At 72.4% G+C, this 56,869-nt stretch carries 58 protein-coding genes and 1 riboswitch (2 of these 59 only partly in view); of the genes, 48 read left to right on the top strand and 10 right to left on the bottom strand.

What is annotated here, in order from left to right; all coding sequences use genetic code 11:
- The 4 genes from secD to OG556_RS06120 all read left to right on the top strand — a co-directional run.
- Positions 1-642: the end of a protein translocase subunit SecD gene (gene secD / locus OG556_RS06135; RefSeq protein WP_371516216.1), read on the top strand. The gene continues 1,149 nt to the left of window position 1, outside the view; the window shows 642 of its 1,791 coding nt (coding positions 1,150-1,791); the start codon falls outside the window, past its left edge; the stop codon is at positions 640-642.
- Between the two features lie 4 nt (positions 643-646).
- Positions 647-1,744 (top strand): protein translocase subunit SecF, encoded by a 1,098-nt coding sequence (gene secF / locus OG556_RS06130; protein ID WP_371516215.1) that lies wholly within the window; start codon positions 647-649, stop codon positions 1,742-1,744.
- Between the two features lie 25 nt (positions 1,745-1,769).
- Positions 1,770-2,321 (top strand): adenine phosphoribosyltransferase, encoded by a 552-nt coding sequence (locus OG556_RS06125; RefSeq protein ID WP_371516214.1) that lies wholly within the window; start codon positions 1,770-1,772, stop codon positions 2,319-2,321.
- Between the two features lie 157 nt (positions 2,322-2,478).
- Positions 2,479-4,929 carry a bifunctional (p)ppGpp synthetase/guanosine-3',5'-bis(diphosphate) 3'-pyrophosphohydrolase gene (locus OG556_RS06120; RefSeq protein WP_371516213.1) on the top strand — a complete coding sequence of 817 codons (2,451 nt, stop codon included), beginning with the start codon at positions 2,479-2,481 and terminating at the stop codon, positions 4,927-4,929.
- A 92-nt stretch (positions 4,930-5,021) separates the two neighbouring features.
- On the opposite strand, the gene OG556_RS06115 is transcribed toward OG556_RS06120, so the two are convergent.
- Both OG556_RS06115 and OG556_RS06110 read right to left on the bottom strand, forming a co-directional pair.
- Entirely contained in the window at positions 5,022-6,251 is a 1,230-nt protein-coding gene (locus OG556_RS06115; RefSeq protein ID WP_371516212.1) for a DUF349 domain-containing protein, read from the bottom strand.
- Positions 6,252-6,516: 265 nt separating this feature from the next.
- Positions 6,517-7,359, bottom strand: coding sequence for a peptidylprolyl isomerase (locus OG556_RS06110; RefSeq protein WP_371516211.1), 843 nt, complete (start codon positions 7,357-7,359; stop codon positions 6,517-6,519).
- A gap of 274 nt (positions 7,360-7,633) precedes the next feature.
- Between OG556_RS06110 and OG556_RS06105 the strand changes: the two genes are divergently transcribed.
- The 4 genes from OG556_RS06105 (at position 7,634) to OG556_RS06090 (ending at position 11,995) form a co-directional block, all read left to right on the top strand.
- Complete coding sequence (locus OG556_RS06105) at positions 7,634-8,341, top strand: MBL fold metallo-hydrolase (RefSeq protein ID WP_363618252.1); 708 nt, start codon at positions 7,634-7,636, stop codon at positions 8,339-8,341.
- An 11-nt stretch (positions 8,342-8,352) separates the two neighbouring features.
- Positions 8,353-9,615, top strand: coding sequence for a histidine--tRNA ligase (gene hisS, locus OG556_RS06100; protein WP_371516210.1), 1,263 nt, complete (start codon positions 8,353-8,355; stop codon positions 9,613-9,615).
- Positions 9,612-11,393, top strand: a complete 1,782-nt coding sequence (aspS, locus tag OG556_RS06095) for an aspartate--tRNA ligase (protein WP_371516209.1) — start codon at positions 9,612-9,614, stop codon at positions 11,391-11,393. Before hisS ends, aspS begins: the two co-directional genes overlap by 4 nt.
- A gap of 92 nt (positions 11,394-11,485) precedes the next feature.
- Positions 11,486-11,995 carry a GNAT family N-acetyltransferase gene (locus OG556_RS06090; RefSeq protein ID WP_371516208.1) on the top strand — a complete coding sequence of 170 codons (510 nt, stop codon included), beginning with the start codon at positions 11,486-11,488 and terminating at the stop codon, positions 11,993-11,995.
- A gap of 4 nt (positions 11,996-11,999) precedes the next feature.
- On the opposite strand, the gene OG556_RS06085 is transcribed toward OG556_RS06090, so the two are convergent.
- Positions 12,000-12,986 (bottom strand): LysR family transcriptional regulator, encoded by a 987-nt coding sequence (locus OG556_RS06085; RefSeq protein WP_371516207.1) that lies wholly within the window; start codon positions 12,984-12,986, stop codon positions 12,000-12,002.
- A 209-nt stretch (positions 12,987-13,195) separates the two neighbouring features.
- On the opposite strand from OG556_RS06085, the gene ppk2 reads away from it, so the two are divergent.
- The 3 genes from ppk2 (at position 13,196) to rpsD (ending at position 16,376) form a co-directional block, all read left to right on the top strand.
- Positions 13,196-14,029 carry a polyphosphate kinase 2 gene (gene ppk2 / locus OG556_RS06080; protein ID WP_371516206.1) on the top strand — a complete coding sequence of 278 codons (834 nt, stop codon included), beginning with the start codon at positions 13,196-13,198 and terminating at the stop codon, positions 14,027-14,029.
- A 58-nt stretch (positions 14,030-14,087) separates the two neighbouring features.
- The gene (locus OG556_RS06075) at positions 14,088-15,437 is read left to right on the top strand and encodes a replication-associated recombination protein A (RefSeq protein WP_371516205.1); all 1,350 of its coding nucleotides are present in this window, start codon (positions 14,088-14,090) and stop codon (positions 15,435-15,437) included.
- 324 nt (positions 15,438-15,761) lie between these two features.
- Complete coding sequence (gene rpsD / locus OG556_RS06070; protein WP_063346792.1) at positions 15,762-16,376, top strand: 30S ribosomal protein S4; 615 nt, start codon at positions 15,762-15,764, stop codon at positions 16,374-16,376.
- Between the two features lie 102 nt (positions 16,377-16,478).
- On the opposite strand, the gene OG556_RS06065 is transcribed toward rpsD, so the two are convergent.
- Positions 16,479-16,799 carry a tetratricopeptide repeat protein gene (locus OG556_RS06065; RefSeq protein WP_371522589.1) on the bottom strand — a complete coding sequence of 107 codons (321 nt, stop codon included), beginning with the start codon at positions 16,797-16,799 and terminating at the stop codon, positions 16,479-16,481.
- Positions 16,800-16,855: 56 nt separating this feature from the next.
- The gene (locus tag OG556_RS06060; RefSeq protein ID WP_371516204.1) at positions 16,856-19,084 is read right to left on the bottom strand and encodes a regulator; all 2,229 of its coding nucleotides are present in this window, start codon (positions 19,082-19,084) and stop codon (positions 16,856-16,858) included.
- A 251-nt stretch (positions 19,085-19,335) separates the two neighbouring features.
- On the opposite strand from OG556_RS06060, the gene OG556_RS06055 reads away from it, so the two are divergent.
- From OG556_RS06055 to mltG (OG556_RS06035), 5 genes are all read left to right on the top strand, one after another.
- Positions 19,336-19,815: a DUF948 domain-containing protein gene (locus OG556_RS06055; protein WP_063346789.1), complete on the top strand. Its 480-nt coding sequence runs from the start codon at positions 19,336-19,338 to the stop codon at positions 19,813-19,815.
- A 4-nt stretch (positions 19,816-19,819) separates the two neighbouring features.
- The gene (locus tag OG556_RS06050) at positions 19,820-20,263 is read left to right on the top strand and encodes a DUF6167 family protein (RefSeq protein ID WP_363583102.1); all 444 of its coding nucleotides are present in this window, start codon (positions 19,820-19,822) and stop codon (positions 20,261-20,263) included.
- On the top strand, positions 20,263-22,932 hold the full coding sequence (gene alaS / locus OG556_RS06045; protein ID WP_371516203.1) for an alanine--tRNA ligase: 2,670 nt from the start codon (positions 20,263-20,265) through the stop codon (positions 22,930-22,932). Before OG556_RS06050 ends, alaS begins: the two co-directional genes overlap by 1 nt.
- A 17-nt stretch (positions 22,933-22,949) precedes the next feature.
- Positions 22,950-23,420: a Holliday junction resolvase RuvX gene (ruvX, locus tag OG556_RS06040; protein WP_244293307.1), complete on the top strand. Its 471-nt coding sequence runs from the start codon at positions 22,950-22,952 to the stop codon at positions 23,418-23,420.
- A gap of 94 nt (positions 23,421-23,514) precedes the next feature.
- The gene (gene mltG / locus OG556_RS06035; protein ID WP_371516202.1) at positions 23,515-24,789 is read left to right on the top strand and encodes an endolytic transglycosylase MltG; all 1,275 of its coding nucleotides are present in this window, start codon (positions 23,515-23,517) and stop codon (positions 24,787-24,789) included.
- 160 nt (positions 24,790-24,949) lie between these two features.
- Here mltG (OG556_RS06035) and OG556_RS06030 read toward each other — a convergent pair whose 3' ends face one another.
- Entirely contained in the window at positions 24,950-25,429 is a 480-nt protein-coding gene (locus OG556_RS06030) for a hypothetical protein (protein WP_371516201.1), read from the bottom strand.
- Here OG556_RS06030 and mltG (OG556_RS06025) point away from each other — a divergent pair.
- The 8 genes from mltG (OG556_RS06025) to OG556_RS05990 all read left to right on the top strand — a co-directional run bounded on the left by mltG (OG556_RS06025) (position 25,418) and on the right by OG556_RS05990 (position 33,042).
- Positions 25,418-26,923 carry an endolytic transglycosylase MltG gene (gene mltG / locus OG556_RS06025; protein WP_371516200.1) on the top strand — a complete coding sequence of 502 codons (1,506 nt, stop codon included), beginning with the start codon at positions 25,418-25,420 and terminating at the stop codon, positions 26,921-26,923. The genes OG556_RS06030 and mltG (OG556_RS06025) overlap by 12 nt on opposite strands.
- A 34-nt stretch (positions 26,924-26,957) precedes the next feature.
- Complete coding sequence (locus OG556_RS06020) at positions 26,958-27,788, top strand: shikimate dehydrogenase (RefSeq protein WP_371516199.1); 831 nt, start codon at positions 26,958-26,960, stop codon at positions 27,786-27,788.
- Positions 27,789-27,997: 209 nt separating this feature from the next.
- Positions 27,998-29,182 carry a chorismate synthase gene (gene aroC / locus OG556_RS06015; protein ID WP_350877858.1) on the top strand — a complete coding sequence of 395 codons (1,185 nt, stop codon included), beginning with the start codon at positions 27,998-28,000 and terminating at the stop codon, positions 29,180-29,182.
- Positions 29,179-29,700 (top strand): shikimate kinase, encoded by a 522-nt coding sequence (locus OG556_RS06010; RefSeq protein WP_350877857.1) that lies wholly within the window; start codon positions 29,179-29,181, stop codon positions 29,698-29,700. The genes aroC and OG556_RS06010 overlap by 4 nt, the downstream gene beginning before the upstream one ends.
- A complete protein-coding gene (aroB, locus tag OG556_RS06005; protein ID WP_371516198.1) occupies positions 29,693-30,784 on the top strand; it encodes a 3-dehydroquinate synthase in 1,092 nt (363 codons plus the stop codon). The genes OG556_RS06010 and aroB overlap by 8 nt, the downstream gene beginning before the upstream one ends.
- 8 nt (positions 30,785-30,792) lie before the next feature.
- A complete protein-coding gene (aroQ, locus tag OG556_RS06000) occupies positions 30,793-31,221 on the top strand; it encodes a type II 3-dehydroquinate dehydratase (RefSeq protein ID WP_063350970.1) in 429 nt (142 codons plus the stop codon).
- A gap of 79 nt (positions 31,222-31,300) precedes the next feature.
- A complete protein-coding gene (locus OG556_RS05995) occupies positions 31,301-32,152 on the top strand; it encodes an AAA family ATPase (RefSeq protein WP_371516197.1) in 852 nt (283 codons plus the stop codon).
- An 80-nt stretch (positions 32,153-32,232) separates the two neighbouring features.
- Positions 32,233-33,042, top strand: a complete 810-nt coding sequence (locus OG556_RS05990) for an Fpg/Nei family DNA glycosylase (RefSeq protein WP_371516196.1) — start codon at positions 32,233-32,235, stop codon at positions 33,040-33,042.
- A 19-nt stretch (positions 33,043-33,061) separates the two neighbouring features.
- Here the strand turns inward: OG556_RS05990 and OG556_RS05985 are convergent, their stop codons facing one another.
- Complete coding sequence (locus OG556_RS05985) at positions 33,062-33,445, bottom strand: ArsR/SmtB family transcription factor (RefSeq protein ID WP_371516195.1); 384 nt, start codon at positions 33,443-33,445, stop codon at positions 33,062-33,064.
- An 81-nt stretch (positions 33,446-33,526) separates the two neighbouring features.
- Positions 33,527-33,741: riboswitch (cobalamin riboswitch) on the top strand.
- A gap of 29 nt (positions 33,742-33,770) precedes the next feature.
- Here OG556_RS05985 and OG556_RS05980 point away from each other — a divergent pair.
- Positions 33,771-34,886, top strand: a complete 1,116-nt coding sequence (locus OG556_RS05980) for a HoxN/HupN/NixA family nickel/cobalt transporter (RefSeq protein ID WP_371522587.1) — start codon at positions 33,771-33,773, stop codon at positions 34,884-34,886.
- A gap of 85 nt (positions 34,887-34,971) precedes the next feature.
- Here the strand turns inward: OG556_RS05980 and OG556_RS05975 are convergent, their stop codons facing one another.
- Entirely contained in the window at positions 34,972-35,220 is a 249-nt protein-coding gene (locus tag OG556_RS05975; RefSeq protein WP_371516194.1) for a type B 50S ribosomal protein L31, read from the bottom strand.
- An 82-nt stretch (positions 35,221-35,302) separates the two neighbouring features.
- Complete coding sequence (rpmG, locus tag OG556_RS05970) at positions 35,303-35,467, bottom strand: 50S ribosomal protein L33 (protein ID WP_363618280.1); 165 nt, start codon at positions 35,465-35,467, stop codon at positions 35,303-35,305.
- Positions 35,468-35,592: 125 nt separating this feature from the next.
- Here rpmG and rpmB point away from each other — a divergent pair, with 125 nt between their 5' ends.
- The 10 genes from rpmB to OG556_RS05920 all read left to right on the top strand — a co-directional run bounded on the left by rpmB (position 35,593) and on the right by OG556_RS05920 (position 42,231).
- Positions 35,593-35,829, top strand: a complete 237-nt coding sequence (gene rpmB / locus OG556_RS05965; RefSeq protein WP_350877850.1) for a 50S ribosomal protein L28 — start codon at positions 35,593-35,595, stop codon at positions 35,827-35,829.
- Positions 35,829-36,134 (top strand): 30S ribosomal protein S14, encoded by a 306-nt coding sequence (gene rpsN / locus OG556_RS05960; RefSeq protein WP_371516193.1) that lies wholly within the window; start codon positions 35,829-35,831, stop codon positions 36,132-36,134. The genes rpmB and rpsN overlap by 1 nt, the downstream gene beginning before the upstream one ends.
- Positions 36,131-37,306 (top strand): GTP-binding protein, encoded by a 1,176-nt coding sequence (locus OG556_RS05955; protein ID WP_371516192.1) that lies wholly within the window; start codon positions 36,131-36,133, stop codon positions 37,304-37,306. Before rpsN ends, OG556_RS05955 begins: the two co-directional genes overlap by 4 nt.
- Before the next feature lie 12 nt (positions 37,307-37,318).
- Entirely contained in the window at positions 37,319-37,555 is a 237-nt protein-coding gene (gene rpsR / locus OG556_RS05950) for a 30S ribosomal protein S18 (RefSeq protein WP_371516191.1), read from the top strand.
- A 57-nt stretch (positions 37,556-37,612) separates the two neighbouring features.
- Complete coding sequence (rpmF, locus tag OG556_RS05945) at positions 37,613-37,786, top strand: 50S ribosomal protein L32 (RefSeq protein WP_063346769.1); 174 nt, start codon at positions 37,613-37,615, stop codon at positions 37,784-37,786.
- Positions 37,787-37,876: 90 nt separating this feature from the next.
- A complete protein-coding gene (locus tag OG556_RS05940; RefSeq protein ID WP_371516190.1) occupies positions 37,877-38,983 on the top strand; it encodes a M24 family metallopeptidase in 1,107 nt (368 codons plus the stop codon).
- Positions 38,984-39,062: 79 nt separating this feature from the next.
- Positions 39,063-39,626 (top strand): elongation factor P, encoded by a 564-nt coding sequence (efp, locus tag OG556_RS05935; protein ID WP_350877845.1) that lies wholly within the window; start codon positions 39,063-39,065, stop codon positions 39,624-39,626.
- Positions 39,627-39,630: 4 nt separating this feature from the next.
- Positions 39,631-40,068: a transcription antitermination factor NusB gene (nusB, locus tag OG556_RS05930; RefSeq protein ID WP_063346766.1), complete on the top strand. Its 438-nt coding sequence runs from the start codon at positions 39,631-39,633 to the stop codon at positions 40,066-40,068.
- A gap of 173 nt (positions 40,069-40,241) precedes the next feature.
- Entirely contained in the window at positions 40,242-41,069 is an 828-nt protein-coding gene (locus OG556_RS05925; RefSeq protein ID WP_371516189.1) for a thioesterase family protein, read from the top strand.
- 220 nt (positions 41,070-41,289) lie between these two features.
- Positions 41,290-42,231, top strand: coding sequence for a hypothetical protein (locus tag OG556_RS05920; RefSeq protein ID WP_371516188.1), 942 nt, complete (start codon positions 41,290-41,292; stop codon positions 42,229-42,231).
- Positions 42,232-42,355: 124 nt separating this feature from the next.
- Here OG556_RS05920 and OG556_RS05915 read toward each other — a convergent pair whose 3' ends face one another.
- A complete protein-coding gene (locus OG556_RS05915; RefSeq protein WP_031072501.1) occupies positions 42,356-42,859 on the bottom strand; it encodes a transcriptional regulator in 504 nt (167 codons plus the stop codon).
- A 330-nt stretch (positions 42,860-43,189) separates the two neighbouring features.
- Between OG556_RS05915 and pyrR the strand changes: the two genes are divergently transcribed.
- From pyrR to metK, 13 genes are all read left to right on the top strand, one after another.
- Positions 43,190-43,837 carry a bifunctional pyr operon transcriptional regulator/uracil phosphoribosyltransferase PyrR gene (pyrR, locus tag OG556_RS05910; protein ID WP_063346763.1) on the top strand — a complete coding sequence of 216 codons (648 nt, stop codon included), beginning with the start codon at positions 43,190-43,192 and terminating at the stop codon, positions 43,835-43,837.
- 5 nt (positions 43,838-43,842) lie between these two features.
- On the top strand, positions 43,843-44,817 hold the full coding sequence (locus tag OG556_RS05905) for an aspartate carbamoyltransferase catalytic subunit (protein WP_350877841.1): 975 nt from the start codon (positions 43,843-43,845) through the stop codon (positions 44,815-44,817).
- Complete coding sequence (locus tag OG556_RS05900; RefSeq protein WP_371516187.1) at positions 44,814-46,118, top strand: dihydroorotase; 1,305 nt, start codon at positions 44,814-44,816, stop codon at positions 46,116-46,118. Before OG556_RS05905 ends, OG556_RS05900 begins: the two co-directional genes overlap by 4 nt.
- The gene (locus OG556_RS05895; protein WP_363372725.1) at positions 46,115-46,681 is read left to right on the top strand and encodes a hypothetical protein; all 567 of its coding nucleotides are present in this window, start codon (positions 46,115-46,117) and stop codon (positions 46,679-46,681) included. Before OG556_RS05900 ends, OG556_RS05895 begins: the two co-directional genes overlap by 4 nt.
- Positions 46,678-47,868, top strand: a complete 1,191-nt coding sequence (gene carA / locus OG556_RS05890; RefSeq protein WP_371516186.1) for a glutamine-hydrolyzing carbamoyl-phosphate synthase small subunit — start codon at positions 46,678-46,680, stop codon at positions 47,866-47,868. Before OG556_RS05895 ends, carA begins: the two co-directional genes overlap by 4 nt.
- Positions 47,861-51,169 (top strand): carbamoyl-phosphate synthase large subunit, encoded by a 3,309-nt coding sequence (gene carB / locus OG556_RS05885; protein ID WP_371516185.1) that lies wholly within the window; start codon positions 47,861-47,863, stop codon positions 51,167-51,169. The genes carA and carB overlap by 8 nt, the downstream gene beginning before the upstream one ends.
- 106 nt (positions 51,170-51,275) lie before the next feature.
- Positions 51,276-52,391, top strand: coding sequence for a quinone-dependent dihydroorotate dehydrogenase (locus OG556_RS05880; RefSeq protein ID WP_371516184.1), 1,116 nt, complete (start codon positions 51,276-51,278; stop codon positions 52,389-52,391).
- Positions 52,392-52,490: 99 nt separating this feature from the next.
- On the top strand, positions 52,491-53,324 hold the full coding sequence (gene pyrF / locus OG556_RS05875; RefSeq protein WP_350877835.1) for an orotidine-5'-phosphate decarboxylase: 834 nt from the start codon (positions 52,491-52,493) through the stop codon (positions 53,322-53,324).
- A gap of 365 nt (positions 53,325-53,689) precedes the next feature.
- Entirely contained in the window at positions 53,690-54,016 is a 327-nt protein-coding gene (mihF, locus tag OG556_RS05870; RefSeq protein ID WP_063346755.1) for an integration host factor, actinobacterial type, read from the top strand.
- A gap of 48 nt (positions 54,017-54,064) precedes the next feature.
- Positions 54,065-54,622, top strand: coding sequence for a guanylate kinase (gene gmk, locus OG556_RS05865; RefSeq protein WP_350877834.1), 558 nt, complete (start codon positions 54,065-54,067; stop codon positions 54,620-54,622).
- 37 nt (positions 54,623-54,659) lie between these two features.
- A complete protein-coding gene (rpoZ, locus tag OG556_RS05860) occupies positions 54,660-54,926 on the top strand; it encodes a DNA-directed RNA polymerase subunit omega (protein ID WP_030240625.1) in 267 nt (88 codons plus the stop codon).
- A 151-nt stretch (positions 54,927-55,077) separates the two neighbouring features.
- A complete protein-coding gene (coaBC, locus tag OG556_RS05855) occupies positions 55,078-56,325 on the top strand; it encodes a bifunctional phosphopantothenoylcysteine decarboxylase/phosphopantothenate--cysteine ligase CoaBC (protein ID WP_063346753.1) in 1,248 nt (415 codons plus the stop codon).
- Between the two features lie 150 nt (positions 56,326-56,475).
- Positions 56,476-56,869: the 5' end (the start) of a methionine adenosyltransferase gene (gene metK / locus OG556_RS05850; RefSeq protein ID WP_371516183.1), read on the top strand. 815 nt of this gene lie beyond the right edge of the window; only the first 394 of its 1,209 coding nucleotides appear in the window; the start codon lies at positions 56,476-56,478; the stop codon falls past the right edge of the window.

Here is a 56,869-nt window from a genome sequence, read left to right as displayed (position 1 = left end):
GACATCACCACCGTCTCCCCGGCGCTCGGCAGCGACCAGCTCGAGGCCGGTCTGATCGCCGGCGCGATCGGCATGCTGCTGGTCGTGCTCTACTCGCTGGTCTACTACCGCGGCCTCGGCCTGGTCTCGATCGCCGGTCTGCTCGTCTCGGCGGCCCTGACCTACTCGATCATGAGCCTGCTCGGCGCGGGGATCGGCTTCGCGCTGAACCTGCCCGCGGTCTGCGGTGCGATCGTCGCGATCGGCATCACCGCCGACTCCTTCATCGTCTACTTCGAGCGCATCCGCGACGAGGTCCGCGAGGGCGCCCCGCTGCGCCCGGCGGTCCAGCGGGCCTGGCCGCGCGCCCGGCGCACCATCCTGGTCTCGGACTTCGTGTCCTTCCTCTGTGCCGCCGTGCTCTACGTGGTCTCGGTCGGCAAGGTCCAGGGCTTCGCGTTCACCCTGGGGCTGACCACCGCGCTGGACGTCGTGGTGATCTTCCTCTTCACCAAGCCGGTGATCACGCTGCTGGCCCGGCGCAAGTTCTTCGCCAACGGTCACCCGTGGTCCGGCCTGGACCCGAAGCGGCTGGGCGCCCGCCCGCCGCTGCGCAGCAGCCGTCGTCGTAGCCCCTCCTCTGCCGCCGTGAAGGAGGCCTGACACCGTGTCACGCTTCTCCAATCTGGGACACCGGCTCTACCAGGGCGAGGTCAGCTTCGACTTCGTCGGGCGCCGCAAGCTCTGGTACTCCATCTCCGGCGTGATCGTGCTGATCGCGGCGATCGGTCTGGCGATGGGCCTGCACCTGGGCATCGAGTTCAAGGGCGGCTCGGTCTACACCGTGGCCAAGCCGGGGCTGACCGTCTCGCAGGCGCAGGAGACGTCCAACCAGATCGTCTCCTCGCACCCGCTGGTGCAGTCGACCGACAACGGCAAGATCCGCATCCAGGTCAGCACCGAGGAGCCGAAGAGCTCGGACGAGATCCGCGCTCAGCTCTCCGAGAAGCTGGGCGTTCCGCTGGACACCGTCGAGGCCCAGGTGATCGGCCCCAGCTGGGGCAAGCAGATCTCCTCGAAGGCACTCACCGGTCTGATCATCTTCATGGTCCTGGTGACGGTCTACCTGGCGATCGCCTTCGAGTGGCGGATGGCGGTGGCCGCCCTGGTCGCCCTCATCCACGACCTCCTGATCACCATCGGCGTGTACGCCCTGGTGGGCTTCGAGGTCACCCCGGGTACGGTGATCGGCTTCCTGACCATCCTCGGGTACTCGCTCTACGACACGGTCGTCGTCTTCGACACCGTGAAGGAGAACACCAAGGACCTCACCAAGCAGAACAAGCGCACCTACAGCGAGGCGGCCAACGCGGGCCTCAACCAGACCCTGGTGCGTTCGCTCAACACCACCGTGGTCGCCCTGCTCCCGGTCGCCGCGCTGCTGTTCATCGGTGGCGGCATCCTGGGCGCCGGCACGCTGAACGACATCTCGCTGGCGCTGTTCATCGGCCTCGCGGCCGGTGCCTACTCGTCGATCTGCGTCGCCACCCCGCTGCTGGCGCAGCTCAAGGAGGAGCAGCCGGAGATGAAGGCGCTGCGCAAGCGGGTCCTGCAGCACCGGGCCGCGGCCGCTGCCAAGGCCGCCGACGAGGTGCCGGCGGACGAGGAGATCGCGGACGAGGACCTGCCTGCGGGTATGGTCGGTCAGCGCGGCCGGGCGGCCGGCACCACGCGTGCCAAGGGCCGTCCGTCCACCAAGCGCTGAACCGACCCGATCGTAAGGACACGCCGTGACCACCGCCGACACCGCACTGGCCGAGCTGTTGAACAGCCGGATCCGGGACGTCCCGGACTACCCGAAGCCGGGTGTGCTGTTCAAGGACATCGCGCCGCTGCTGGCCGACGCCGAGGCCTTCGGCGCCCTCACCAGGGCGCTGGCGGACCGGGCGCGGGAGCTCGGGGCGACCAAGGTGGTGGGCCTGGAGGCGCGCGGCTTCGTGCTGGCGGCTCCGGCGGCCTTCGCGGCCGGGCTCGGCTTCGTGCCGATCCGCAAGCAGGGCAAGCTGCCCGGCGAGGTGTTCCGGCGCTCGTACGAGCTGGAGTACGGCTCGGCGACGCTGGAGGTGCAGTGCGACGCCTTCGCGCCCGGTGAGCGGGTGCTGGTGGTGGACGACGTGCTGGCCACCGGTGGCACCATCGGTGCCTCGCTGGACCTGGTGAAGGAGGCCGGCGCCGAGCTGGTGGGCGTCGTGGTGCTGATGGAGCTGGGCTTCCTGGACGGCCGGGACCGGCTGGCCGGGCACCTGAACGGCGCCCCGCTGGAGACGCTGGTCACGGTCTGAGGGACCTGAACGAAGGGCGGCGGTCGGATCATCCGACCGCCGCCCTTCCGTTTCCGGCCCGGGTGGATGAACGCCCGGGCGCCCGGCTCGGTACCATGAAGATTCACCCCCTCCCGGTTGCGCCCGACCGTACGGGCCGCGGCAGGGGTCGGCCCCGGTGCCCCGAGGAGAGTCCTTGCCCGACGAGGTTGTGCCCACGGCCGAAGCGGCCGCCCCCGACAACCGTCCCACGCCCTCGGGGGCCACCCCGGCACGCCCGGCGCCGACCTCCTCGCGACCGACCGGCCCCACCGGGCGCGGCTCCTCCTCGGGTGGCATGCGCGCCCGCCTGGCCCGCCTCGGCGGCCAGCGCTCCAGCGTGCTCAACCCCGTGCTGGAGCCGCTGTTCCGGTCGATCCGGGCGAACGACCCGAAGGCCGACCCGGCGCTGCTGCGGGACATCGAGCGGGCCTACGCCGTCGCCGAGAAGTGGCACCGCGGGCAGAAGCGCAAGAGCGGCGACCCGTACATCACCCACCCGCTGGCGGTGGCCACCATCCTGGCCGAGCTGGGGATGGACGCCCCGACCCTGATGGCCGGGCTGCTGCACGACACCGTCGAGGACACCGACTACGGCCTGGAGACCTTGCGCAAGGACTTCGGCGACTCGGTGGCGCTGCTGGTGGACGGCGTCACCAAGCTGGACCGGGTCAAGTTCGGCGAGGCCGCGCAGGCCGAGACCGTCCGCAAGATGGTCGTCGCGATGGCCAAGGACCCGCGGGTCCTGGTGATCAAGCTGGCCGACCGCCTGCACAACATGCGCACGATGCGCTACCTCAAGCGGGAGAAGCAGGAGAAGAAGGCCCGCGAGACGCTGGAGATCTACGCCCCGCTGGCGCACCGGCTGGGCATGAACACCATCAAGTGGGAGCTGGAGGACCTCGCCTTCGCGATCCTCTACCCCAAGATGTACGACGAGATCGTCCGGCTGGTCGCCGAGCGCGCCCCCAAGCGGGACGAGTACCTGGCGACCGTCATCGACCAGGTCCAGGGGGACCTGCGCGGCGCCCGGATCACCGCCTCCGTCACCGGCCGGCCGAAGCACTACTACTCGGTCTACCAGAAGATGATCGTCCGGGGCCGGGACTTCGCCGAGATCTACGACCTGGTGGGCATCCGGGTCCTGGTCGACACCGTCCGCGACTGCTACGCGGCGCTGGGCACCATCCACGCGCGGTGGAACCCGGTGCCGGGGCGGTTCAAGGACTACATCGCGATGCCCAAGTTCAACATGTACCAGTCGCTGCACACGACGGTGATCGGCCCCGGCGGCAAGCCCGTCGAGCTCCAGATCCGCACCTTCGACATGCACCGCCGGGCCGAGTACGGCATCGCCGCGCACTGGAAGTACAAGCAGCGCGCGGTGGCCGGCGCGTCCAAGGTCCGCACCGACACCCCGACCCAGGTCCGCAAGGACGACAAGGCCGGCGCCGTCAACGAGATGGCCTGGCTGCGGCAGCTGCTGGACTGGCAGAAGGAGACCGCCGACCCGGGCGAGTTCCTGGAGTCGCTGCGCTTCGACCTGGCCAGCAACGAGGTGTTCGTCTTCACGCCCAAGGGCGACGTGATAGCCCTGCCGGCCGGCGCGACCCCGGTCGACTTCGCCTTCGCGGTGCACACCGAGGTGGGCTACCGGACGATAGGGGCCCGGGTCAACGGGCGGCTGGTGCCGCTGGAGTCGACGCTGGAGAACGGCGACGCCGTCGAGGTCTTCACCTCCAAGGCGGAGAACGCCGGCCCGTCCCGGGACTGGCTGGGCTTCGTCAAGTCGCCGCGCGCCCGCAACAAGATCCGCGCCTGGTTCTCCAAGGAGCGCCGCGAGGAGGCGATCGAGCACGGCAAGGAGGCGATCGTCCGGGCGATGCGCAAGCAGGGCCTGCCGATCCAGCGGATCCTGACCGGCGACTCGCTGGTCACCCTGGCCCACGAGATGCGCTACCCCGACATCTCCTCGCTCTACGCCGCGATCGGCGAGGGCCACGTCACCGCGCAGAACATCGTGCAGAAGCTGGTCCAGGCGCTCGGCGGCGAGGAGGGCGCCACCGAGGACCTCGCCGAGACCGCGACCCCGACGCACGACAACCGCCGGGCGGTGCGACGCCGGGCCAAGGGAGACCCGGGCGTGATCGTCAAGGGCGTCGAGGACGTCTGGGTCAAGCTGTCCCGCTGCTGCACCCCGGTGCCGGGCGACCCGATCGTCGGCTTCGTGACCCGCGGCAACGGCGTCTCGGTGCACCGCGCCGACTGCGTCAACGTCGAGTCGCTGAGCCAGCAGCCCGAGCGGATGATCGACGTCGAGTGGGCCGCCACCCAGTCCTCGGTGTTCCTGGTGGCCATCCAGGTCGAGGCGCTGGACCGCTCCCGGCTGCTCTCGGACGTCACCCGGGTGCTCTCCGACCAGCACGTCAACATCCTGTCGGCGGCGGTGCAGACCTCCCGCGACCGGGTCGCGATGAGCCGCTTCACCTTCGAGATGGGCGACCCGAAGCACCTCGGCCACGTGCTCAAGGCCGTGCGCGGCGTCGAGGGCGTCTACGACGTCTACCGCGTCACCTCGGCCCGCAAGTAGCGCCCGGCGCGCCGAGGCGGCGCCCCGGGCACGAGAGAGCACGAGAGAGGGCCCCGGGAGATCCCGGGGCCCTCTCTCGTGCGTTCGGCGGATCAGCCGCTGAACTCCTCCTGGCTCCGGTGCGCCTGCTCCAGCAGGGTCTGCACGCCGGCCAGCTCGTTCTCCAGCTTGGCGATCCGGCCGGCGTTGCCGGCGGCGCGGGCCTTGTCCAGGTCGGCCCGGATCTTGTCGGCCTTCGCCTCGAACAGGCCGACCATGCCGGCGGCGCGCGCCTTGGCCTCCGGGTTGGAGCGCTTCCACTCGGCGTCCTCGGCCTCGCGGATGGCCCGCTCGACCGTGTTCAGCCGGCCGTCCAGCTTCGGACGGGCGTCGCGCGGCACGTGCCCGATCGCCTCCCAGCGCTCGTTGACCTCGCGCAGCGCCGCCTTGGCGGCCTTCAGGTCGGTGATCGGCAGGATCGCCTCGGCCTCGGTGGCCAGCGCCTCCTTGAGCTTCTGGTTGGCCACCTGCTCGGCGTCCCGCTCGCTGAACACCGCGGAACGGGCCTGGAAGAAGACGTCCTGCGCGCCGCGGAACCGCGCCCACAGCTCGTCCTCGATGTCCCGCTGGGCCCGGCCGGCGGACTTCCAGCGCGCCATCAGGTCGCGGTAGGCGGCCGCGGTGTCGCCCCACTCGGTGGACGAGGACAGCGCCTCGGCCTCGGCGACCAGCGCCTCCTTGGTCTGCCGGGCCTGCTCGCGCTCGGCGTCCAGGGTCGCGAAGTGCGCCTTGCGGTGCTTGGAGAAGACCGAACGGGCGTGCGAGAAGCGGTGCCACAGCTCGTCGTCGCTCTTGCGGTCCAGCCGGGGCAGGCCCTTCCAGGTGTCCACCAGGGCGCGCAGCCGGTCCCCGGCCTCCCGCCACTGGGTGGACTCGGCGAGCTGCTCGGCCTCGGAGACCAGCGCCTCCTTGGCGGTGCGGGTCTCGTCCTGGGCCTTGGCGCGGGCGGCCTTGCGCTCCTCGCGCCGGCTCTCGATCTCGCCGGCGAGCGTGTCCAGCCGCTTGGCCAGGGCGGCCAGGTCACCGACGGCGTGCCCCTCGGTCACCTGGGCGCGCAGGTGGTCCAGCGCGGCCTGGGCGTCCTTGGCGGCCAGGTCGGTGGTGCGCACCCGCTTCTCCAGCAGGCCGATCTCCACCTCGATGCCCTGGTACTTGCGCTCGAAGTAGGCGAGGGCCTCCTCGGGCGAGCCGGCCTGCCAGGAACCCACGACGCGTTCGCCGTCGGCCGTCCTGACGTAGACCGTGCCCTGCTCGTCGACACGGCCCCACGGGTCGCTGCTCATAGCGCGTCCTCCACATGACGTCGCGCCCGCGCCGGGGCGGCGCGCGTCCGTCGTCCACAGTTGATGTGCGGCGGACCGATGAGTCCGCCGTCCCCGTCCGCCGTGACTTGCTGCCGAGGGTGACGGCCAGGCGGGTACGGGCACCCTGATACAACGCCAACATAGGCGACCAGCCCCGGTGCTGTCCGCATCCGGGCCGGGCGATTTCGGGCCGGGGCCGCGCCGAGGCGCTTCGGGCGCCCCTTGCGGGCGGCCCCGGGAGATGTCAACTCTTTGCGGCGGTCACCGAGTTGAAGGTGACGTCGGCCATCGGGTGGCCGTCCGGGGCGCCCTCCAGGGTGCCCGCGGCGGCGATCTTCTGCACCGCGTCCAGGCCCCCGGTGATCTTGCCGAAGGGGGTGTAGTTCGGGGGCAGCTGGGTGTCCTTGTAGACCAGGAAGAACTGGCTCCCGTTCGTGCCGGGGCCGGAGTTGGCCATCGCCACGGTGCCCGCCGGGTAGGTCGCGCCGGTCAGGTTCTCGTCCGCGAACTTGTAACCGGGGCCGCCGGTGCCGCCCGGGACGGTCGCGCTGGCGGTCGGGTCGCCGCACTGGAGCACGAAGATGCCGTCGGTGGTGAGGCGGTGGCACTTGGTGTGGTCGAAGTACTTCTCCCCGGCCAGGAAGACGAAGGAGTTCACCGTGTGCGGGGCCTTGGCCGCGTCGAGCGCGAGCGTCACCTTGCCGCAGTTGGTGTCCAGCGTCGCGGTGTACGTACCGCCCGCGTCGATCGCCATGGCCGGCTCGGCCTGCCACTGCTTGCCGTTCGGCGCGCCCGGCGCCGGATCGGCGCAGCCCTCGACCGGCTTGCGGGTCGGGGTGGTCGGCTCGGCGCCCTGGCTCGGCGCGGCCTTGGCGGAGGAGCCGGCCGAAGCCGACTTGTCCTTGTCCGAGCTGAACGCCCCGGTGCCGACCAGCGCACCGCCGCCGGCCAGCACCACGACGGCGAGCGCGGCGCCCAGGATCGTGTTGCGGCGCCTGCGCGCGGACCGCGCGGCGACCCGCCGCTCCATCTGGCGCTCGTACTTCTCTCGGGCGAGCTGCCGCCGCCGCTGTTCGCTGCTGACCACCGGCCGTGTCTCCTACGGATGTGCTGGGAAAGTGGATGGGTACCGAAGCGGATCATCGCATCCATCGGCGGCCAAGTGTAGGGACCGGGCCTGTAAGAACGCGGTGAACCTGTCAGTGCGAACCGCGCGCGCCACCCCTATCTGGTTCGCAACCGCACCCGCACCGCCGGTAGGCTGCCTTTACCTCACTGGTTTGCTGCATGACTGGTGGCTGCATCCGACCCGGCAGCCGCGACCGTAGCCGCCACTGCCGACCGCATCACGAAGGACGCGCGTGTTCATCGCCGGATTCCCCGCTGGAGCCTGGGGCACCAACTGCTACCTGGTCGCCCCGGCGGCGGGCGAGGAGTGCGTCATCGTCGATCCCGGCCACCAGGCGGCACGCGGTGTCGAGGAGATGGTCCGCGAGCACGGGCTCAAGCCCGTCGCCGTGGTGCTCACGCACGGCCACATCGACCACGTGGCCTCGGTGGTCCCGGTCTGCGGCGCCCGCGGCGTCCCGGCCTGGATCCACCCCGAGGACCGGTACATGATGTCCGACCCGGAGAGGGCCCTCGGCCGCGCCCTGGGCACCCAGCTGATGGGCGAGCTCACCGTCGGGGAGCCCGACGACGTGCGCGAGCTCACCGACGGCGCCGTGCTGGAGCTCGCCGGCCTGCAGCTCACCGTGGACCACGCCCCGGGCCATACCGGGGGGTCGGTGACCTTCCGGACGCCCGGTGCCGAGGACCTCCCCCCGGTGCTGTTCTCGGGCGACCTGCTGTTCGCCGGCTCCATCGGGCGTACCGACCTCCCGGGCGGGGACAGCGAGGCGATCATGCGGTCGCTGGCCCGGGTGTGCCTGCCCCTCGACGACACCACCGTGGTCCTCTCCGGCCACGGCGGACAGACCACCATCGGCCACGAGCGCGCCACCAACCCCTACCTCCGACAGGCAGCAGGGGCGGCCGGCGCCCAGGCTTTCCCGCGACGAGGAATGTGACGGAAGAGAAGTTGAGCACCTTCACCGCCCCCAAGGGCACCTACGACCTGCTGCCCCCCAGCTCCGCGACCTTCCTGGCGATCCGCGAGCGCATCGCCGCGCCCGCCCGCCGGGCCGGCTACGGCTACGTCGAGACCCCGGTCTTCGAGGACGTGAAGCTCTTCTCCCGCGGTGTCGGCGAGTCCACCGACATCGTCAGCAAGGAGATGTACAACCTCACCACCCGCGGCGGCGACGAGCTCGCGCTGCGCCCGGAGGGCACCGCCTCGGTGCTGCGCGCCGCCCTCCAGGCCAACCTGCACAAGCAGGGCAACCTGCCGGTCAAGCTCTGGTACTCCGGCTCGTACTACCGCTACGAGCGCGCCCAGAAGGGCCGCTACCGCCAGTTCTCCCAGGTCGGCGCCGAGGCGATCGGGGCCGAGGACCCGGCCCTGGACGCCGAGCTGATCATCCTCGCCGACGACGCCTTCCGCTCGCTGGGCGTGCGCGACTACTCGCTGCTGCTCAACAGCCTCGGCGACAAGCAGTGCCGCCCGGTCTACCGCGCCGCCCTGGTCGAGTTCCTCGCCGGCCTGGACCTCGACGAGGACACCCGCCGCCGCGCCGGCATCAACCCGCTGCGCGTCCTGGACGACAAGCGCGAGTCGGTGCAGGCCCAGCTGGTCGACGCGCCCAAGCTGCGCGACTACCTGTGCGAGGAGTGCAAGGCGTACGACGAGAAGGTCCGCGAGCTGCTCACCGCGAACGGCGTGGCCTTCGTCGACGACCCGAAGCTGGTCCGCGGCCTGGACTACTACACCCGCACCACCTTCGAGTTCGTGCACAACGGCCTCGGCGCCCAGTCCGCGATCGGCGGCGGCGGCCGCTACGACGGCCTGTCCGAGATGATCGGCGGCCCGGCGCTGCCGTCCGTCGGCTGGGCCCTCGGCGTGGACCGCACCTTCCTGGCGATGGAGGCCGAGGGCATCGTCCTCGACCTGCCCGCCGCGACCTCCGTGTACGCCGTCGCGCTCGGCGAGGAGGCCAAGAACGTCCTGTTCGCCAAGGTGGTCGAGCTGCGCCGGGCCGGCGTCGCCACCGACCTCGCCTTCGGCGTCAAGAGCATCAAGAACGCCATGAAGTCCGCCGACCGGTCCGGCGCCCGCTTCGCCCTCGTGGCCGGGGACCGGGACCTCGCCGACGGCGTCGTCCAGCTCAAGGACCTGACCACCGGCGAGCAGAACCCCGTCGCCCTCGACGCACTCGTCACCACCCTGAAGGAGAAGCAGCTGTGATCCGCACGCACGACGCGGGCACGCTCCGCCCGGAGCACGCAGGCACCACCGTCACCCTGGCCGGCTGGGTCGCCCGCCGCCGCGACCACGGCGGTGTCGCCTTCATCGATCTGCGCGACGCCTCCGGCACCGTGCAGATCGTGGTCCGCGACCTCGACTCGGTGCACGGCCTTCGCGCCGAGTACTGCGTCAAGGTCGTCGGCGACGTCCGGGTGCGCCCCGACGGCAACGAGAACCCGGACATCCCGACCGGCGCGGTCGAGGTCGTCGTCAGCGAGATCGAGGTCCTCTCCGAGGCCGCCCCGCTGCCCTTCCCGGTCGCCGAGTACGAGCCGGGCACGGTCAACGAGGAGGTCCGGCTGCGCTACCGCTACCTGGACCTGCGCCGTGAGGGCCCGGCCAAGGGCCTGCGGCTGCGCTCGAAGGTCAACAACATCATCCGCCGGGTGATGGAGGAGAACGACTACCTCGACATCGAGACGCCGTACCTCACCCGCTCCACCCCCGAGGGCGCCCGCGACTTCCTCGTCCCGGTCCGCCTGCAGCCCGGCCACTGGTACGCGCTGCCGCAGTCGCCCCAGCTGTTCAAGCAGCTGCTGATGGTGGCCGGCATGGAGCGCTACTACCAGATCGCCCGCTGCTTCCGCGACGAGGACTTCCGCGCCGACCGGCAGCCGGAGTTCACCCAGCTCGACATCGAGGCCTCGTTCGTCGACCAGGAGGACATCCTTGCCCTCGGCGAGAAGATCGTCGGCTCGATCTGGCGCGAGGTGCACGGCTACGAGCTCCCCAACCCGCTGCCCCGGATGACCTACGCGGACGCCATGGCCCGCTACGGCTCCGACAAGCCGGACGTCCGCTTCGGACAGGAACTCACCGACCTCACCGCGTACTTCAAGGGCACCGAGTTCCGCGTCTTCCAGGCCCCGTACGTCGGCGCCGTGGTGATGCCCGGCGGCGCCTCGCAGCCCCGCAAGGCGCTCGACGCCTGGCAGGACTGGGCCAAGGCGCGCGGCGCCCGCGGCCTGGCCTACGTCGTCATCGACGCCGAGACCGGCGAGCTGCGCGGCCCGGTCGCCAAGAACCTGTCCGAGGAGCACCTGGCCGGCCTGGCCGCCGCCGCGGGCGCCAAGAACGGCGACGCGATCTTCTTCGCGGCCGGCAAGCAGCGCCCCTCGCAGGAGCTGCTGGGCGCCGCCCGCCTGGAGATCGGCCGCCGCTGCGAGCTGATCGACGCGTCGCAGTGGGCCTTCCTCTGGGTCGTCGACTTCCCGATGTTCGAGCCGATCGAGGACGACAAGGGCGAGTTCCAGGGCTGGCACGCGGTGCACCACCCGTTCACCGCCCCGACCGCCGAGTCGCTCGCGACCTTCGACACCGACCCGGGCTCGGCCCTGTCCAACGCCTACGACCTGGTCCTCAACGGCTCGGAGCTGGGCGGCGGTTCGATCCGTATCCACCAGCGCGACGTGCAGAAGCGGGCGTTCGACGCGATCGGCCTCTCCGAGGAGGAGGCGGCCTCGCAGTTCGGCTTCCTGCTGGACGCCTTCAACTACGGCCCGCCGCCGCACGGTGGCGTCGCCTTCGGCCTCGACCGCATCGTCACCCTGCTCGGCGGGTACGACACCATCCGCGACGTCATCGCCTTCCCGAAGACGTCCACCGGCGGTGACCCGCTGACCGGCGCCCCGACCCCGATCACCCCGGCCCAGCGCCGGGAGGCCGGCGTGGACGCCAAGCCGAAGCTGCGCGAGGACGCCGCGAAGTCCGACGCCTGACACCGGATCCGCTAACCTTCAACGGCCCCGGACGGTCCACCCACCGTCCGGGGCCGGTCCACAATGACGTGTGACACAAGGAGGGTTGACTCATGCAGGTGATCACAAGGGTCGAGTGTCCGGATGACGCCCCGGCGACCAGACGCGTCCACATGGCCGCGTTCCCCGGCCCGGACGAGGCGGACCTGGTCGACGCGCTGCGCCGCGATCCGGCCTGGCTGCCCGGGCTGTCGCTGGTCGCGGTCGACGAGACCGGGCTGGTGATCGGGCACGCGCTGCTGACCCGGCTGCGGGTCGGCGAGGACGGCGCGGGCCTCGCGCTCGCACCGGTCGCCGTCGCGCCCGAGTGGCAGCGCAAGGGCGTCGGCGAACTCGTCGTCCGGGCCGCGCTGTCGGCGGCCGAGAAGGCGGGGGAGAAGCTCGTGGTCGTCCTCGGCGACCCGGAGTACTACGGGCGGTTCGGCTTCAGCGCGGCCGGTCGGCACGAGGTCAGCGGGCCGTTCGAGGTGCCGGACGCCTACTTCCAGGCGCTGCCGCTGCCCGCGTACGACGGCGCTCCGCGCGGGCTCTGCCGCTACCCCGAGGCCTTCGTGGCGGTGTAGCCCGTCAGGTCGGATCCACCGACCGCGTTCCCACCCGGGGCTCCGTCCCACCCGACGTTCCCACCCGGGGCTCCGTTCCGTCCGACGATCCCAGCCGACCGAAGGGGACCGTGACCCGGCAGCTGCGCACGAACGCGGCCATCGCCGGCGTGAGTTCGCGGTCCTTCGGCCAGTACAGCCCGACCAGGCTCGGGCTGAGCCCCCGCACCGGCCGGTACGCGACGTCACCCCGTACGGCCAGCCGGCTCATCGTCTCCGGTGCGAAGCCGACGCCCTGACCGCACACCACCGCGGTCAGCCACTCGTCGGTGTTGTGCGCCACCGCGCCGATCCGCACCGGACGCCCGCCCCGCTCCCGGCCCGCCAGCCAGTACTCGCGCCAGTGCCCCGCCTCGTGCGGTATCGCCACGAACGGCTCGTCCAGCAGGTCCTCGACGGACAGCTCGGCCCGGTCGGCCAGCCGGTGCCCGGCCGGCAGCGCCACGACCCGCGCCTCCTCGCCGAGCAGAGCGACGTTGTAGTGCTCGACCAGCCACGCCGGGCCGTGCCAGAGCGTCAGGTCGATCTCGCCGGTGGCCAGGCCCGAGGTCGGGTCGAACCAGTTGTTCTGCCGCAGTTCCACCTGCCAGCCGGGCATCCGCCGGGCGAAGTCGGCGACGGTGCTGCGGGTCATCAGGTTGATGATGCCGCCCTCGAACCCCACGCGCAGCACCGAGCCCTGCTCGGCGGCGGCCGCCCGGGTGGCCCGCAGCGCGTCCTCCCAGCCGGCCAGCATCGCCCCGGCGTAGTCCGCCAGCGCCCGCCCGGCCGGGGTGGGCGCCATGCCGCGCCGCGAGCGCTCGAACAGCGCCACCCCGAGCAGCGATTCCAGTTGGCGGATCTGCTTGGTGAGCGTCGGCTGGGAGACGAACAGCCGGGCCGCGGCGGCGGTCAGCTGACCCTCCTCGCAGACCGCGGCGAAGCTGCGCAGCAGGCGGGTGTCGACATCCATGCCCCAAGGTTATGGAACCGGATATTGGACCCGTCCGGCAGGTGTGGGCCAAGGTTGGTCGTTCGGCGTCCGCGCCGACCGCACGGGGGAGCGCGGCAGCGGCGGTTCAGGGGGCCGCCGCTGCCGCCCGCCCGCCCGCCGACCTGCGGGGGCGGCCTCCAGCGCCTACGGTGAGTGCTCATCAGCAGCAGTCGGACGGAGGAGCCCAGGTGGCCGAGGAGCAGCGGACCGCGAAGCCGGAACGACTCGCGAGGAAGCCGTACGAGCGGGAACTGCTGCGGCTCCAGCAGGAACTGGTGAAGCTCCAGGAGTGGGTGCGGGTCGAGGGCGCCCGGCTGGTGGTGGTCTTCGAGGGGCGCGACGCCGCCGGCAAGGGCGGCGCGATCAAGCGGGTGACGGAGTACCTGAACCCGCGCATCGCCCGGGTCGTGGCGCTGCCGACCCCGACCGAGCGGCAGAAGACCCAGTGGTACTTCCAGCGGTACGTCGAGCAGTTGCCGGCCGCCGGGGAGATCGTGCTGTTCGACCGCAGCTGGTACAACCGGGCCGGCGTCGAGCGGGTGATGGGCTTCTGCACGGACGAGCAGTACTGGCAGTTCCTGCACCAGTGCCCGACCTTCGAGCGGATGCTGATCGAGGAGGGCGTCCTGCTGCGCAAGTACTGGTTCTCGGTGAGCGACACCGAGCAGGAACGGCGCTTCCGGGACCGGCTGGAGGATCCGATGAAGCGCTGGAAGCTCTCCCCGATGGACGTCGAGTCGATCACCCGTTGGGAGGACTACTCGCGGGCCAAGGACGAGATGTTCGTCTACACCGACACCCCGGACTCGCCCTGGCACGTGGTGGAGAGCGACGACAAGCGGCGGGCCCGGATCAACATGATCGCCCACCTGCTCTCCACCGTGCCGTACCGGGAGATCACCGCCCCGCAGATCGACCTGCCGCCCCGCCCGGCCCCGCGCGGCTACCAGCGGCCCCCGCGCGACCTGCAGAAGTACGTCCCGGACCACGCGGCCCGCCTCGACCGGCCGGACAGCGCCTGAGCGCGATGAGGCCGGCGGCTCCGGCGGGTGTGTCGGCGGCCTCGCATAGGCTTCCGGTGTGGACGAACCGGACCTCTTCACCGCCGCCGCCGAGGAACGCCAGAGCAGGGAGCCCGGCCGGGCGCCGCTGGCCGTACGGATGCGTCCGCGCACCCTGGACGAGGTGGCCGGGCAGCGGCAGCTGCTGAAGCCCGGGTCGCCGCTGCGGCGGCTGGTCTCGGGCTCGCGCGGGCCGGCGGCGACCAGCTCGGTGATCCTCTGGGGCCCGCCCGGCACCGGCAAGACCACCCTCGCGCACGTGATCAGCCAGGCCGTGGAGGGCCGCTTCGTCGAGCTGTCCGCGATCACCGCAGGGGTCAAGGAGGTCCGGGCGGTGATCGACGGCGCCCGGCGGGCGGTCGGCATGTCCGGCCGGGAGACGGTGCTGTTCCTGGACGAGATCCACCGCTTCTCCAAGGCCCAGCAGGATTCGCTGCTGCCGGCCGTGGAGAACCGCTGGGTCACCCTGATCGCGGCGACCACGGAGAACCCGTACTTCTCGGTGATCTCCCCGCTGCTGTCCCGCTCGCTGCTGCTCACCCTGGAGTCGCTGACCGACGAGGACGTCCGCGCCCTGCTGCGCCGCGCGGTGGCCGACGAGCGCGGCCTGGGGGGCGCGCTGGACCTGACGGCGGAGGCCGAGGACCACCTGGTGCGCCTCGCCGGCGGTGACGCCCGGCGGGCGCTCACCACGCTGGAGGCCGCGGCCGGGGCGGCGCTGGAGAAGGGCGAGGCGAGCATCACGCTGGCCACCACGGAGACGGCCGTCAACCAGGCGGCGGTGCGCTACGACAAGGACGGCGACCAGCACTACGACGTGGCGAGCGCGCTGATCAAGTCGATCCGGGGCAGCGACGTGGACGCCACCCTGCACTACCTGGCCCGGATGATCGAGGCGGGGGAGGACCCGCGGTTCATCGCCCGCCGGCTGATGATCTCGGCCAGCGAGGACGTCGGCCTGGCCGACCCGACGGCGCTCCAGACGGCGGTCGCGGCGGCCCAGGCGGTGGCCCTGATCGGCTTCCCGGAGGCGCGGATCATCCTCTCCCAGGCGGCGATCGCGCTGGCCCTGGCGCCCAAGTCCAACGCGGCCTACCTGGCGATCGACGCGGCGCTGGCGGACGTCCGGCAGGGGCTCGTGGGCGCGGTGCCGCCGCACCTGCGGGACGCGCACTACGGCGGCGCGGGCAAGCTCGGCCACGGCCAGGGCTACCAGTACCCGCACGACCTGCCGGAGGGCATCGCGGCCCAGCAGTACGCGCCGGACGCGGTGCACGGCAAGGACTACTACCAGCCGACCCGGCGCGGCGGCGAGGCCCGCTACGCGGACGTCGTGGAGTGGACGCGGGGCCGGCTCAGGGGCGAGTGAGAAGGGGCGGTCGAGCACCCGGTACAATCGGTCGGAGTGCCACGTCCCGGGACGGCGGCGGGGGATACCCCACCGACCGGCCACACCAGCGGGGCATCGGCCGTAGGCCTCCTCCGGGAGGCCCGCACCAGGAGCGTCGCGCACCGTTTCGGTGTCGCGGACGGCCCGGATTTCCGGGCTGTTCCGTGTGACCAGCACTTTTGTGCCCGGCTCCGGAGAGCGGCTGACCGCATCGCCTCGGCGATGGGTTGTCTCCGGGTCGCGAGATGCGACCTCCGTCAACACCTGGTGAAGCCGTATTCGTAAGCAAGGAAGGTTTGGTTCATGGCGAACCAGAAGCGTCCCAAGGTCAAGATCGCGCGTGCGCTCGGCGTGCCGCTGACCCCGAAGTCCGTCAAGTACTTCGAGGCCCGCCCGTACCCGCCCGGCCAGCACGGCCGTGGTCGCAAGCAGAACTCGGACTACAAGGTCCGTCTGCTCGAGAAGCAGCGTCTGCGCGCCCAGTACGACCTGAGCGAGAAGCAGATGGCGCGCGCGTTCGACCGCGCGAAGAAGGCCGAGGGCAAGACCGGTGAGGCGCTCGTCGCCGAGCTGGAGACCCGTCTGGACTCGCTGGTGCTGCGTTCGGGCATTGCCCGCACCATCTACCAGGCCCGCCAGATGGTCGTCCACGGCCACATCGAGGTCAACGGTGGCAAAGTCAACAAGCCGTCGTACCAGATGAAGCCGGGCTTCGTGGTGACCGTCCGCGAGCGCAGCAAGGAGAAGGTCCCGTTCCAGGTCGCCCGTGAGGGTGGCTACGCGGGCGAGGGCCAGACCCCGAAGTACCTCGAGGTCAACCTGAAGGCCCTGGCCTTCCGCCTGGACCGTGCGCCGCAGCGCAAGGAGGTCCCGGTGATCTGTGACGAGCAGCTGGTGGTCGAGTACTACTCGCGCTGACCCGTCGCGGTTCCGCATCCGCGGTACCTCGGCGAGCCCCCGTCGCCTTTCGAGGCGGCGGGGGCTCGCCCCTTTTCCGGTGGCGACTCCTGGTGCCGGTGGCTACCGGCTCTCGCCGGTCATCGCCGCGGCCAGCCGCAGGTGCGGGCGGGCCTCCTCGGCGCGGCCCTGGCGCTCCAGGGTGCGGCCGAGCATCAGCCGGGCGTAGTCCTCGGCCGGGTCGGTGTCCAGGATCCGGAGCAACTCAGCCTCGGCGCGGCCGAGTTGGGCGGAGTGGTAGTAGCTGCGGGCCAGCAGCAGCCGGACCGAGAGGTTGGCCGGCTCCTCGGCGAGCACGCCCTCCAGCATGCGGGCGGCGTCGGCGTAGGCCTTGGACTCGAAGTGGAACGTCGCGAGGCGGTACTCGTCGGCGGCGGTGGTCACGGCCACGGGGTGCTCCTTCCGGGTGGTTCCTTGCCTCCTCAAGCAATCGGCAAGCTTCAGCTATTCCTGGCCGGTGCGGGCGTCGGCGCGGACGGCACCGAGCAGGGCCCGGACCCGGGCTCCGGGCCGCCCGCCGACCCGCTGCCGCCCAGCGCCCGGGAGACCGCCGCGTCCAGGTCGAGCCGGGCCCCGGCCTGGTAGCACCGCTCGTACTCCTGCGCGGTCAGCCCCGCCCGGGCCCGCTCCGCGCACTCCCGGTGCGGGCCGGAGAAGGACCGCGAGCCCAGGAAGGGCACGCCGACCGTGCCCCAGATCCGGTGCGCGGCGCCCTGCAGCACCCGGGCCCCGCCCATGTCGCCCGGCGCGCCCGGGCCGCCCGGCTCGGTCTCCAGCAGCGCCAGCAGGTCGATCGCCAGCGCGATGCCCAGCAGGTCGTGGAACAGGTGGTTCAGCCGCAGGCCCTCCCGGGCCAGGGCGCGGGCCGCCCGGACGGCGCCGTCCAGCCAGTGCGCGTACGCCATCGCGTACAGCACGTACGCGTACGCCCACTGCTCGCCGTGCTCCTCGCACAGCTCACGGGCCTGACCGAACCAGAGCTCCCCGCTCTCCGGATCCCCCTGGAACAGGTACGCGAGGCCCAGCTCGCACATGGCCAGCACGACGTTGCTGTTGAGCTCGCCGATGGTCCGGTAGTGCCAGAGCGCCTCCTCGAACAGCTCGGCGGCGCGGTCCGGCTCGTCGCCGACCAGGGCCGCGCTGCCCTGCCGGTGGACGGCGTAGGCGAGCGCCCGGTCGTCGCCGGTGTCCAGGGCCTGGCGGCGGCACTCCTCCAGTGCCGGGCGGGCCGTCTCCAGGTCGCCTTGCAGGGTGGCCAGGTGGCCGGTCGCCCAGAGGGCCTTGGCGCGGGCCTCGGTCGGCTCGCGGTCCAGGGCGAGCGCGCGGTCCAGCCAGTGCCGCCCCTCGCCGAGGTGGCCGCAGCCGACCCAGTAGAACCACAGCGTGCCCGCCAGCAGCAGGGCGATCTGCTCCTCGCCGGGCTCGGCGAGGCAGAACTCCAGCGCCGCGCGGAGGTTGGGGTGGGCGAGTTCGGTGCGCTCGGCGGTCTCGGCCTGCCGGGGCCCGAACCACTCGACCTCGCCCCAGGTGGCCACGCCCAGGTACCAGTCGCGGTGGCGGCGCAGCAGCCGCGGCTCCTCGCCGGCGGCCCGCAGCCACTGGCCGCCGTAGTCGCGCAGGGTGTCCAGCAGCCGGAAGCGGACGCCGAAGGCGCTGTCCTCGCCCTGCACCACGGACTTGCCGACCAGTTCGTCGAGCAGGTCGAGCACGTCCTCGGCCTCCAGGCCGTCGCCGGCGCAGACGTACTCGGCGGCCTCCAGGTCGAAACTGCCGGCGAAGACCGACAGGCGGGCCCAGAGTAAACGTTCCTGCACGGTGCAGAGCTCATGGCTCCAACCGATCGTGGTGCGCAGCGCCCGGTGCCGCGGCAGGGCCGTCCGGGAGCCGCCGGTGAGCAGTCGGAACCGGTCGTCCAGCCGGGCGGTGATCTGCTCGACCGACAGCGCGCGCAGCCGCCCGGCCGCCAGCTCCACCGCCAGCGGGATGCCGTCCAGGCGGCGGCAGAGCAGGCTCACCGCCTCGGCGTTGGCCTCGGTCAGCGCGAAGGAGGGCAGCACCGCCCGGGCCCGCTCGGCGAACAGCCGCACCGCGTCCGGCAGCCCGCCCGGATCGCTCGGATCGCTCGGTCGAGGGTCGACCGGCAGCGGGGCCAGGGTGAGCAGGTGCTCGCCCGAGGCCCGCAGCGCGGCGCGGCTGGTGGTCAGCACCCGGAGGCCGGGCAGCGCCCGCAGCAGTGCGTCCGCCAGGTCGGCGCAGGCCTGCACCAGGTGCTCGCAGCCGTCCAGCACCAGCAGCGCGCGCCGGCCGGCGAGCCGCTCGGTGAGCAGGTCCAGCGGCGGGCGGGCGGTGTCGTCCGGCAGCCGCAGCGCCTCCAGCACCGCGCGGCCGAGCAGCAGCGGGTCCTGCACGGGGGCCACCTCGACCAGCCAGGTGCCGTCCGGGAAGGCGTCGGCCGCCCGGGCGGCGGCGCTCAGGGCCAGCCGGCTCTTGCCCACCCCGCCCGGCCCGGTCACCGTCACCAGCCGGGCGCCGGCCAGCAGGCCCGCCAGCTCGGCCAGCTCCCGCTGCCGCCCGACGAAGCCCGTCACCTCGGCCGGCAGCCGGCCGGGCTCCGGCTCGCGCGGCCACGCCGCGGGTTCCCCGGGCTGTGCTCTCCAGTCGCCGGCCAAGCGCTGCTCCCCGTGTTCCTGGCCCGGACCGTCGGGCCCGGACGTTCGTCGGGCCGTACGGGCGACGGCCCGCCTGGCAGAACGAGGTGACCGGCCGGTAGGTTACGCGCGCGGCTCGCACATCCGACCGGTTCGGCCGGGGGCCGACGCGACGGCGGACCCCGGGGCCCGGCGACAACCCGGTCCGGAAACCGGGCGTGGGCGCGATAGGGTTCCGTCTGGAGAACAGCAAGGCGAGGGAGCGCGCAAAGGTGTCCGTGGGAGAGCTGGCCGGGTTGCTCGTCGCCGTGTTCTGGGCGGTCCTGGTCACCCTGCTCGCCGTGGTGCTGGTCCGCCTCTCGCGCGTGCTGAAGGAGGCCACCGTCCTCGTCTCCGCCGTCACCGAGCAGGCCGTCCCGCTGCTGAGCGACGCGGGCGCCGCCGTGCGCAGTGCCAACCAGCAGCTGGAGCGGGTGGACGAGATCACCGCCAACGTGCAGGACGCCGCCGCCAACGCCAACGCGCTCTCCTCCACCGTCGCCGCCACCCTGGGCGGGCCGCTGGTGAAGGTCGCGGCCTTCAGCTACGGCGTCCGCAAGGCCGTCGCCAAGCAGCAGGGCGGCCAGCCGTCCGTGCCGTCGCAGAGCGGCGAGCGCGAGGAGCTGGCCCGGCTGATCCGGGCCGAGGTGCGCGCCGCGACCGCGCCCAGGAACGGCCTGCTCTCCCGGGTCCGGCGCGCGGTGAGGGGCTGACGGCATGGTGCGACGCGTCTTCTGGATGGCGGTCGGCGCCGGTGCGACCGTGTGGGCCATGAACAAGGCCAACGAGGCCGTGCACCGGCTCACCCCGGACAGCCTCTCCGGCACCGCCACGCGCGGTGCGCTGCACCTGGGCGACCTGGCCAAGCAGTTCGCCCAGGACGTGCGGGCCGGCATGGCCGAGCGCGAGGAGCAGCTGAAGGACGACCTCGGACTGCACGGCACCGCCGTCGTCGAGCCCGGGAGCACCCGCCGGGTCCTGCGCGGCGAGCCGCAGTACCGAGCTATCTCGGCGGCGCCCGGCAGCCCGGCCGCCGCCCTGCCCCCGTCCGGCCCCCGCCCCGTGTCCCGTGGGGCCCGCACCACCACCCGAGCCATTGAAGAAACGCCCCGCCGCGCCCTGCCGCAGCGGGGCGGCACCCCGAACCGGAAGGACCAATAATGGAGTCGGCTGAGATCCGCCGCCGCTGGCTGCGCTTCTTCGAGGAGCGCGGCCACACCGTCGTTCCGTCGGCGTCCCTGGTCGCCGACGACCCCACCCTGCTGCTGGTCAACGCCGGCATGGTGCCGTTCAAGCCCTACTTCCTGGGCGAGGTCAAGCCGCAGTTCTCGCGCGCCACCAGCGTCCAGAAGTGCGTGCGCACCCTGGACATCGAGGAGGTCGGGAAGACCACCCGGCACGGCTCCTTCTTCCAGATGTGCGGCAACTTCTCCTTCGGCGACTACTTCAAGGAAGGCGCCATCAAGTTCGCGTGGGAGCTGCTCACCAGCTCCGTCGCGGACGGTGGCTACGGCCTGGAGAAGGAGAAGCTCTGGATCACCGTCTACCAGGACGACGACGAGGCCGAGCAGATCTGGCGTGACGTCATCGGCGTCCCGTCCGAGCGCATCCAGCGCCTCGGCATGAAGGACAACTTCTGGTCGATGGGCGTCCCCGGCCCCTGCGGCCCGTGCTCGGAGATCAACTACGACCGCGGCCCCGCGTACGGCGAGGAGGGCGGCCCGGCCGTCAACGGCGAGCGCTACCTGGAGATCTGGAACCTGGTCTTCATGCAGTACGAGCGCGGCCACGGCGACGGCAAGGACGGCTTCGAGATCCTCGGCGACCTGCCGAGCAAGAACATCGACACCGGCCTCGGCCTGGAGCGCCTCGCCGCCATTCTCCAGGGCGTCGACAACCTCTTCGAGATCGACACCAGCCGGATGATCCTCGACCGCGCCGCCGAGCTCACCGGCCACACCTACGGCGCCGACCACAAGTCGGACGTCTCGCTGCGCGTGGTCACCGACCACATCCGCACCGCGCTGATGCTGATTGGCGACGGCGTCACCCCCGGCAACGAGGGCCGCGGCTACGTGCTGCGCCGCATCCTGCGCCGCGCCATCCGCAACATGCGCCTGCTGGGCGCCACCGGCGTGGTGGCCAAGGACCTCACCGACATCGCCATCAAGGCGATGGCTCCGCAGTACCCGGAGCTGGAGAGCGACCGCAAGCGCATCGAGACGGTCGTCGTCGGCGAGGAGGCGGCCTTCCTGCAGACGCTCAAGGCCGGCACCAGCCTGCTGGACGCCGCGGTCACCGAGACCAAGCAGGCCGGCGGCGCGGTCCTCTCCGGGGACCAGGCCTTCAAGCTGCACGACACCTACGGCTTCCCGATCGACCTCACCCTGGAGATGGCCGAGGAGCAGGGCCTCCAGGTGGACGAGTCCGGCTTCCGCCGCCTGATGCAGGAGCAGCGCAACCGCGCCAAGGCGGACGCCAAGGCCAAGAAGATGGGCCACGCCGACGTCGCCGCGTACCGCGAGGTCGCCGACAAGTCCGGCGCGAGCGTCTTCACCGGCTACAACCTCACCGAGGGCGAGGCCAGCGTCGTCGGCCTGCTGGTGGACGGCGTTCCGGCGCCGGCCGCCTCCGAGGGCGACGAGGTCGAGATCATCCTCGACCGCACCCCGTTCTACGCCGAGGGCGGCGGCCAGCTCGCCGACCACGGCCGGATCCGGCTGGAGTCCGGCGCGGTGGTGGAGATCCGCGACGTGCAGCAGCCCGTCCCGGGTGTCATCGTGCACTCCGGCGGGGTGCTGTTCGGCGAGGTCGTGCTCGGCGCCTCGGCGTACGCCACGATCGACACCGAGCGCCGCCGGGCGATCGCCCGCGCCCACTCGGCCACCCACCTGACCCACCAGGCGCTGCGCGACGCGCTCGGCCCGACGGCCGCCCAGGCCGGCTCCGAGAACGCCCCCGGCCGCTTCCGCTTCGACTTCGGCTCGCCCGCCGCCGTCCCGGGCACCGTGCTGGTCGACGTCGAGCAGAAGATCAACGACGTGCTGGGCCGCGAACTCGACGTCACCGCCGAGGTCATGACGATGGATCAGGCCCGCAAGGCCGGCGCCATCGCGATGTTCGGCGAGAAGTACGGCGACGAGGTCCGGGTCGTCACCATCGGTGACTTCTCCAAGGAGCTGTGTGGTGGCACGCACGTCGGCAACACCGCCCAGCTGGGTCTGGTCAAGCTGCTCGGCGAGTCCTCGATCGGCTCCGGCGTGCGCCGCGTCGAGGCGCTGGTCGGCGTCGACGCGTACAAGTTCCTGGCCCGCGAGCACACCGTGGTCTCCCAGCTGACCGAGCTGGTCAAGGGGCGCCCGGAGGAGCTGCCGGAGAAGATCTCGGGCATGCTCGCCAAGCTCAAGGACGCCGAGAAGGAGATCGAGCGCTTCCGCGCCGAGAAGGTGCTGGCCGCCGCGGCGGGCCTGGCCGACTCGGCCGAGGACGTGCACGGCATCTCGGTGGTCGCCGCGCAGGTCGCCGACGGCGTGGGCGCGGACGAGCTGCGCAAGCTGGTGCTGGACGTGCGCGGCCGCCTCGGCTCGCGCCCGGCCGTGGTCGCCGCCTTCACCGTGGCGAACGGCCGCCCGCTGACCGTGATCGCCACCAACGAGGACGCCCGCGCCCGCGGCATCAAGGCCGGTGAGCTGGTCCGGGTCGCCGCCAAGACCCTCGGCGGCGGCGGTGGCGGCAAGGACGACGTCGCCCAGGGCGGCGGCTCCAACCCGGCCGCGGTCGGCGAGGCCGTCGCCGCGGTGCGCGGCCTGGTCGCGGAGCGCGCCAGCTGATGGTCGAGGAGCCTCAGGTGGAGCGGCCCTTCCGGCGGGGGCGGCGGATCGCCGTCGACGTCGGTGACGCCCGGATCGGGGTCGCGTCCTGCGACCCCGACGGGGTGCTCGCCACGCCCGTGGAGACCGTTCCGGCCGGGGTGAAGTCGCAGGCCAGGATCGCCGCCATCGTCGAGGAGTACGACGCGGTGGAGGTGATCGTCGGGCTGCCCCGCTCGCTGAGCGGCAAGGAGGGCCCGGCGGCGGAGAAGGTCCGCGCCTACGCGACGCGGCTGGCCAACCGGCTGTACCCGGTGCCGGTCCGGCTGGTCGACGAGCGGATGTCGACCGTCACCGCCACCCACGGGCTGCGCGCCTCGGGTGTCAAGGCGAAGAAGGGCCGCTCGGTGGTCGACCAGGCCGCCGCGGTGGTGATCCTGCAGACCGCCCTTGAGTCCGAACGGGTGAGCGGGAACCCGCCTGGTGAGAGCGTCGAGGCGGTCGGCTGACCGGCCTGATCTAACGTCCCGTCGAGGGGTCCGTGCGGACGCGTCCGCACGGACCCCTTTCGAACGTTTCGGCACTGCCGAGGGGACGCGAGCCATGACCGACCAGGACTTCCACCCGGGTCTCACGCCCGGGCACCTGGGTGCGCCGGTGCTGGAGCCGGAGGGCCGGCCGCCGGGCGCGCCCCGCATGCGCTCCGATGCACCCGATCCGCACCGACGGCGTAACGGACTGGCCTGCGCGCTCACCGCGCTCGCCCTGGTCGCGGTGTTCGGCGGGGCGGGTCTCGCCGGCTACGCCTGGCTCCAGGGGCAGCGCACACCCCCGGCCGCCGCCGACTTCGCGGGGCAGGGCACCGGCAGCGTCCAGGTCTCGGTGCCGGAGGGCGCGGGCCTGTCCCAGATCGCGTCCACTCTGGTCCGCAACGGGGTGGTGGCCAGCTCGCTCGCCTTCACCCGGGCGGCCAAGGGCAGCGCCGCGGCCGCCGGGCGGATCCAGCCCGGCACCTACACCCTGAAGCAGCGGATGTCGGCCGCGGCCGCGCTGACCGTGCTGATCGACCCGGCCAACGCCAACGGCCTGACCATCCCCGAGGGCTGGCGCGGCTACCAGATCTACGTGGCCATCGACCACAAGCTGCATCTGCCGGAGGGCACCACCCAGCGCGCCGCCCAGGAACAGGGCGCCGAACTGGGCCTGCCGGACTTCGCCAAGGGCAGCCCCGAGGGCTACCTCTTCCCCGCGACGTACAGCGTCACCGACGGGACCACCGCGATCGACCTGTTGAAACAGATGGTGGAGCGGGCCGGCAAGGAGTTCAGCCGGGACGACGCGAACGTCGTCGCGCAGAACCTCGGGCAGAGCCTGTACGGGCTGGTCACCGTGGCCAGCATGGTCCAGGGCGAGGCCGACAACAACGAGGACATGGGCAAGGTGGCGCGGGTCATCTACAACCGGCTCGCCAAGGGCATGCCGCTGCAGCTCGACTCCACGATCAACTACGCGCTCGGCCGGTCGACCCTGAACACCACCGTCACCGACACCCGGCTGGACTCCCCGTACAACACCTACCTGCACCCCGGGCTGCCGCCCACGCCGATCTCCAACCCGGGGCGGCAGGCGATCATGGCGGCGCTGGACCCGGCGCAGGGGGACTGGCTCTACTTCGTCACCGTGAAGCCGGGGGACACCCGCTTCACCGACAGCTTCGACGTGCAGCAGCGCAACGTCGCCGAGTTCAACGCCAACCGGGCGTCGGCGAAGCCGAGCGCCTCGGCGCTGCCGTCGGCTTCGGCCGGCGAGTCGGCCCCCGACTCCGGGCCGCCGGCGCCGGCGCCCGAGCCGGCGCCCGAGCCGAGCGAGGACGGGTGAGGTCGGACACCGACGGCACGTCCGCCCTGCCGGGGGCACGTGTGCGGTACGGTAACGTCTCCTCCCAGGCGCTGCGCTAGCACGCCGGTTCGAGAATCAGCCGGGACCGCGTCCCGGACGGCCGGTCCGATCCTCCGGCCGTCTTCGTCGGTTAAGGGGATCAATGACCGATCTGGGTCGGGGCTACGGCCCCCAGGGCTCTGAGCCGTGGCACCCCGGTGACCCCGGGTACGTCGGCCAGCAGCCGGTCCCCGGCCAGCAGGACGGCCAGTGGCAGCAGTATCCCCAGCAGGGCGAGCCGGTCCAGCAGTATCCCCAGCAGCAGGGCGAGCCCGTCCAGCAGCCGTACGGAGACATGCCGCAGCAGGGGTATCCGCAGCAGCAGATGCAGCAGATGCCGCAGCAGGGGTACCCGCAGGGGTATCAGCAGCAGGGGTTCCCGGGCGGACAGCAGCAGTACCCGCAGCAGCAGGTGCCCCAGCAGCAGGTGCAGCAGGGCTACCCGCAGCAGCAGATGCCGCAGCAGGGGTATCCGCAGCAACAGCAGCAGATGCAGCAGATGCCTCAGCAGGGGTACCCGCAGGGGTATCAGCAGCAGGGGTTCCCGGACGGTCAGCAGCAACCGGGCATGGCGCAGCAACCTGGCATGGCGCAGCAGCAGGGGATGGCCCCGCAGCAGCCCCAACAGCTTCAGCAGCCCGGCGTGCAGCAGCAGCCGGGCATCCCGCAGCAGGGCGCGCAGCCCGGGCGGCGGCGTCGCGCGGCGCCGGAGCCCGAGCCGGCCGCGCCCGTCAGCGGCCCCGGTCCGGACGGCATCGACTGGGAGGCCGAGGCCGCCGCGCTGGAGGCCGGCGCCGACCCGGTCGGCGGGCACGCGCCCGAGACCGACGAGTGGGACGGCCACCCGGACGGCTTCCAGGAGGACGGTCACGAGGACGGCCACCACGAGGACGCCGAGTACCGCGACGAGGACGGCCACGTCGAACAGGAGGGCTTCCTCGGCGAGGAGGACTCCTCCCGCGACGCGCAGAAGAAGCGCAAGGAGAAGGGCAAGAAGTCCGGCCGCCGCAACGGCGGGGCCTGCCTGCTGGTCGCGCTGGTGCTGGTCGGCGCCCTGGGCGGGGCCGGCTGGTGGGGCTACGGCTTCTACCAGGACCACTTCGGGCCGCCGCCGGACTTCACGGGCGAGGGCGGCAGCCCCGTCCAGGTCGAGGTCAAGTCGGGTGCGGTCGGCGGTCAGATCGGCCTGGCGCTGAAGAGCGCCGGCGTGGTCAAGAGCGTCGACGCCTTCAGCAAGGCCTGCGACGCCGAGCCGAAGTGCAAGAGCATCCAGCCGGGCTACTACTCGCTGAAGAAGGAGCTGCCGGCCGCCACCGCGCTGAGCGAACTGCTCAACGGGGCCGGCGGTGCGGGGCTGGTCATCCCCGAGGGCAAGACCGCCGCCGACATCTACACCCTGATCGACGGGAAGCTGAAGCTGCCGCAGGGCACCACGGCGGGTGTCGCCAAGGCCCAGGTCGGCAGTCTCGGCCTGCCGGCGTACGCGAACGGCAACATCGAGGGCTTCCTCTGGCCGACCCGGTACAACATCGCCGACGGCATGAAGCCCGAGGACCTGCTCAAGCAGATGGTGAAGAACGCCACCGACAAGTACGCGACCCTGGACGCCGACGCGTCCAAGGCCGGCCTCAAGAACGCGTACGAGGTGGTCATCGAGGCGAGCATCCTGCAGCGCGAGGGCAACAACGTCGAGGACTTCGGCAAGATGGCCAGGACCATCCAGAACCGGCTGTCGAGCGATGCCGTGCGCCACACGCTCGGCATGGACACCACGCTGCAGTACTCGCTGGGCCGCAAGGACCTGGACAAGAAGGACATCAACGACGGGTCCAACAAGTACAACACCTACATCAACCCGGGCCTGCCGCCGACGCCGATCTCCAACCCCGGCGACGACGCGCTCAAGGCGGTGCTCAACCCGGCGGACGGCAAGTGGCTGTACTTCATCGCGATGTCCCCGACCAAGACCCTCTTCGCCGAGACGGACAAGGAGCACGCGGCCAACGTCGAGGCGTACTGCAAGGCGGCGGGCCAGGGCTTCGACAAGGTCGGTCTCCACTGCACCACCAAGTAGCCGCCGCCGCACCGCCGTTCACGGAGGAACAGCGTTGACCAGCAAGCACCGGGCCGCCGTCCTCGGCTCGCCGATCGCCCACTCGCTCTCGCCGGACCTGCACCGGGCCGCCTTCGCGGCGCTCGGGCTGGACGGCTGGCGCTACGACCGCTTCGAGGTCGACGAGGCCGGCCTGCCCGGATTCCTCGCCGGGCTGGACGAGGCCGAGTGGGCCGGGCTGTCGCTGACCATGCCGCTGAAGCGGGCGATCATCCCGCTGCTGGACGAGGTCAGCGCGACGGCCCGCGCGGTGGACGCGGTGAACACCGTGGTGTTCACCGCCGACGGGCGGCGCACCGGGGACAACACCGACGTCCCCGGGCTGGTGAACGCGCTGCGCGAGCGGGGCATCACCGAGGTGTCGGCCGCGGCCGTGCTGGGTGCCGGGGCGACCGCCTCCTCGGCGCTGGCGGCGCTGGCCCAGGTCTGCACCGGCGAGGTGACCGTCTACGTGCGCAGTGCGGAGCGGGCCCGGGAGATGGCGGAGCTGGGCGAGCGGCTGGGCGTCGCCGTGCGCACCGCCGACTGGGAGCTCGGCGCGCAGGCGCTGGCGCGGCCGCTGACCGTCTCGACCACGCCGGTCGGTGCGACCGACGTGTTCGCCGGGGCGCTGCCCGCCGCCCCGGGGGCGCTGTTCGACGTGCTGTACCACCCGTGGCCGACGGCGCTGGCCGAGGCCTGTGCCGCGCGCGGGGCGACCGTGCTCGGCGGGCTGGACCTGCTGGTGCACCAGGCGGTGCTGCAGAGCGAGGCCTTCACCGGGCGGGCGCCGGGGCCGCTGGCGGCGATGCGCGAGGCGGGCGAGAAGGCCCTCGCCGGACGCTGAGACCGCGCCGGTGGCCGGATCGCGCCGACCACCGCCCGGCCGGGTGGCCGGAATCGTGCCGACCACCGTCCCGCCGACTGACCGGTTGCCGTCCGTCACGCGGACTGGGCCTCCAGGTGCCGCCGGGACGTGAAAGGATTCAGGGGAAAAGGCACGCCCGGGCGGGCCCCGGCAGGTGCCGAGGCCGGTCCGCTGATGAAGGAGCTCCGTTGGGTACGTTGCGCTGGCTGACGGCGGGGGAGTCGCACGGCCCCGCACTCGTCGCGACGCTGGAAGGCCTGCCCGCCGGTGTACCGGTCACCACCGCGGTGGTGGCCGACGCGCTGGCGCGCCGCCGGCTCGGTTACGGTCGCGGCGCACGGATGAAGTTCGAGCAGGACGAGGTGACGTTCCTCGGCGGCGTCCGGCACGGCGAGACCATGGGCAGCCCGGTGGCGGTCATGGTCGGCAACACCGAGTGGCCGAAGTGGGAGCAGGTCATGTCGGCCGACCCGGTCGACCCCGAGGTGCTGGCCGGTCTGGCCCGCAACGAGGCGCTCACCCGCCCCCGCCCCGGCCACGCCGACCTGGCCGGCATGCAGAAGTACTCGATCGACGAGGCACGTCCGATCCTGGAGCGCGCCAGCGCCCGTGAGACGGCCGCCCGGGTCGCGCTCGGTGCCGTCGCCCGCGCGTACCTGAAGGAGACCTGCGGGATCGAGATCGTCAGCCACGTGGTCGAGCTGGCCGCCGCCAAGGCCCCGGCCGGTGTGCTGCCGCTGCCCTCGGACGAGGCGCGGCTGGACGCCGACCCGGTCCGCTGCCTGGACGCCGACGCGTCGAAGGCGATGGTCGCCGAGATCGACCAGGCCCACAAGGACGGCGACACCCTCGGCGGCGTGGTCGAGGTGCTCGCGTACGGCGTGCCGGTGGGTCTGGGCTCGCACGTGCACTGGGACCGCCGGCTGGACGCCCGGCTGGCCGCCGCGCTGATGGGCATCCAGGCGATCAAGGGCGTCGAGGTCGGCGACGGCTTCGAGCTGGCCCGGGTGCCCGGCTCGCAGGCGCACGACGAGATCGTCCCGACCCCCGAGGGCGTCAAGCGCACCTCCGGCCGCTCCGGCGGCACCGAGGGCGGCCTGACCACGGGCGAGGTGCTGCGGGTGCGTGCCGCCATGAAGCCGATCGCCACCGTGCCGCGGGCGCTGCAGACCCTGGACGTGCGCACCGGTGAGCCGGCCAAGGCGCACCACCAGCGCTCGGACGTCTGCGCCGTGCCGGCCGCCGGGATCGTCGCCGAGGCGATGGTCGCGCTGGTGCTGGCCGACGCGGTGAACGAGAAGTTCGGTGGTGACCACGTCTCCGAGACCCGCCGCAACGTGCAGGGCTACCTCGACAACCTGATCATCCGATGACCGTTCCGGTCGTTGTGCTGGTCGGCCCGCCCGGCAGTGGCAAGTCCACCGTCGGGCGGGCCCTGGCCGAGCGCCTGGGCGTCGGTTTCCGGGACACCGACGCCGACATCGAGGCGCTGGCCGGCAAGCCCATCCCGGAGATCTTCGTCGACGAGGGCGAGCCGCACTTCCGCGAGCTGGAGGTCCGGGCCGTGCGCACGGGCGCCACGGAGCACGACGGCGTCCTGGCACTCGGCGGCGGCGCGGTGATGGCCGAGGCCACCCGTGCCCTGCTGCGCGAGCTGCCGGTCGTCTTCCTGGAGGTCCCGCTGGCGGACGCGGTCAAGCGGGTCGGCCTGGACGCCCCGCGCCCGCTGCTGGCCATCAACCCGCGGGCCCGCTGGCGCGAGCTGATGGAGGCCCGCCGGCCCCTCTACCTGGAGGTGGCCACCGCCGTCGTCGACACCGCCGGCCGCACCCCCGAGCAGGTCGCGGACGCCGTACTGGAAGCACTGGAGCTGAAGACCCCCCATGACTGACCCCATCGTCAGGATTCACGTCGGCGGCAACGCCGGCCACGACCCGTACGACGTGCTGATCGGCCACCAGCTGCTCGGCGAGCTGGCGCCGCTGATCGGCACCCGCGCCAAGCGGGTCGCGATCATCCACCCCGAGGCGCTGTCCGCCACCGCCGACGCCATCCGCGAGGACCTGCTCGGCGAGGGCTACGAGGCGATCGCGCTCCAGGTGCCCAACGCCGAGGACGCCAAGAGCGCCGAGGTCGCCGCGTACTGCTGGTCGGTGCTCGGGCAGACCGGCTTCACCCGCAGCGACGTCGTCGTCGGCCTCGGCGGCGGCGCCACCACCGACCTGGCCGGCTTCGTCGCCGCGACCTGGCTGCGCGGCGTCCGCTGGATCTCCATGCCCACCACGCTGCTCGGCATGGTCGACGCGGCCGTCGGCGGCAAGACCGGCATCAACATCGCCGAGGGCAAGAACATGGTCGGCGCCTTCCACCCGCCGGTGGGCGTGCTGGCCGACCTCGACACCCTGGCGACCGTGCCCAAGCACGACTACGTCTCCGGCCTCGCCGAGGTCATCAAGTGCGGCTTCATCGCCGACCCGGCCATCCTCGACCTGATCGAGGCCGACCCGGAGGGCGCCAAGACCCCGGACGGCCGGCACACCGTCGAGCTGATCCGCCGCGCCATCCAGGTCAAGGCCGACGTGGTCTCCGGGGACCTCAAGGAGTCCGGCCGGCGCGAGATCCTCAACTACGGCCACACCCTCGGCCACGCCATCGAGCGCAACGAGCGCTACAAGTGGCGGCACGGCGCCGCGATCTCCATCGGCATGGTCTTCGCCGCCGAACTCGGCCGCCTGGCAGGCCGGTTGGACGACGAGACGGCCGACCGGCACCGCACCGTGCTGGCCTCCGTCGGCCTGCCGCTGCGCTACCAGGCGGACGCCTGGCCGAAGCTGCTGGACGCCATGAAGATCGACAAGAAGTCGCGCGGCGACCTGATCCGCTTCATCGTCCTGGACGGCCTCGGCAAGACCTCCGTCCTGGAGGGCCCCGACCCGTCCCTGCTGGTCGCCGCCTACGCGGAGGTCTCGGCGTGACCAGGGTCATGGTGCTCAACGGCCCCAACCTCGGGCGGCTCGGCAGCCGCGAGCCGGACGTCTACGGCGCCACCTCCTACGCCGGGCTGGTCGAGCGCTGCACCGCGCTCGGCAAGGAGTTCGGCTTCGAGGTCGAGGTGCACGAGACCAACTCCGAGCAGCAGATGGTGGAGTGGCTGCACGAGGCGGCCGACGGCAAGGTGCCCGTGGTGATCAACCCGGGCGCGTTCACGCACTACTCGTACGCGATGCGGGACGCCGCCTCGCAGCGCACCGCGCCGCTGATCGAGGTGCACATCTCCAACCCGTACGCCCGGGAGACCTTCCGGCACACCTCGGTGATCGCCGCGGTGGCCTCCGGCACCATCGCGGGATTCGGGCTCGGCTCCTACGAGCTGGCCCTGCGCGCCCTGGCCGAGCAACTCACCACGCGCTGACGCCTGGTCAGCGGCCCGGCGGCGGACTGTGCCCGCCGCCGGGCCGCCGTGTAGTCTCCCCGCTGAGAGGTGTCGGGAGGTGACCGTGACGCAGTACGCCGGGGGTGGGCACGTCCCGCCGCGTCCCGCCGCTCCGCCGGGGCCGCAGCCGCCGGGGGCCGCCGCGCCGCCGCCGGTGCCGCCCGCTCCGGCTCCTGTTCCCGCGCCCGTTCCCACCGCCGCGCCGCCGGTGCCGGCCGCTCCTGTTTCCGCGCCCGCCCCGGCCGCACCCGCACCCGGCGCGCCGGCCCCCGTCGGGGCCACCGGGCACTTCGTGCTGCCCTCCGGCACGCCCGTGCAACTCCCCGCCCACCCGCCGCAGCGGCACGCGCCCACCAGTCCGATCGCCGTCCTGCTGATCGGCCCGGCCGGGGCGGGCAAGACCACCGTCGCCCGGTACTGGGCCGAGCGCCGGCCCAGCCCGACCGCGCACATCAGCCTGGACGACGTCCGCGAGTGGGTGCAGTCCGGCTTCGCCAACCCGCAGTCCGGCTGGAACAACGCCTCCGAGGCGCAGTACCGGCTGGCCCGCCGCACCTGCGGCTTCGCCTGCCGCAACTACCTGGCCAACGGCATCTCCTGCATCATCGACGACGCCGTCTTCCCGGACCGCCCGGCCATCGGCCTCGGCGGCTGGAAGCGGCACATCGGCCCCGGCATGATCCCGGTCGTGCTGCTGCCCAGCCTGGACTCCGTGCTGCACCGCAACGCCCGGCGCGGCGGCACCCGGCGGCTCGGTGACGAGGAGGTGGCGCGGATCCACGGCCGGATGGCGGGCTGGTACAACTCCGGGCTGCCGATCATCGACAACTCGTACCTGGACGTGGCCGGCACCGCCGCCGAGCTGGACCGCGTCATCCTGGCCCGGCTGATGGGCATGCCGGTGCGCTGACCTGCGACGATCCGGCGGTGTCGGTACCGGCTGCGATGATGTGCGGGTCCTGTCGAACCACCCCGGGGGAGCTGACGCCCGTGCCGGAAGGCCACATCATCCACCGCCTCGCCGCCGAGAACCGGAAGGCCTTCGGCGGCCGCCCGGTCGAGGTGTCCAGCCCGCAGGGCCGGTTCGCCGACGAGGCCAAGGCCATCGACGGGCAGCTGCTCACCGCGGCCGAAGCCGTCGGCAAGCACCTGTTCCTCGGCTTCGAGGAGGGCGCCTGGGTGCACGTCCACCTCGGCCTCTACGGCGGCTTCGCCTTCGGCACCGGGCCCGCGCCCGAGCCGGTCGGCCTGGTCCGGCTGCGGCTGGCCAACGACGACGGCTACGCCGACCTGCGCGGGCCCAACACCTGCGCGCTGGTCACCGACGCGGAGAAGGCCGCCGTCGCCGCCCGGCTGGGCCCCGACCCGCTGCGCGCCGACGCCGACCCGCAGGCCGCCTGGCGCCGGATATCGGCCAGCCGGACGACCGTCGCCGCGCTGCTGATGGACCAGAAGGTGCTGGCCGGGGTGGGCAACGTCTACCGGGCCGAGGTGCTGTTCCGCCACGGGATCAACCCGCACCGCGCCGGCCGCGACCTCACCCGGGCCGAGTGGGACGCGATCTGGGCCGATCTGGTCGCCCTGATGCACGAGGGCGTCGGCGCGGGCCGGATCGACACCGTCCGCCCCGAGCACACCCCCGAGGCGATGGGCCGCCCGCCGCGCGTCGACGACCACGGCGGTGAGGTGTACGTCTACCGGCGGGCCGCGATGCCCTGCCTGGTCTGCGGCACCGACGTCCGGACGGAGCAGCACGCCGCGCGCAACCTCTTCTGGTGCCCCGCCTGCCAGGCGGCCTGACCGGGCACTGTCCGGCCGGTCAGCCGACGGCCGTGCTGGGCTCGTGGTGTTCGGCGGCGGCGCACGCGTCGAGGAGGGGGCGCAGGGCCTCGTCCACGAGCCGGTAGCGCACGACCCGCCCGTCCTTGTCCCCGGCGACCACACCCGCGGTGCGGAGCAGCCGCAGGGCCTGGGACACGGCGGGGTCGCGCATGCCGGTGGCGACGGCGAGGTCGGAGACGGCGAGCGGGCCGGCCCGGTGGAGGGCGAGCAGGAGGGCGAGCCGCCCGGGGTCGGCGAGCAGGGAGAACCGCTCGGCCCAGGTGCGGACGTGCGCGGGGTCGCCGATCGCGGCGATGGCCTCGCAGACCCGGTGTCCGTCGATGGTGCGGTGGCCCGCGCGGTCGGCCGGTACGAGATGCATGCGCACATTGTTGCAGGAGGGGGCCTGTGATCCTGGACACCTGCGCAGGTACGCAGCCTTGCAAGGGTGGGTCCTGGCCCCTACGGTGTTCCCCGCCGTGGTGCTCGGGAAGACCGGTGACGGATCCTCAGGGGTCCCAGTCCGGAGCGGCCCTCGCCACTGTGATCGGGCCATCGTGATCGTCGACGATGGAGAGACGTCCGTACCCACGACGCCACTGGGAGCCTCGCGCACCTGGGAAGGCGGGTACGGGACCCCCGTAAGCCAGGAGACCGGCCACGGCATCTCACGAAGTGTTTCCACGAGGTGCTGGAGCGTGACCCGAATGACCCTGCCCGAAACCGCCGCGGCTGCCGAGGCACCGGCGACACCGTCCGTGCTGCCCACGTTCCGCTGGAAGCGCGAGGACACCGTCCGCACGGCCGGGCTGATGGGGGTGATCCTGGCCATGCACGTGGTGGCCTTCGGGACGCTCATCTTCCTGGTCGCGCCCCACAACTACGCGGTCGGCACCCAGGTCTTCGGGGTGGGCCTCGGGATCACCGCGTACACCCTCGGCATGCGGCACGCCTTCGACGCCGACCACATCGCGGTGATCGACAACACCACCCGCAAGCTGATGGCGGACGGCAAGCGGCCGGTCTCGGTCGGCTTCTGGTTCGCCCTCGGGCACTCCTCGATGGTGGTGCTGATGGCCGCCCTGGTGGCGGGCGGCGCGCAGCTGGCCAGCACGCTGATGGACGACGACTCGACCACCCACAAGTGGCTCGGGATGGTCGGCACGACGGCCTCCGGCGCGTTCCTCTACCTGATCGGCGCGCTCAACCTGGCCGCGCTGCTCGGCATACTCAAGGTGTTCCGGGCGATGCGGGCCGGGTCGTACGACGAGGCGCAGCTGGAGGAGCACCTCAACTCGCGCGGCTTCATGGCCCGGGTGCTGAACCGGGCGACCCGGTCGATCACCCGGCCCGGGCAGATGTTCCCGGTGGGCATGGTGCTGGGGCTGGGCTTCGACACCGCGACCGAGGTCACCCTGATGGTGATGGCCGGGTCGGGCGCGGCGGCCGGGCTGCCCTGGTACGCGATCGTCTGCCTGCCGCTGCTGTTCGCGGCCGGGATGAGCCTGTTCGACACCCTGGACGGGACGTTCATGAACTTCGCGTACCAGTGGGCCTTCGCCAACCCGGTCCGGAAGGTGTACTACAACCTGACGATCACCGGGCTGTCGATCGCGGTGGCCTTCGTCATCGGCACCATCGAACTGGTCGGCGTGCTGCACGAGAAGCTCGATCTGACCGACCCGGTCACCGGCTGGATCGCGGGCATCTCGCTGGACAACGTCGGCTACGCGATCGCCGGGCTGTTCGTGGTGGTCTGGGCCGCGGCGATCGCCTACTGGAAGCTGGCCCGGGTGGAGAAGCGCTGGGCGGCCGCCGAGTAGCGACGGCAGCGAACAGCGAGCAGCGACGGCGCCTTCCCCGGGATCCCGGGGAAGGCGCCGTTTCGGCGTTGCGGGGCGTTGCCGGTCAGTGCCGGTCGCCGTAGCGCCGGCGGAACCGCTCGACCCGGCCGGCGGTGTCCATGACGCGGGACTGGCCGGTGTAGAAGGGGTGGCTGGCCGAGGAGATCTCGACGTCGATCACCGGGTAGGTGTTGCCGTCCTCCCACTCGACGGTGCGGTCGCTGGTGACGGTCGACCGGGTGAGGAAGGCGAGGCCGCCGACCTTGTCGCGGAAGACGACGGGGCGGTAGGCGGGGTGGATGCCGGGCTTCATGGCGGGCTCCTTCGGGCGGGCTGGTGGGCTGGCTGGCCGGCGGGGTTCGGCTCGGGTGGGGTTCGGCTCGGGCGGGCGGGGTTCAGCGCTCTTCGCGGAAGTCGACGTGCCGGCGCGCGACCGGGTCGTACTTGCGCAGGACCATCCGGTCCGGGTCGTTGCGGCGGTTCTTGCGGGTCACGTACGTGTAGCCGGTGCCGGCGGTGGAGCGGAGCTTGATGACGGGGCGCAGTTCACTGCGGGCCATGGGTGTCCTCCCGGGTTGGCGGGGTGTTCGGGGCTGGGACGAAACCGTACATCGAAATGGAAGTCATTTTCATCTGGTGTAACGTGAGCTCCGTCCTGCCCATTCCCGGACGCCAGGGAGCACCCATGTCCGCCCACTGCCAACTCACCGGCCGTCGGCCCGGATTCGGCAACGCGATCTCGCACTCGCACCGCCGCACCCGCCGCCGCTTCGACCCCAACATCCAGCACAAGCGCTACTGGCTGCCCGGCGAGGGCCGGTACGTCCGGCTCACCCTCAGCGCCAAGGGCATCCGCACCATCGACACGATCGGCATCGAGGCCGCCGTCGCCCGCATCCGCGCCCGAGGGGGGAAGGTCTGATGGCCAAGCAGAGCAAGATCGCCAAGAACGAGCAGCGCCGCGCCGTCGTGGCCCGGTACGCCGAGCGCCGCGCCGAGCTCAAGCGGGTCATCGCCCACCCCGGCACCGCCCCCGCCGAACGCGCCGCCGCCCAGGCCGAACTCGCCCGCCAGCCCCGCGACGCCAGCGCCACCCGGATCCGCAACCGTGACGCCGTCGACGGCCGCCCCCGCGGCTACCTGCGCGCCTTCGGCCTCTCCCGGGTCAACCTGCGCGTCCACGCCCACGCCGGCCACCTGCCCGGCGTCCGCAAGGCCAGTTGGTGAGCGGCGTGGACGGGATCAAGCTGCCCGTGGTGGTCGTCGCCGGACTGCACGCCGACCAGCGCCGCGCCGCCGTCCTGGAGTTGGCGGCGGCCGCGGTGGACGCGGTGGTCCTCCACCACGACCTGCGGGACGCCTCGCAGGGCGTCGTCCACCGCGAACTGCGCGACACCGGAGGCGGGTTCGACGCCGCCGACGTCCCGCTGGTGAACGACTGCCCCTGCTGCGCCCTGCGCGAGGACCTGCTGCCGCGACTGCTGCGGATCGCCGACGAAGGCCGGCACGGGCTCGCGATCGTCGAACTGTGGGGCGGCAGCGACCCGCACCCGGCCGTCGAGGTGATCGCCGGGGGAGAGGCGGACGGCCGCCACCTGGAGGACGCCGTCGAACTCGCGGGCGTGGTCACGGCCGTCGACCCGGACCGGCTGGTCGGCGAACTCTCCGTCTCCGACGACCTGGTGGAGCACGGCGAGCACACCGCCCGCCAGGACCAGCGGACCCGCGCGGAGGCGCTCGCCCACCAGGTCGAGTACGCCACCACCCTCGCCGTCCCGCGCGCGACGGCGCACACGCCCGGGCTCGCGCTGCTCCGCCAGCTCCACCCCACCGCCCGGGTCGTCCGGCTCGGCACCGGCGCGCTCACCCGGGCCGCCCTCGGCGGCTTCGACGTCGCCGCCGCCCGCGACCGGGTCAACCCGGCGATCGCGCTGCTCCCGCAGGAGAGCGACGAGGCCGGCGTCACCACGCTGGTCTGGGAGCGCCGCCGCCCGCTGCACCCCGAGCGGCTGCACCGGGCGCTGGAGCTGCTCGTCCCCGCCGCCCAGCGCAGCCGCGGCCGCTTCTGGCTGGCCAATCGGCCCGACCTGATGCTGGCCTGGGACGCCGCGGGGGCCAACCTCGCCGTCGAGGAGTGCGGGCCCTGGCTCACCTCCCTGCCCGACGCAGCCTGGGAGCTGTACCCGCCAGCCCGCCGGGCCGCCGCCGCCCTCGACTGGCACCCTCTGCACGGCGACCGGGTGCAGCAGCTCAGCTTCACCGCCGAGGGCCTGGACGTCGACGGTGTCACCGGGCTGCTCGACTCCTGTCTGCTCACCGACGCCGAACTCGCCGCCGGCGAACCCGGCTGGAAGGCCCTGCCGGACGCCTTCCGGGACCTGCTCGACCCCGTTCACTGAGGAGCCGTCACTGTGCGTAAGCGACCGAACCCGCCCAAGGATCGGCCGAACCCGTTGTTCGCGGCCGGCATCGAGCACATCGACTACAAGGACACCGACCTGCTGAGGCGCTTCGTCTCCGACCGCGGCAAGATCCGGAGCCGCCGCGTCACCCGGCTCACCGTCCAGCAGCAGCGCGCCGTGGCCAGGGCCGTCAAGAACGCCCGCGAGATGGCCCTCCTCCCGTACGCCGCCGGCGCCACCCGGTAAACCACGACCACCGTCACCACCGTCACCGCCCCGTCACCACCCGACAAGGAGCCCCCGATGGCCGTCCCCAAGCGCAAGACGTCCCGCAGCAACACCCGGCACCGCCGGGCCCAGTGGAAGGGCAAGGCCCCGAAGCTCGTCCCGATCACCCTCAACGGCCGCGAACTGCTCGTCCCCCAGAACCTGGTCCCCGCCTACCGCCGCGGCCTGATCGACCCGGAGGGGGCGTAGCGACCACGGAGGGGGCGTGCGGGGGTGGGGCCGCGCCCTGTCGGGGGTTCTCGGCGGGCGGATCGGAGTGGGGGTTCGTAGGCTCGACGCATGTCTGATGCGTACGCGGGTCGGCGGGAGCGGGTGCGGGAGCACTGCAGTGCGGCCGGGGCCGATGCGGCGCTGATCACCCGGGCGGCGAACGTGCGGTATCTGACGGGCTGCGCGCCCTGCGGGGCGACGCTGCTGCTGACCCAGGAGCGGGTGCTGCTGGCAGTGCCGGACGATCTGCCGGCGGACGACACCGGGGAACACCTGATCGCGCCGGACGTCACCCAGATGCCGGTGGCGGCCGCGGCGGACACCGCCCTGGCGGCGGCCGCCGCCGCCACACGACTGGGCGTGGCGGACCTGGCGGTGGAGGAGCACGACCTGACCGTCAGCCGCCACCGCGCGGTGGCGAGCCTGGTGGAGGGCGCCCGGCTGGCCGACCTGGGGCAGGTGGTCGAGCGGCTGCGGGTGGTCAAGGACGAGCACGAGATCGCCGACCTGCGGATCGCCGCCGAGATCGCCGACCAGGCGCTCGGCGAGCTGCTGGAGTCGATCCTGGTCGGCCGCACCGAACGGCACCTGGCGATGGAGCTGGAACGCCGGATGATCGACCACGGCGCGGACCGGGCGGCCTACCCGGTGTCCGTCGGCACCGGCAGCCACTCCGGCCAGCCCGCCCACCAGCCGACCGACCGCCGGGTGGAGGAGGGCGACTTCCTCACCGTGGTGATGGGCGCCCAGTACCGGGGCTACGGCGTCTCCACCGCCCGGACCTTCGTGATCGGCGCCGCCCCCGCGCCCTGGCAGGTGGAGCTGCACCGGCTGGTGTTCCGGGCCCAGCGGGCCGGCCGGGAGGCGCTCGGGCCGGGCGTGGAGCAGTACGTGCCCGACCGGGCCGCGCGGCAGATCCTGGAGGCGGCCGGCCACACCGAGACCTCCCCGCACCCGGTGGGCCACGGCATCGGGCTGGAGATCCGGGAGGCGCCGCGCCTCGGTCCGTCGGACATGGGTAAACTGGACAGCCGCGTGCCGGTCACCGTCGGCCCAGGGGTCCACCTCCCGGGCAAGGGCGGTGTCCGGATCGAGGACACGCTCGTGGTGCGCCCCCCAGAGGAGGGCGGGCCCGAGCTGCTCACCATCACCACCAAGGAGCTCCTCGCCCTGTGACCGCGGCCGCCCGTCGGCCGTCGGCGGCAGGACGCAAGCCTTGGTTCCTTGACAGCTATATCCAGGAGTAAGTGCGCCCGTGGCTTCCACGAACGATCTCAAGAACGGCATGGTCCTCAAGCTGGAGGGCGGCAAGCTCTGGTCCGTCGTCGAGTTCCAGCACGTCAAGCCCGGCAAGGGCCCGGCCTTCGTGCGCACGAAGCTCAAGGAGGTCCTGACCGGCAAGGTCGTCGACAAGACCTTCAACGCCGGCACCAAGGTCGAGACCGCCAACGTCGACAAGCGCGGCATGCAGTTCTCGTACAAGGACGGCGAGAACTTCGTGTTCATGGACACGGACACCTACGACCAGATCGTGGTCGAGCCGGCCGTCGTCGGCGACGCCTCCAAGTACCTGCTGGAGGGCTTCGAGGCCCTGGTCGCCATGTACGAGGGCTCCCCGCTGTACATCGAGCTCCCGGCCTCCGTCGAGCTGCTGATCTCCCACACCGAGCCGGGCGTCCAGGGCGACCGCTCCACCGGCGGCTCCAAGCCGGCCACGCTGGAGACCGGCGCCGAGATCGCCGTGCCGCTCTTCATCGTCACCGGTGAGAAGATCAAGGTCGACACCCGCGACGGCAGCTACCTCGGCCGGGTGAAGTAAGTCCGTGTCGGCCGCACGTAGCAAGGCCCGCACCCGGGCCTTCCAGATCCTCTTCGAGGCCGACCACCGCGGGGTCGACCCGCAGCGGGTCCTCGCGGACTGGGTGGCCCGCGCCCGCGAGCCGAAGCCCGACGAGGGCACCCCGCAGGTCGGCGAGTACACCATGGAGCTGATCGAGGGGTACGTCCAGCACGCTCGCCGGATCGACGACCTGATCTCGCAGTACGCGGTGGGCTGGACCCTCGACCGGATGCCGATCGTGGACCGCAACGTCCTGCGGCTCGGCGCCTACGAGCTGATCTGGGAGGACGGCGTCCCGGACGCGGTCGTCCTGGACGAGGCCGTGGAGATCGCCAAGGAGTTCTCCACGGACGACTCCCCGGCGTTCGTCAACGGCCTGCTCGCCCGCTTCCTGGAGCTGAAGCCGAGCATCCGCCGGTAGGTCGTGCGCCCTAGGCCCTGACCACCGGTGGCGGTGAGACCCGCAGAACGGCCGCTGGACCCGGATTCCGGGTCCGGCGGCCGTCGCGCGTTTCACCCGGGCGGCGTAAGGTGGTGCCCTACTCGCCAGTAACTTGGCGTTCGGAAACCCGCAGTGAAGGGCAGGCCACCCCCATGACCACCGCGACCCGCAGCGAGTTCGACCAGGGCATCGCCCTGACCCGGCACCCTGACGAGCCCGGCCGCTACGAGGCCGAACTCGGTGCCGGCTGGCAGATCGGCGGCGGGGTCAACGGCGGGCTGCTGCTCGCCGTCGCCGGACACGCGCTGTCGCTGGAGCACGGCGACCACCCCGACCCGGTGTCGATCAGTGGTTACTACCTGTCCGCCTCCACGCCCGGCCCGGCCACCGTCCGCACCGAGGTGCTGCGCACCGGCCGCGGGCTCTCCACCGGCACCGCCTCGCTCAGCCAGGACGGCGTGGAGCGGCTGCGGGTGGTCGCCAGCCACGGCGACCTCTCCACCGCCGACGGCGAGGTGCGCACCAGCGCCCTGCCGCCGCAGCTGCCGCCGCCGGACCAGTGCGTCGGCGTCGAGCACGCGCCCCGGGAGCTGATCGCCCAGGCCGAGCTGCTGGAGCGCTTCGACCTGCGGCTGGACCCGGCCACCATCGGCTGGGCGCTCGGGCAGCCGTCCGGCAACGGGCGGATCCAGGGCTGGTTCCGGCTCGCCGACGGCCGCGATCCCGACCCGCTGCTGCTCCTGCTGGTCGCCGACGCGCTGCCGCCGGTGACCTTCGACCTGGGCATGCCCGGCTGGGCCCCGACCGTCGAACTGACCGTCCACCTGCGGGCCAGGCCGGTCCCGGGCTGGCTGCGGGTCACCCACGCCACCCGTAACGTCGCCGGCGGGTACTTCGAGGAAGATGCCGAGGTCTGGGACGAGTCCGGCCGCCTGGTCGCGCAGTCCCGCCAGCTGGCCAGGGTGCCGCGAACGGCGTGAATCACATCGTCTTACCGTCGGTTACATTCCTGTGACACGCCGTACGTGTGCGGCGCGCGCGGATGGGGAGATAGACGGTCAGCGGCGAGCCGGCCGCTGACCGTCACCCGCCGACGGTACCCGTCGATGCCAGGAGCCATCCCGTGAGCGAGCGCAGCGAGCGAACCACCGAGAGGCGCGCAGGGGCGCATGCCCGTGCCGAGCGCAGCGAGGTGGGCGCATGAGCCGCAACGGCCGTGCCCGCCGCAACTCCGACTGCACCGCCGGCGGCCCGCGACCCACGGTGCGGGCGCCGCACCAGCGGCGGCGGGGCGAGGGGGCCGAGCAGGCGTTCGTCATCGGGATCCTGACCAGCGCGGCCGACTTCGCCCGGGCCCGTGCCTGGGGGCTGTCGAACGCCGCCGACCACGAGCAGTACCTGGCCGAGACCGCCGAGCTGCTGGCCGACGCCCTGGAGCGCTTCGACACCGTGCGGGCCCGGATGTTCCACCCGCAGGACTTCGCGGAGTTCTGCGTGCTGCACGGGCTGGACCCGGCCGAGCCGCTCGCCCGCGACCGCTACCTGGTCAATCCGCCGTTGCAGACCCAGCTGTTGGCCTATCAGGGCGAGGAACTGGCCGGGGACTTCGTGCCGCGCCTGGTCCGGGCCCGGGAGAACGGGCTGACGCTCTGCCACGCCGACCTGCTGCTGGACGGCGGCCTGTCCGGTGCGGCGGGCGAGGTCGACGAGGACCACGCCCGCTGGGTGCGCGCCGCCCGCCAGCGCGGCGCCGAGGTGTTCCGCCGGATGCTGGTCGGCGCGGGCGCCGGGGTGTACGAGCTGCGGCTGCGGGTGGACGCGCCGGGCGGGCGGCTGACCGCGGCGGCCCGGGTGCTGCAGTGGGAGGACGGCGTGGTCCGGATCAACGACGAGGACCTGGAGCTGGTCTGCGCGGTGCTGTGCGCCGGATTGGCGCTGGAGCTGCCGGGGGTGGCGGTGCTGCACGGCTCGCAGGGCTCGGTGGCGGCGGGCGGCGCCCGCGGCGGAGCCGCTGACGAGCACTTCCTGCCGGCCTCCTGGGCCTGGTCGAGCGGCGGGCAGGACTGGGCGCCGGCTGCCGGGCCGGTGCGGCTGGACGGTGTGGCGGCGCAGCCCGGCTACAGCCTGGGGACGGTCTGCTGAGCCGGCCGTGGACGCGCGACGGCGCGGCCCCCGGGATGCGGGGTGCCGCGCCGTGACGTTTCTGCAAGGCCCGGGGCGTGGCCCGGACCGTGGACCGAGCCGACGGGAGCCGGTGCGGCGAGCGTCAGCTCGCCTCCTCCTCGCGCACCGCACGGCGCGCGTCGGGGTTCAGCACGCCCCAGGAGATCAGCTGCTCGGTGAGGATCGACGGCGACTGGTCGTAGATGACCGCCAGGGTGCGCAGGTCGTCCTGGCGGATCGACAGCACCTTGCCGTTGTAGTCGCCGCGCTGGCTCTGGATCGTCGCCGCGTAGCGCTGCAGCGGGCCGGCCTTCTCGGACGGGACCTGGGTCAGTCTCTCCAGGTCGAGCACCAGGCGCGGCGGCGGCTCGGCCGCGCCGCCGGGGGTGCCGCCGGGCAGCAGCTCCTGCACCGGGACGCCGTAGAACTCCGCCAGCTCGGCCAGCCGCTGCACGGTGACCGCACGGTCGCCGCGCTCGTACGAGCCGACGACGACTGCCTTCCAGCGCCCCTGGGACTTCTCCTCGACACCGTGCAGGGAGAGACCCTGCTGAGTGCGGATCGCTCGGAGCTTGCCTCCGAGTTGCTTCGCGTAGTCGCTGGACATTGATCTCCCCGGACGAGATTGCTTCGCGTTCAGTGGTGGGTCGCGGACGATTGCCGACGCCGTTACCGGTGGGTTCGACGTCCGTCTCGTAACTCACTGTGAGGTTACGTAGAGTAAGGTAGCTGCGTCAAGCCGAATGGGGCAGTCGTGCGAATGGCCCGCATCCGCGGCGCGTCCGGGGCGTGAACCCGGCGAAGCGGAATGGTGCGTGTCCGGTTGCCTCCCGGCCCGCTGCTAGGATGGCTCGAAGCCCGCGCCCGGTCGGCGGGGGCAGTCCCAGACATCCTTTAAGGCCCGTCCAGTGAGGCGGGGAAGGAGGTCCGCTTCGGCATGACCACACACCAAGATTCGACGCCGCGACCGCCGCACCAGGTGCTGGACGGCACGGACATCGCCCGGGTCGTCACCCGGATAGCGCACGAGATCGTCGAGCGCGCCAAGGGCGCCGAGGACGTCGTGCTGCTCGGCATCCACACCAGGGGCGTCCACCTCGCCCGCCGCCTGCACGGCCGGCTGGCCCAGATCACCGGGCGCGAGATCCCGCTGGGTGCCCTGGACATCACCATGTACCGGGACGACCTGCGGCTCAAGCCCGCCCGCGCCCTGGAGCACACCGAGATCCCGTCCGGCGGCATCGACGGCAAGCTCGTCATCCTCGTCGACGACGTGCTCTTCTCCGGCCGCACCATCCGGGCCGCGCTCGACGCGCTGAACGACATCGGCCGCCCGCGCGCCGTCCAGCTCGCCGTCCTGGTCGACCGGGGCCACCGCGAGCTGCCGATCCGGGCCGACTACGTGGGCAAGAACCTCCCCACCTCGCTGCGCGAGGCCGTGCAGGTGCGCCTGTCCGACAGCGACGGCGTGGACGCCGTACTGGTCGGCGACCGCGCCTACACCGATGCGTCGCGCTCCGCGCGCGATGAACAGGGTTCGCAGGCCCTGGCCTCCCAGCCGTCCGAACCGCACCTCCCGGAGTAACCCGCGTGAAGCGCCACCTCGTCTCCGCCGCCGACCTCACCCGCGACGACGCGCTGCTGATCCTGGACACCGCCGAGGAGCTGGCCCAGCTCTCCGGACGGGCCGTCAAGAAGCTGCCCACGCTGCGCGGCCGGACCGTCGTCAACCTCTTCTTCGAGGACTCGACCCGCACCAAGACCTCCTTCGAGGTCGCCGAGAAGCGGCTCTCCGCCGACGTCATCAACTTCTCCGCCAAGGGCTCCTCGGTCTCCAAGGGCGAGAGCCTCAAGGACACCGCGCTCACCCTCCAGGCGATGGGCGCCGACGCGGTCGTCGTCCGGCACCACGCCTCGGGCGCGCCGGCCCGCCTCGCCCAGTCCGACTGGCTGCACGGCAGCGTGATCAACGCAGGTGACGGCACCCACGAGCACCCCACCCAGGCGCTGCTCGACGCCTTCACCATGCGCCGCCACCTCAACGCCGGGCTGGGCAACGACCTCGCCGGGCGCCGGGTGACCATGGTCGGCGACATCCTGCACAGCCGGGTCGCCCGGTCCAACGTGCACCTGCTGACCACCCTCGGTGCCCAGGTCACCTTCGTCGCCCCGCCGACGCTGCTGCCGATCGGCATCGAGAACTGGCCCTGCGAGGTCAGCTACGACCTGGACCGCGTGCTCCCCAAGACGGACGCGGTGATGATGCTGCGGGTGCAGCGCGAGCGGATGAACGCCGCGTTCTTCCCGACCGAGCGCGAGTACAGCCGCCGCTACGGCCTCAACGGCACCCGGATGTCCCAGCTGCCCGAGCACGCCATCGTGATGCACCCCGGCCCGATGGTGCGCGGCATGGAGATCACCGCCGAGGTCGCCGACTCGCCGCGCTGCACCGTGGTCGAGCAGGTCGCCAACGGCGTGTCGGTCCGGATGGCCGTCCTGTACCTGCTGCTCGGGGGAGCCACCCTCAACGACGCCCGCACCGACTCCGTGGAGACCGCTCAGTGACCACCTACCTGATCCGCAACGCCCAGATCCTCGGCGGTGCCCCGCAGGACCTCCACCTCGCCGACGGTGTGATCAAGGCGATCGGCACCGACCTGGCGGTCGAGGCGGACGTCGAGATCGACGCCGGCGGCCTGATCGTGCTGCCCGGTCTCGTCGACCTGCACACCCACCTGCGCGAGCCCGGCCGCGAGGACGCCGAGACCGTGCTCACCGGCACCCGGGCCGCCGCGATGGGCGGCTTCACCGCCGTGCACGCGATGGCCAACACCACCCCGGTGGCCGACACCGCCGGCGTGGTCGAGCAGGTCTGGCGGCTCGGCCAGGAGGCCGGCTACTGCGACGTGCAGCCGGTCGGCGCCGTCACCGTCGGCCTGGAGGGCAAGAAGCTCGCCGAGCTGGGCGCCATGCACGAGTCCGCCGCGAACGTGCGGGTCTTCTCCGACGACGGCAAGTGCGTGGACGACGCGGTGCTGATGCGCCGCGCCCTGGAGTACGTCAAGGCCTTCGACGGCGTCGTCGCCCAGCACGCCCAGGAGCCGCGCCTCACCGAGGGCGCCCAGATGAACGAGGGCCAGGTCTCCGGCGAGCTCGGGCTCGGCGGCTGGCCGGCCGTCGCCGAGGAGTCGATCATCGCGCGGGACGTGCTGCTCGCCGCGCACGTCGGCTCCCGGCTGCACGTCTGCCACGTCTCCACCGCCGGCTCGGTCGAGATCATCCGCTGGGCCAAGGCCAAGGGCTGGGACGTCACCGCCGAGGTCACCCCGCACCACCTGCTGCTCACCGACGAGCTGGTCCGCTCCTACGACCCGGTCTACAAGGTCAACCCGCCGCTGCGCACCGCCGAGGACGTCCAGGCGCTGCACAAGGCGCTCGCGGACGGCACCATCGACGCCGTCGCCACCGACCACGCGCCGCACCCGGACGAGGACAAGGACTGCGAGTGGGCCGTCGCCGCGATGGGCATGGTCGGCCTGGAGACCGCGCTGTCGGTCGTGCAGCAGACCATGGTGGACACCGGTCTGCTGAACTGGGAGGGCGTCGCGGACCGCATGTCGCACCGCCCGGCCCGGATCGGCCGTCTCGCCGGACAGGGCCGTCCCGTCTCGGTCGGTGAGCCTGCCAACCTGGTGCTGTTCGATCCCGCGTACCGTGGTGCCGTGAACCCGGACAGCTTCGCCACCCGTAGCCGCAACACCCCCTACAAGGGCCTTGACCTGCCCGGACGGGTGCACGCCACCTTCCTGCGCGGGCGCGCCACCGTGCTGGCCGGCGAGCTGGCCGAGCAGGGCGGGGCGGCGTGACCGGCCCGGCCGCGCTCGCCCAGGAGCAGGCCAAGGTCACCAACTGGCCCGGGTACATCGGCTGGGCCGTCGGCCTGCTGATCGTCATCGGGCTCGTCTACTGGCTGATGCGGCAGGGCTGGAACTGGCGGCGCACCCTCCAGTCCGGCATCCCGCCGCTGCCCGCCGTGCCGGCCGGCGCCGGGCGGACCATCCTGGAGACCAGCGGGCGCTACCACGGCTCCACCACCGCCGGGAACTGGCTCGACCGGGTCGTCGCGCACGGCCTGGGCACCCGCAGCCGTGCCGACCTCACCCTCGGCGAGGACGGCCTGCTGGTGCGGCGCCCCGGTGACGTCGACCTCTGGATCCCGGCCGGGCACCTGACCGGTGCCCGCACGGACTCCGGGATCGCCGGCAAGGTCGTCCCGGCCGGGCTGCTCGTCGTCAGCTGGACGCACGAGGGCACCGAGCTGGACTCGGGCTTCCGGGCCGACCACCCGGACGAGCACGCCGCCTGGGTCGAGGCGATCGCCCAACTCGCAACACGTACGAAGACGAAGACGGAAGAGGCCGCTCAATGACCGCACCTGCCCCCACCACGCAGCGCCGACGGCGGGAGCGCACCCCCGCCGTGCTCGTCCTGGAGGACGGCCGGACCTTCCGCGGCGAGGCCTACGGCGCGACCGGCGAGACCTTCGGCGAGGCCGTCTTCAACACCGGCATGTCCGGCTACCAGGAGACCCTCACCGACCCCTCGTACCACCGCCAGGTGGTCGTGATGACCGCCCCGCAGATCGGCAACACCGGCTGGAACGACGAGGACGACGAGTCCAAGCGGATCTGGGTCGCCGGGTACGTCGTGCGCGACCCCGCCCGGGTGGCGTCCAACTGGCGCTCCACCCGCTCGCTGGACGAGGAGCTCGTCCGCCAGGGCGTCGTCGGCATCAGTGGCATCGACACCCGGGCGCTCACCCGCCACCTGCGCGAGCGCGGCGCGATGCGCTGCGGCATCTTCTCCGGCGAGGCGCTGACCGACCAGGCCGAACTGCTCGCCCGGGTGCAGCAGTCGCCCGAGATGAAGGGCGCCGACCTGTGCGCCGAGGTGGCCACCACCGAGGCGTACGTCGTGCCCGCGATCGGTGAGAAGAAGTTCACCGTCGCCGCGCTGGACCTCGGCATCAAGGGGATGACCCCGCAGCGGATGGCCGAGCGCGGCATCGAGGTGCACGTGCTGCCGGCCAACTCCACCCTGGAGGACCTCTACGCGGTCCAGCCGGACGGCGTGTTCTTCTCCAACGGCCCGGGCGACCCGGCCACCGCCGACCACCAGGTCGCCGTCGCGCAGGGCGTGCTGGAGCGCGGGACCCCGTTCTTCGGGATCTGCTTCGGCAACCAGATCCTCGGCCGCGCACTGGGCTTCGGCACCTACAAGCTCAAGTACGGCCACCGCGGCATCAACCAGCCGGTGCAGGACCGCACCACCGGCAAGGTCGAGGTGACCGCGCACAACCACGGCTTCGCCGTGGACGCACCGCTGGACCGGGTGAGCGACACCCCCTTCGGGCGGGTCGAGGTCTCCCACGTCTGCCTCAACGACGACGTGGTCGAGGGCCTCCAGGCGCTCGACGTCCCCGCCTTCAGCGTGCAGTACCACCCCGAAGCGGCGGCCGGCCCGCACGACGCGGCCTACCTCTTCGACCGGTTCGTCGAGCTCATGCGAGGCGACGACAAGCACAGCGTGAAGCTCATGGAGGGCCAGCGTGCCTAAGCGCACTGACATCAAGTCCGTCCTGGTGATCGGGTCCGGCCCGATCGTGATCGGCCAGGCCGCCGAGTTCGACTACTCGGGCACGCAGGCCTGCCGCGTCCTCAAGGCCGAGGGCCTGCGGGTCGTGCTGGTCAACTCCAACCCGGCCACGATCATGACCGACCCGGAGATCGCCGACGCCACCTACGTCGAGCCGATCACCCCGGAGTTCGTCGAGCGGATCATCGCCAAGGAGCGCCCCGACGCGCTGCTGCCGACCCTCGGCGGGCAGACCGCGCTCAACACCGCGATCTCCCTGCACTCGGCCGGCACGCTGGAGAAGTACGGCGTCGAGCTGATCGGCGCCGACGTGGTGGCGATCAACAAGGGCGAGGACCGCCAGCTGTTCAAGGGCGTCGTCGAGGCGGTCAACGCCAAGATCGGCCACGGCGAGTCCGCCCGCTCGGTCATCTGCCACTCGATGGACGACGTGCTGGCCGGCGTCGACACGCTCGGCGGCTACCCCGTCGTCGTGCGCCCCTCCTTCACCATGGGCGGCGCCGGCTCCGGCTTCGCCCACGACGAGGAGGACCTGCGCCGCATCGCCGGCCAGGGCCTGGCCCTCTCGCCGACCACCGAGGTGCTCCTGGAGGAGTCCATCCTCGGCTGGAAGGAGTACGAGCTGGAGCTGATGCGCGACAAGAACGACAACGTCGTGGTCGTCTGCTCCATCGAGAACTTCGACCCGATGGGCGTGCACACCGGTGACTCGATCACCGTCGCCCCGGCGATGACCCTCACCGACCGTGAGTACCAGATCCTGCGCGACATCGGCATCGCCGTGATCCGCGAGGTCGGCGTCGACACCGGCGGCTGCAACATCCAGTTCGCCGTCAACCCCGACAGCGGCCGGGTCATCGTCATCGAGATGAACCCGCGGGTGTCGCGCTCCTCCGCGCTGGCCTCGAAGGCGACCGGCTTCCCGATCGCCAAGATCGCCGCCAAGCTGGCCGTCGGCTACACGCTCGACGAGATCCCCAACGACATCACCGAGCAGACCCCGGCCTCCTTCGAGCCGGCCCTCGACTACGTCGTGGTGAAGGTCCCCCGGTTCGCGTTCGAGAAGTTCCCGAGCGCCGACGCCACGCTGACCACCACCATGAAGTCGGTCGGCGAGGCCATGGCCATGGGCCGCAACTTCCCCGAGGCGCTGCAGAAGGCGCTGCGCTCGCTGGAGAAGAAGGGCTCCCAGTTCTCCTGGACCGGCCCGGTCGGCGACAAGGCCGAGCTGCTGGTCAAGGCGGTCGTGCCGACCGACGGCCGGATCAACACCGTGATGCAGGCCATCCGGGCCGGCGCCACCCCGGAGGAGGTGTTCGAGTCCACCAAGATCGACCCGTGGTTCGTCGACCAGCTCTTCCTGCTCGACGAGATCGCCGCCGAGCTGACCGAGGCCGCCGAGCTCACCCCCGAGCTGCTGCGCCACGCCAAGCGGCACGGCTTCTCCGACCAGCAGATCGGCGAGATCCGCGGCCTGAAGCCGGACGTCGTCCGCGAGGTCCGGCACGCGCTCGGCATCCGCCCGGTGTTCAAGACCGTCGACACCTGCGCCGCCGAGTTCGCCGCCAAGACCCCGTACTTCTACTCGTCCTACGACGAGGAGAACGAGGTCGCCCCGCGCACCAAGCCGGCCGTGATCATCCTCGGCTCCGGCCCGAACCGCATCGGCCAGGGCATCGAGTTCGACTACTCCTGCGTGCACGCCTCCTTCGCGCTGGCCGACGCCGGGTACGAGACCGTGATGGTCAACTGCAACCCGGAGACCGTCTCCACCGACTACGACACCTCCGACCGGCTCTACTTCGAGCCGCTCACCCTGGAGGACGTGCTGGAGATCGTCCACGCCGAGCAGCAGGCCGGCCCGCTGGCCGGCGTGATCGTCCAGCTCGGCGGCCAGACCCCGCTCGGCCTGGCCCAGGCGCTCAAGGACAACGGCGTGCCGATCGTCGGCACCCAGCCCGAGGCGATCGACCTCGCCGAGGAGCGCGGCGCCTTCGGCCGCGTGCTGCGCGACGCCGGCCTGCCCGCCCCCAAGCACGGCACCGCCTTCTCCTTCGCCGAGGCCAAGGCCATCGCCGACGAGATCGGCTACCCGGTGCTCGCCCGCCCGTCGTACGTGCTCGGCGGCCGCGGCATGGAGATCGTCTACGACGAGGCCTCGCTCGCCTCCTACCTGGAGCGCCACGCCGGCCTGATCTCCGAGCACCCGGTGCTCATCGACCGCTTCCTCGACGACGCGGTGGAGATCGACGTCGACGCGCTGTACGACGGCACCGAGCTCTACCTCGGCGGCGTCATGGAGCACATCGAGGAGGCCGGCATCCACTCCGGCGACTCCGCCTGCGCGCTGCCCCCGATCACCCTCGGCGGCTACGACATCAAGCGCCTGCGGACCTCCACCGAGGCCATCGCGCGCGGCGTCGGCGTCCGCGGCCTGATCAATATCCAGTTCGCGCTGGCCGGGGACATCCTGTACGTGCTGGAGGCCAACCCGCGCGCCTCCCGCACCGTGCCGTTCACCTCCAAGGCGACCGCCGTGCCGCTGGCCAAGGCCGCCGCCCGGATCTCGCTCGGCGCCACCATCGCCGAGCTGCGGGCCGAGGGCCTGCTCCCGGCCGAGGGCGACGGCGGCACGCTGCCGGCCGACGCGCCGATCGCGGTCAAGGAGGCCGTGATGCCGTGGAGCCGCTTCCGCGACATCCACGGCCGCGGCGTGGACACCGTGCTCGGCCCGGAGATGCGCTCGACCGGCGAGGTCATGGGCATCGACAAGGTCTTCGGCACGGCCTACGCCAAGGCCCAGGCCGGCGCCTACGGCGCGCTGCCGACCAAGGGCAAGGTCTTCGTCTCGGTCGCCAACCGCGACAAGCGCAACCTGGTCTTCCCGGCCCGCGCGCTGGTCGGCCTCGGCTTCGAGGTGCTCGCCACCGCCGGCACCGCCGAGGTGCTGCACCGCGGCGGCATCCCGTCCACGCTGGTGCGCAAGCACAGCGAGGGCGAGGGCCCCAACGGCGAGCGGACCATCGTCCAGCTGATCCACGACGGTGAGGTCGACCTCATCATCAACACGCCGTACGGCACCGGCGGGCGCCTCGACGGCTACGAGATCCGCACCGCCGCCGTGTCCCGCGGCGTGCCCTGCCTGACCACGGTCCAGGCGATGGGCGCGGCCGTCCAGGGCATGGACGCGCTGCTGCGCGACGAGGTCGGGGTGATGTCGCTCCAGGAGCACGCCGCGCTGATCAACGCCGGCCGCAAGTAGCACCACCGCAGTGGGGGGCACCGAGGCCAGTCGGGTGCCCCCCACTTCCATGCCCTGATCCGGGTGCTCACGCTCAGATCCGGGCCCTGATCCGGGAGTTGGGTTTTTGTACAAGCTGCTGTTCGACCTCGTCTTCAAGAAGATGGACCCCGAGAAGGCGCACCACCTCGCCTTCTTCTGGATCCGGCTCGCCTCCTCGGTGCCCGGCCTGCGCACGCTGGTGCGGCTGGTGCTCGCCCCGCGTGACCGGGCGCTGCACACCACCGCCCTCGGCCTCGACCTGCCGGGCCCGTTCGGCCTGGCGGCCGGCTTCGACAAGAACGGCGTCGGCATCGACGGCCTGGCGATGCTCGGCTTCGACTACGTCGAGATCGGCACCGTCACCGGCGAGCCCCAGCCGGGCAACCCGACGCCCCGGCTGTTCCGCCTGGTCGAGGACCGCGCGCTGATCAACCGGATGGGCTTCAACAACCAGGGCTCGGCCCGGGTCGCCGCGCGCCTCGCGGCCCGCCCGCACACCAGCTCCACCCCGGTGATCGGCGTCAACATCGGCAAGACCAAGGTGGTCGAGGAGGCCGACGCCGTCGCCGACTACGTCAAGTCCACCGAGCGGCTGGCCAAGTACGCCGACTACCTGGTCGTCAACGTCAGTTCGCCGAACACCCCCGGGCTGCGCAACCTCCAGGCCGTGGACCACCTGCGCCCGCTGCTCTCCGCCGTCCGCGAGGCCGCCGACCGCACCACCGCGCACCACGTCCCGCTGCTGGTCAAGATCGCCCCCGACCTGGCCGACGAGGACGTCGACGCGGTCGCCGACCTCGCCCTGGAACTGGGCCTGGACGGCATCATCGCCACCAACACCACGATCGGCCGCGAGGGCCTGCGCGCCGACGCCGCCCGGGTCGAGGAGATCGGCATGGGCGGCCTGTCCGGCGCCCCGCTCAAGGCCCGCGCCCTGGAGGTGCTCCAGCGCCTGCGCGCCCGGACCGAGGGGCGGCTGACGCTGGTCTCGGTCGGCGGCGTCGAGACCGCCGAGGACGTCTGGCAGCGGATCGTCCACGGCGCGGACCTCGTCCAGGGCTACAGCGCCTTCATCTACGAGGGCCCGTTCTGGTGCCGCCGGATCCACCGGGGCCTCTCCGCCCGGATCAGGGCCGCGGGCTTCCGCGACCTGGCCGCCGCCGTCGGCAGCGCCGTCGACGGCACCAGGGCCGCCTCCTGAACCACCGTGCGGCCCCCGCCGTGCGACGCCCCGTACGAGCCGCGCACGACCTCCGTACGGCCTCCGTGCGGCCTCCCCACGACCTTCCGGAAGGACGACATGACCCTCGCCCCGTTCGGCGCCCGGCTGCGCCAGGCCCTCGACACCCGCGGCCAGCTCTGCGTCGGCATCGACCCGCACGCCTCCCTGCTCGCCGCCTGGGGGCTCGGCGACGACCTCGCCGGCCTGGAGACCTTCAGCCGCACCGTCGTCGAGGCGCTGGCCGACCGGGTGGCCGTGCTCAAGCCGCAGGCCGCCTTCTTCGAGCGCTTCGGCAGCAAGGGCGTCGCGGTGCTGGAGAAGTCCGTCGAGGAGGCCAGGGCGGCCGGCGCGCTGGTCCTGATGGACGCCAAGCGCGGCGACATCGGCTCCACCATGGCCGCCTACGCGGAGGCCTTCCTGTCGCCCGGCAGCCCGCTGTTCTCGGACGCCGTCACGGTCAGCCCGTACCTGGGCTTCGGCTCGCTGCGCCCGGCCCTCGACCTGGCCCGCGCGCAGGGCTGCGGCGTGTTCGCGCTGGCGCTCACCTCCAACCCGGAGGGCCACGAGGTGCAGCGGGCGGTGGGCGCGGACGGCGAGTCGGTCGCGGCCTCGGTGCTGCGGCAGCTGGCGGCGGAGAACGGCGACGCCGCCCCGCTGGGCTCCTTCGGCGCGGTCGTCGGCGCGACGCTCGCCGACGCGGGCGTGGAACTGGCGATCAACGGCCCGCTGCTGGCCCCCGGGATCGGCGCCCAGGGCGCGACGATGGCCGACCTGCCGCGGGTGTTCGGCGCCGCGGTGATCAACGTGGTGCCGAGCGTCAGCCGGGACGTGCTCAAGCACGGCCCGTCGGTGGCGGCCCTGCGCTCGGCGGCCGAGCGGTTCGTCGGCGAGTACGCGGACGCGGTGAAGTAGCGGCGATCGCGGGCGCGAGCCCGTAGCGGGGCGATGACCCTGTGCAGTGTGCGCAGCCCGGCGAGGGTCCCCGGACCCCACCGGAGTTGACGTGAGCGCCGTCACATCGGCGGTGTCAAAGTTTCGCAATCGCGGTCATTTTGCCCTGGAAAGTCCTGGTCGGCCTTGGCTGACCAGGACTTTTCGTGTTCTTTTCCTGACGTGGCGCCGCAATCCGGGTAGTGTCCGGCGATAGGTCATCGGCGAGCCGCGAAACCCGTAGCTCCCGCAGGTCAAGGGCCCTCTGGTTCCCCTTGCGGACGGTGTCCTGGGATCCAAACCAGTCATAGCTCAATCCCTTCCTTCCACACCCTGAGGTGAACGGCGTGGCTCTTCCGCCCCTTACCCCTGAACAGCGCACCGCCGCGCTCGCCAAGGCCGCCGAGGCTCGCCGGGAGCGCGCCGAGGTCAAGAACCGGCTCAAGCACTCCGGCGCCTCCCTGCACGAGGTGATCAAGGCCGGAAAGGCCGAGAACGACGTCATCGGCAAGATGAAGGTCTCCGCACTGCTGGAGTCGCTTCCCGGCGTCGGCAAGGTCCGTGCCAAGCAGATCATGGAACGCCTCGGCATCAGCGAGAGCCGGCGCGTCCGCGGCCTCGGTACGAACCAGATCGCCTCCCTGGAGCGGGAGTTCGGCGGCGGTGCCGCCTGACCGTGCCCCGTGGTCCCGGGAACGTCCGCGATCCGGGATAATCGGTGCATGAGTGAGCGTCCGCGGCTGACCGTGCTCTCCGGCCCTTCGGGGGTCGGCAAGAGCACGGTCGTCGCTCATATGAGGAAGCAGCACCCCGAGGTCTGGCTCTCGGTGTCGGCGACGACCCGGCACCCGAGGCCGGGCGAGCAGAACGGGGTCCAGTACCACTTCGTCGACAACGACGAGTTCGACAAGCTGATCGCCAACGGCGAGCTGCTGGAGTGGGCCGTCTTCGCCGGCAACCGCTACGGCACCCCGCGCTCGGCGGTGCTGGAGAAGCTGGAGCGCGGCGAGCCCGTCCTGCTGGAGATCGACCTCCAGGGCGCCCGCCAGGTGCGCGAGTCGATGCCCGAGGCGCAGCTGGTCTTCCTGGCCCCGCCGAGCTGGGACGAGCTGGTCCGACGGCTGACCGGTCGGGGCACGGAGTCGCAGGACGTGATCGCGAAGCGGCTGGAGGCGGCCAAGGTCGAGCTCGCGGCCGAGCCCGAGTTCGACACGACCCTTGTCAACACCTCCGTCGAGCAGGTAGCGGCCGAACTGCTAGCCTTGCTCGGTGTAGCCTGACCTGTCTGTCTTTTCCATCCTTTCGGAAGGTTTTAGCGTGTCCTCTTCCATGACCGCGCCCGAGGGCATCATCAACCCGCCGATTGACGAGCTGCTTGAGGCCACCGACTCCAAGTACAGCCTCGTGATCTACGCCGCCAAGCGCGCGCGCCAGATCAACGCGTACTACTCCCAGCTCGGTGAGGGCCTGCTCGAGTACGTCGGCCCGCTGGTCGACACCCACGTGCACGAGAAGCCGCTGTCGATCGCGCTGCGCGAGATCAACGCGGGCATGCTGACCGCCGAGGCGATCGAGGCCGCCTGAGGCGGTGCTCCGAAGCTTGTGGAAGGGCCCGGCGGAATCGTTTCCGCCGGGCCCTTCGGCGTTCCCGGGGGCTGTGGGACCGACCGCGGTGCGCGCGGCGGCTGAGGGGCCGTAGGGTGTGCACGTCCCAGGAGTGGAGGAGAGCGGGAGTATGAGCGCGACTTCGGACCGGAGCGGGTCGGCGGACGCGCCGCGCGTCGCCCTCGGCGTCAGCGGCGGCATCGCCGCCTACAAGGCGTGCGAGCTGCTCCGCCGGTTCACCGAGTCCGGCCACCAGGTCACCGTGGTGCCCACCGAGGCCGCGCTGCACTTCGTCGGCGAGGCCACCTGGGCCGCGCTCTCCGGCCGACCGGCCGCCACCGAGACCTGGGAGCGCGTGCACGAGGTGCCGCACGTGCGGATCGGCCAGCAGGCCGACCTGGTCGTGGTCGCCCCCGCCACCGCCGACCTGATCGCCAAGGCCGCCCACGGCCTCGCCGACGACCTGCTCACCAACACCCTGCTCACCGCCCGCTGTCCGGTCGTCCTGGCGCCCGCCATGCACACCGAGATGTGGGAGCACCCCGCCACCCGGGACAACGTCGCCACGCTGCGCCGCCGGGGCGTGATCGTGCTGGAGCCGGCCGTCGGGCGGCTCACCGGCAAGGACACCGGCAAGGGGCGGCTGCCCGAGCCGTCCGCGATCTTCGACGCCTGCCGGGCCGTGCTGCGCCGGGGCGGGGCCGCCCCGACCGACCTGGCGGGCCGGCACGTGGTGGTCTCGGCCGGCGGCACCCGCGAGCCGCTGGACCCGGTGCGCTTCCTGGGCAACCGCTCCTCCGGCAAGCAGGGCTACGCGCTCGCCGTGACGGCCGCGGCCCGTGGGGCGCGCGTGACGTTGGTCTCGGCCAACGCGGAGCTCGCCGACCCGGCCGGGGTCGACGTGGTGCACGTCTCGACCGCGCTGGAGCTGCGCGAGGCGGCGCTGAAGGCGGCCGCGTCGGCCGACGCCGTGGTCATGGCCGCGGCCGTGGCGGACTTCCGGCCCGCCGAGTACGCCAGCGGCAAGATCAAGAAGGTCGAGGGGGTCGAGCCGGCGCCGGTCGCCCTCGTCCGCAACCCCGACGTCCTGGCCGAGCTGGCGGCGCACCGCGCCCGTTCGGGCCAACTCGTGGTGGGTTTCGCGGCGGAGACCGACGACGTGCTCGCCAACGGCCGCGCCAAGCTCGCCCGCAAGGGCTGCGACCTGCTGGTCGTCAACGAGGTGGGCAACGGCAAGGCCTTCGGGACGGACGTCAACGAGGCCGTGGTGCTGGGCTCGGACGGCAGTGAGACGGCCGTTCCGGTGGGCCCGAAGGAGGCGTTGGCGGACGTGGTCTGGGACCTGGTCGTGAAGCGGCTGGAAACGGTCGGCGACTGATCGAGCCCTGCTGGAGATCGGTCGCGATTTCCGGAAGCGGGTGACGTTCGGCGGAGGCATCCCGTTAGACTCCAGGAATCAAGTCTTTCCGGATGTCCCCGGTTCGCCGGGGGCCTTCAGTCAGCAGCCGCTGCAACCCCAGGGAGCGCTGTGTCTCGCCGCCTGTTCACCTCGGAGTCCGTCACCGAGGGACACCCCGACAAGATCGCTGACCAGATCAGCGACACGATCCTTGACGCTCTCCTCCGGGAGGACCCGACCTCCCGGGTCGCCGTGGAGACGCTCATCACCACCGGCCAGGTGCACGTGGCCGGCGAGGTGACCACCAAGGCGTACGCGCCGATCGCCCAGCTCGTCCGGGACAAGATCCTGGAGATCGGCTACGACAGCTCCAAGAAGGGCTTCGACGGCGCCTCCTGCGGCGTGTCGGTGTCCATCGGCGCGCAGTCGCCCGACATCGCCCAGGGCGTCGACACCGCGTACGAGGCTCGGGTCGAAGGCGACGAGGACGACCTGGACAAGCAGGGCGCCGGCGACCAGGGCC

The organism is Kitasatospora sp. NBC_01300 (assembly GCF_041435235.1).
GTDB lineage: Bacteria > Actinomycetota > Actinomycetes > Streptomycetales > Streptomycetaceae > Kitasatospora.
Note: the sequence above shows the minus strand (reverse complement) of the source record. Positions and strands in the feature narration are given on the sequence as shown.

Coding starts and splice junctions, on each gene's coding strand:
- OG556_RS06115 (WP_371516212.1), bottom strand. CDS start 6,251: ATGAGCAGCGACCCGTGGGGCCGTGTCGACGAGCAGGGCACGGTCTAC.
- OG556_RS06090 (WP_371516208.1), top strand. CDS start 11,486: ATGCAGGTGATCACAAGGGTCGAGTGTCCGGATGACGCCCCGGCGACC.
- OG556_RS06085 (WP_371516207.1), bottom strand. CDS start 12,986: ATGGATGTCGACACCCGCCTGCTGCGCAGCTTCGCCGCGGTCTGCGAG.
- rpsD (WP_063346792.1), top strand. CDS start 15,762: ATGGCGAACCAGAAGCGTCCCAAGGTCAAGATCGCGCGTGCGCTCGGC.
- OG556_RS06050 (WP_363583102.1), top strand. CDS start 19,820: ATGGTGCGACGCGTCTTCTGGATGGCGGTCGGCGCCGGTGCGACCGTG.
- alaS (WP_371516203.1), top strand. CDS start 20,263: ATGGAGTCGGCTGAGATCCGCCGCCGCTGGCTGCGCTTCTTCGAGGAG.
- mltG (WP_371516202.1), top strand. CDS start 23,515: ATGACCGACCAGGACTTCCACCCGGGTCTCACGCCCGGGCACCTGGGT.
- mltG (WP_371516200.1), top strand. CDS start 25,418: ATGGCGCAGCAACCTGGCATGGCGCAGCAGCAGGGGATGGCCCCGCAG.
- OG556_RS06010 (WP_350877857.1), top strand. CDS start 29,179: ATGACCGTTCCGGTCGTTGTGCTGGTCGGCCCGCCCGGCAGTGGCAAG.
- aroB (WP_371516198.1), top strand. CDS start 29,693: ATGACTGACCCCATCGTCAGGATTCACGTCGGCGGCAACGCCGGCCAC.
- aroQ (WP_063350970.1), top strand. CDS start 30,793: ATGGTGCTCAACGGCCCCAACCTCGGGCGGCTCGGCAGCCGCGAGCCG.
- OG556_RS05985 (WP_371516195.1), bottom strand. CDS start 33,445: ATGCATCTCGTACCGGCCGACCGCGCGGGCCACCGCACCATCGACGGA.
- OG556_RS05980 (WP_371522587.1), top strand. CDS start 33,771: ATGACCCTGCCCGAAACCGCCGCGGCTGCCGAGGCACCGGCGACACCG.
- OG556_RS05975 (WP_371516194.1), bottom strand. CDS start 35,220: ATGAAGCCCGGCATCCACCCCGCCTACCGCCCCGTCGTCTTCCGCGAC.
- rpmG (WP_363618280.1), bottom strand. CDS start 35,467: ATGGCCCGCAGTGAACTGCGCCCCGTCATCAAGCTCCGCTCCACCGCC.
- rpmB (WP_350877850.1), top strand. CDS start 35,593: ATGTCCGCCCACTGCCAACTCACCGGCCGTCGGCCCGGATTCGGCAAC.
- rpsN (WP_371516193.1), top strand. CDS start 35,829: ATGGCCAAGCAGAGCAAGATCGCCAAGAACGAGCAGCGCCGCGCCGTC.
- rpmF (WP_063346769.1), top strand. CDS start 37,613: ATGGCCGTCCCCAAGCGCAAGACGTCCCGCAGCAACACCCGGCACCGC.
- OG556_RS05940 (WP_371516190.1), top strand. CDS start 37,877: ATGTCTGATGCGTACGCGGGTCGGCGGGAGCGGGTGCGGGAGCACTGC.
- OG556_RS05925 (WP_371516189.1), top strand. CDS start 40,242: ATGACCACCGCGACCCGCAGCGAGTTCGACCAGGGCATCGCCCTGACC.
- OG556_RS05920 (WP_371516188.1), top strand. CDS start 41,290: ATGAGCCGCAACGGCCGTGCCCGCCGCAACTCCGACTGCACCGCCGGC.
- OG556_RS05915 (WP_031072501.1), bottom strand. CDS start 42,859: ATGTCCAGCGACTACGCGAAGCAACTCGGAGGCAAGCTCCGAGCGATC.
- pyrR (WP_063346763.1), top strand. CDS start 43,190: ATGACCACACACCAAGATTCGACGCCGCGACCGCCGCACCAGGTGCTG.
- carA (WP_371516186.1), top strand. CDS start 46,678: ATGACCGCACCTGCCCCCACCACGCAGCGCCGACGGCGGGAGCGCACC.
- pyrF (WP_350877835.1), top strand. CDS start 52,491: ATGACCCTCGCCCCGTTCGGCGCCCGGCTGCGCCAGGCCCTCGACACC.
- gmk (WP_350877834.1), top strand. CDS start 54,065: ATGAGTGAGCGTCCGCGGCTGACCGTGCTCTCCGGCCCTTCGGGGGTC.
- coaBC (WP_063346753.1), top strand. CDS start 55,078: ATGAGCGCGACTTCGGACCGGAGCGGGTCGGCGGACGCGCCGCGCGTC.